Origin of the sequence: Paenibacillus sedimenti (genome assembly GCF_014534655.1) — a bacterium.
Lineage (GTDB): Bacteria > Bacillota > Bacilli > Paenibacillales > NBRC-103111 > Paenibacillus_E > Paenibacillus_E sedimenti.
Genome location: NZ_JACVVD010000003.1, coordinates 288358 through 346028 on the forward strand (window position 1 = coordinate 288358; position 57671 = coordinate 346028).

Here is a 57671-nt window from a genome sequence, read left to right on the forward strand (position 1 = left end):
CGTACGGGCTAACAATGACGTAGACTTTGGTTTCGGCTACCATCTCGACTTGGAACTCCCGTTCCACCCGGATGACCACGCTGTCGCCGCTAGAAGAGATACTGGCTTCCACACAGTTCGGTTCTTGCGTTGCGACAGCGGAAACTTCGGCTGTAGCCGACTTATGTTTTTTGTCAAGATAACTGAGAGGTACGATTTCTACATAAGAAACGGTTTCTTTTGCGACGTCTGTTTTGGTGTTGCGATCGTAAGAATACCAGATGTTGATATCATAAGTACCAACTACTTCTACGCCATCTCCGGATTGGATCGCCTCAAACTGGTTGTTGATGATCCAAGCGCCCAATATACTGGTCGGAGAAAAGGGCGGAGTCACGGTATGACTTACGTGCGAAAATTTGCGACCTTTACCGCAGACAGCTTTTGTTATGATCTCTCTGCTCTGCAAATCTTTATTTAATGACATCCTTTCAACCTCCTCCATACAATCATTCATTACAATTGTATGCAGGACATTCGTCTAGGGTGACAATTATTTTTACACTTTAAAACACTTAATATTTTTTAGAGTCAACCCGCTTCAGGACGCTGTTTCTTCTGCCTTTTCGCCACGGATAAGCACTGCATAAGCTCCCGATTCAGCTGCAAAATAGCCGATCTCACCTCAAATTCAGCCCTGGTCTCCGGAAGCGGCATCTCTTTATACCGCTCATCCAGCTCTTGCAACTCTTTCTCTGCTGTACCTGTATAATAGTCTTCTTTGACAGATTGACTCAAATCTTCAAAGATAGCCGCGACGAGTTCCCCTTGCGGGAGTGTCTGGTATACTTGAGCGACCAAGCCAATCATACGATGAATAGAATCTAACTGTTCGCCCCGCATATAGAAATACACCCGCCAATAAGGATCCCCTCCGAATAGAAGCGAATTTTCCATCGATCTATTTGCAAGCGCTGCACCGCGTTCAATCTCTTCTCCCGCTTCGAGCAGTTCTTTGCCGTCCCAGACTAACGAGTTGTCGCGTAAATGTTGGGCAATTTTCACGAAAATAGCGGAAAACAGCTCTTCAACCCGCTTTTTGTGTGCTTCGATGGTTTTATCAGCTTTTGGCATATAGGCGATATTGATTAATGTCGCAGTACCTAACCCTACGAAAAGCAGCGCAATTTCATTAAGAATCGCCATAGGAGCAGCCGTTTCGTAGGCGTACAAATGGAACATGACGACAGCTCCAGTGACAGTTCCTTCGCTGATGCCCAATCGGTGCAAAACAGGGAAAACAACGATGACAAATAGTCCGACAACCCAAGCTTGAAACCCGAATACCCAAAACATCGCAGAACCAATGATAAGAGCTAACATCGATGCTGCTATCCGTTGTACGGAGTTTCGAATTCCTTTCTTCTTTGTTACTTCGACGCCAAGTATCGCCAAAAGTCCCGCTGCTGCAGGTGTTTTGAGCCCAAGCAGCTGAGCGAGAAACATGGCGATGACGACCGCAAGGGCCGTTTTGAGCACACGAATGCCCATAGCGATATCACCTCTTTACCGGTTTAACCTATGGGCTCATTATTTCATTATTAGGCAGTTTGTGGCAAGTTTTTTACCGATGCTTTGTTATTTTTTTCTCCAGTACGGACACAGCTTGATACATGACGGTTGCTACGAGAGCTATGACGATTAAAGTCGAAATGACGAGCGTAAAGTTGAATACTTGAAAACCGTATATGATCAAATACCCAAGGCCGATTTCCGATACGAGAAACTCGCCTACGATGACGCCAACCCAGGCTAAGCCGACATTCACCTTCAGCGTCGCCACGATCGCGGGAAAGGATGCCGGGAGTATAACCTTTTGGAATACCTTGCGCTTATTTCCTCCAAAAATAGTCACGACTTTCACATAGTTGGCGTCTACCTCTTTAAAACTGCCATAGACAACAAGTGTCGTAATAATTACGGTTATTGACAACGTCGTTGCAATGATCGAAAGCAGCCCCGGTCCAAGGCCGACGATGAAAAGCGGCCCCAATGCCACTTTGGGCATGCTGTTGATAACGACAATATAGGGATCGAGCACTTTCGCCAGGAAAGACGACCACCAGATCATGACGGCGAGCGCTGTGCCGAGCAGCGTGCCAAGCGCGAAACCTACGATGGTTTCCAGGACAGTCGCACCAACATGTGGGAGAAGCGAACCGTCGAGCAATTTATCCCATAGCAGCTTGAACACTTTTGTCGGGTAACTGAAGAGCAGCACATCGATCCACTTCAACCGGCCGGCGAGCTCCCAGACGCCAAAAAACACAACTAAAATGACGAGTTGCACGAGCCGCACATAGCGGAGTTCCCTCTTCCCGCTCCATACAAACTGTTGATGGACATATTGTGATAGTTCATTTGCGGCAAGCGGCTTCTGGTGCGGCACCATGCCTTTCTTCTCATTCATCGGCGTCGCCTCCAAATTCTTGCCAAATGTCACGGAATAAGGTGTGAAAACCTGGTTTTTCGCGCGCTTCAAAAGGCAGCGGAGCTCGAATCTCTTCAGGGATGACGAATTCTTTATGAATCCTCCCCGGATTCGGCGCAAGCACGAAGATGCGGTCACTCATGGCAATCGCCTCGGAAATATCGTGCGTAACGAGCAGCGCCGTCTTCTGTTTGGCGCGAAGCGTATCGATGACCAGATCCTCCAGCTGCAGTTTTGTTCGATAATCGAGCGCGGAGAAAGGTTCATCCAGCAGCAAAATTTCCGGATCCGTAGCCAAGGTGCGCACAAGCGCGACTCTTTGACGCATGCCGCCCGAAAGCTGTGAAGGATAATAATCTTTAAACCGCAGCAATCCCATTTCATCTAATAGATGCAGCACAGCCTGCTTCTTCTCCCCAGTTAAAGAACCCTGCAATTCAAGTCCGATGGAGGCATTGTCCAGGATCGTTCGCCAAGGAAACAGATAATCCTGCTGAAGCATATAACCGACACGCGGTGAAGGACCCGACACCAGCTCTCCGGCCACTTTGACGGTTCCGACTGTCGGCGCGATCAGTCCGGCGATGATCGACAACATGGTCGTCTTTCCGCAGCCGCTTGGACCGATTAAACTGACGAATTCGCCGCGCCGGATAACGAAATTCATCTGCTGGATGGCGAGCGTCGCCTGCTGCTCGGTTACGTATACTTGCGTCACGTCCGCTACTGTCACAGCTTCGTTCATATTCGTGCCCCCTTCAAGTTTTCCGTGAGGAAAACTGGCTTCGTAAGCATCGGCTTCAAATTTTCCGTAAGGAAAACCTGCTTTGCAAGTTAGTAATTCTCATCGCCGGAAGTCGGTCTATGGTTTTACGTTGCTTTTGGCTTTCTCCGCAAAACTGTTATTCACTAGCTTCTTCCATTCAACTCTCGCCTTTAATTCCCCTGCGGAAGTCATGACATCCAAAAGGTTATTCCATTCTTGTTCATCAACAATGGGATCTGTTGCATATGAACCTTGATCCTTGTAACGTTTGATCACGTTTTTGACAATTTCAATATCGGTATCTTTAAAATAAGGCAGCACCGCAGCCGCGATTTCATCCACGCTTTTCGCTTGAACCCAATTTTGCGCTCGTTGAACGGCGTTTGTGAATTTCTGAACAGTGACCGGGTTTTTGTCGATAAAGCTTTGTTTAGTCATGAAGACCGTATAAGGCAAGTGCCCGCTCTCTACCCCGAAGGAAGCTAATACGTAGCCTTTACCTTCTTTTTCAATGATGGAAGCTTGGGGTTCAAACAACTGGACATATTCGCCGGTTCCGGAGGAATAGGCCGATACGATATTAGCGAATTCGATATTTTGAATGAGCTGCAGATCTTTTTGCGGGTTGATGTTATGCTTCTTCAGTGTGAATTCACCGGCCATTTGCGGCATGCCGCCTTTTCTTTGTCCAAGGAATACCGAGCCTTTGAGCGAGTTCCAGTCGAAGTTATCGACTTTTTTCCGTGAAACCAGAAACGTTCCATCGGTTTGCGTAAGCTGAGCGAAGTTAATGACAGGATCATCCGATCCTTGCTGCGACACATAAATTGATGTTTCCGAACCGACAAGGGCAACGTCAATGCCGCCGGATAACAAGGCCGTCATCGTTTTGTCGCCTCCAGGGGTCGTCGTCAGTTCAACATCCAATCCTTCATCCTTGAAAAATCCTTGCGACAACGCCACATATTGAGGCGCATAAAAAACCGACCGCGTGACTTCACCGATTCGAACCTTAGTCGTCTCCGCAGGTTTTGTGCCGCAAGCCGATAGCAACACGCTAAGCAGCAGTATGGCTGATAAAGCTAATGACCACCTTTTTCGCTTATTCATAGACGTACCTCCCAGCAAGTAGTAATGTATCCTATGCAAGAGCCCAGAAGTCTGTTAACGCTGGATACGGATACACGCAAAACAAAAAGCACCTACTGACGACTATTGCCGCCATAAGGTGCTAAATAATAGTTGGAGCTATATCTAAATGCCGTAAACCGCTTTGTATTTTTCTTCCAAATACTGAACCAGGTAGTCCGGATTCAATTCTTCACCGGTCACTTGCTTGACGATTTCATTTGGCGTCAGCAGCTTGCCGTACTGGTAGATTTTATCCGACAGCCATTCTTTGATCGGTACTAAGTTTCCTGCTTCAACGAGCTCGTCGAAATTCGGAAGCTCTTTGCGCAGCGTGTTGTTGAATTGTGCGGCGTACATGTTGCCCAACGAATAAGACGGGAAATAGCCGAATGCTCCACCGGACCAATGAACATCTTGCAGGACACCCTCGCCGTCATTGGATGGTACGACACCCAAGTACTCTTCATATTTGGCATTCCAAGCTTGCGGCAGGTCCGCTACTTCGATGGTGCCGTTGATCAAGCCTTTTTCCAGCTCGTAACGAATCATAATATGGAAGTTGTATGTAAGTTCGTCCGCTTCAATCCGGATTAACGAAGGGTGTATGTGGTTGATTGCCCGGTAGAACGTGTCGACATCCACATCGTCAATTTGACCGGCAAATATGGACTGCAGTTCGCCATAGTAACGGTTCCAGAATGCCTTGCTGCGTCCGATCACATTTTCCCAGAAACGGGACTGCGACTCGTGAATACCCATGGACGTACCCGTGCATAGATTGGTTCCGACTAAATCCTTGGAAATGTTTTGCTCATACAAAGCGTGGCCGCCTTCGTGAATGGTACCAAAAAGAGCAGAGGTAATGTCATTAGGTAAATAGCGCGTGGTGATGCGGACATCTCCCGGATTCAACGCCGTAGCAAACGGATGCACCGTCTCGTCCAAACGTCCCGCCTCGAAGTCATACTGCATTTGTTTCAGGATGGAAAGAGAAAATTGCTTTTGCTTGCTGATTTCAAACTGCTGATTCAAAAAAGCGCGATCCGGCTGATTCGGCGAAGCTTGAATGCGCTGCAAAAGCGGTACTACTTTGTCGCGCAGCGCGCCAAATACTTGATCAAGCTTATCTACCGTCATGCCCGGTTCATACATATCGAGCAGCGTGTTGTATTTATTGCCCTCATAGCCCCAAAGCTCGATGAATTCTTTCGTTGTCGCAACGATTTTTTCCAAATAAGGCTGAAACATCGCCCAATCGGATTTATGCTTGGCTTCCTCCCACATGGATTCAGCCTGCGACGTCAGGACGACATAGGCTTGATATTTCTCGGCTGGTATTTTTTTGCTGCGATCGTACTCTTTTTTGCATTCCAATACCATCTTACGGGAAATGGAGTCCAGTTGATCGAGCTGCTCAGGCTGAATGAAGTAATCCAAGTAAGCGCCCATCTCATCCGATGTAGACATCCGGAACACTTCCGTGGAAAGCTCGCCTACGACTTCGGAGCGCGTTTCGATTCCTTTTTTCGGAGCTCCGGTGCGCATATCCCAATATATCAGGGCGATCGCTTCTTCGTATTGCTTCATTTTGCGAACATAAGCTTTGAATGAATCCAGTTTCGTTTGATTCTCTTGTACACTCACACTCATACTCAGATCTCCTTCCAAATGTTTCTGATTTCATCATACTTTGTCCACTTATCAGAATCAAATTTATGCACATTTGTGCTACAATATAATGAAGATCATGAAATCTTGCGAAAAATGATGCAAGTTTTCTAACGAAAACTCTGAGGAGCTGACACCTATGAAAATAACGTTTACCGATTCAGCTATCCAGCGGTTGACTCCCGCTCTTGTGGACGGACAAGCACTCCTGAAGCTTGTTTTTGACACAGAAGGCTGCGGATGCTCGGTTAATGGCGTTCCTACGCTTTGGCTTGTAGACACCGGATCCGAAGGCGATGTTAGCGCCGATGCGGAGCCTTTCCAGTTGGTCTATAAAGCCAAAGATGAGATCTTTTTCGAGGAAAATATGAAGATTGACTACCAGGACACAACTAAATCCTTTATACTCAAGAGTAATAGTCAGATTTATAATGCGGGTATGAGTCTGATAGACAAAAGATAACAGCTGCACGATCATCAGCACGATGCAGCCTAAAACTTGGATGGAGGGACCGCCATGACTTTATTTAGAGAAATACTGGACCACAATAAGAACTTCGTTGAAACAAAGCAATATAAAGAGTTTCTGACGACTAAGTTTCCAGATAAACGAATGGTTGTCGTCACTTGCATGGATACGCGCCTGGTCGAATTACTGCCCAAAGCCATGAATTTGAGCAATGGGGACGCCAAAATCATTAAAAATGCCGGCGCCATCGTTTCTCATCCGTTCGGCAGTTTAATGCGAAGCATTATCGTGGCCGTCTACGAGCTGGATGCGGACGAGGTGTTCGTCGTCGGGCATTATGACTGCGGGATGACCGGTTTAAACTCGGAAAGCGTCATTACGAAAGCCAAAAATCGCGGTATTTCCGATGATGTCATAGAGACGCTCGGTCATGCCGGTATTGATCTCACCCGCTGGCTGACTGGTTTCAAGCATGCACAGGAAGGGATCGAGAAAAGCGTCAACATCATCCGCAATCACCCGCTGCTTCCCAAAAATCTGCCTGTCCACGGTCTCATTATTGACCCGGAAACAGGACGTCTTGATGTAATTTGCGACGGTTATGAAGTAGAGTCAAGCGAGAAGTAAAAGTCCGGCGGCTTTATCTTGAGCACGTAGCCCCGATAACGAACAAAGTCGTTGTTTAGAGAACATTGAGACGCTAATCGATGGCAAAAAAGGCAAAATCAGGGCTTCAGCGAATAAAGTTCTCAAATTTACGAACAATGTTCATGAGGAACTAGAGAACTTTTTACGCAATACTGGCTAGATTTAGCGTCCAGAGGAGCGTTATAAACGAACAGTGGTCTTTATTCCTTTTACACGCAGCTTCAACGATCTTTTTGTTTCCGCTGTATATCCCATTGAAACTTAGGGTATGACTAACGCTTCCTTTCATCAAAAGAATTAAACATTCTTAAATATGAACAAAAATCCCTGTCACGTTTACAGTTTCGGCTGTAAATGGACGGGGATTTCTTTTTTTCCTACATCTTTAATGTTTTGACCAAGCGCTTCGCATCCCCGTTAGGCGTGGACACGACTTCATATAAGTTAATGCTGACATCGTCATTCAGTTGTTCGTTCTTGATGTTGCCGAAATCGATAAATTGAACGCCGGACATGATCTTCTGTTGTCCCGTGAAATTCATCGTTTGCGAGCTAAGCATGCGTCCTTCGGCATCGACCACCTCGAAGGCTAGCTTTGAGAAATTCGTATCCGTAATGACTTGCTCGGTTCTCGACACATCCAGATCCAAGCGCAAGCGGTATGCATAGGATGAATCTTTGTTGTAAGTAGCGCTGACCGAATAATCCTTCACATTCATGTTGAACGGATATAAGGAGACTGCACCTTCCGTCGGGAGGCTTTGTACCGCCGTTTGGTAAGAACCAATCGCCATCCGGTTCGCATCGTACAGATTTAGAGCTAACTGATCTCCCTTCTCATTGGATGGCAGCATGTACGAGTAGTTCAATACATAGCTCGTATTTGGCGCAATTTCCTTAGCAACAGAAGATTGCCGCACGCCGGAGTAGGTATAGCCTTTGGCGCTGGTAAGATCGGTTTGGAACTCAGGAATCGTCAGGGACGATGTTCCTTTATTCGTCAGCTTGTATTTCGCGATGACCGTTTTGTAGCCAAAATCGGAGTTCTCGCTCATCCCCATCTCCACAAGGGAGACGTCAATGTTGGAGTCAATGAGACTGCTCGAAAGCAGCGGGAACGGTTTGCCGATCGTATACGCTTGAGCTGCGGCGTAAGACGAGACCTCGCCGCCGCTGCCTGCTCCAGCAAGCGCAGTTATCAAGACAGGCAACGCGGATGTCTGCTTACTGCTCGCCGGCTCCGCCTGGCCGGAACCTTGCTGCGACGTACCCGAAGCCGCCTGCTTCTCCAGCACGACGAGCTGCAGCGAGTCGGTGTTCAAGCCGACAGGCAGTACGCCGGAGTAGCGGAACGTCGTCGACTCGTTCGGCGATAAGTAAGCCGTACGAACGGAGTTGTCTGTTGACGTAACGGCAACACCGCCGCGAAGTGCCTGAAACGATGCGGAGAGGTCAGGGATTGCCACGATGCCGTCGCTTTTATTCATAAGCGTAACGTTTGCTTGCAGATGCAGCCCGTCCGATTGCTTGCTTGCAGCCGCCCACGATGTAGAAATCGTAAGCCCGTTCAAATCCGCATTCGGATATTCGGCATGATCGCCGATCTTGCCGTTGATGAACGATGACGCCAAATTCAGCGAGCCCAGCACGGTCGTTTTGACTTTCCCTTTGGGCGAAAACAGTAAGGCCGATCTGCCCGCATCGAGCGCCTGCGGAACTGCAGCTTGCAGCGTTACTTTCACTGGCTGCTGCGGCAGTAAGGAAAGTCCAGCGCCCTTAACAAACTGGGCGCTATAAGTCAACCCTTTGCTATCCTGCAGGTTGTAATCCAATCCATCCGGCAGCTTCAAGGTCGCGCTGCTTAAATTTTCCAATATGAGATCCGTGAAAATGTTCCACGCACCATCTTTATACACCTTGTAACTGTTTCCCAACTGAGCGGTCACCAGCGCATCATCCGCATAAGTGGAATCAAGCTCTTGTAAATTCAGATCAGCTCGCTGAAGAACGGTTTGCCCCGACTCCATGGCCGCCTCCACCGACAGGGCCCCGATCTCACGCATGGAATTGTATTTCCACTCAAAAATGTCCACTTTCAGCTGACCGGGATTCAAATCCGCCGGAATTTCCGAAGTGAATTTAAACGTACCCGTCTCGTTCGGTTTCACGCGTGCGGCAGCTTTCTCGCTAAGTTTGGCCGTATAGGACACGCCGTTCGTATCGATCACTTTTACACCATATTGGTTAAAATCAACAGTAGACTTGCTGTTGTTATTAAGTTCTAATGAGAAACGTAAGGAGCCGTCCTCGGCGCCTGCGGATAGCGTTACTTTATCGAGTGTGAAGTAGACAGAATCGCTAAGGAATACACCCTCCTTCCCGGCAAAAGCGGATGTGGCCAGAGGTAAAGTCAGAAAGCCTGCCGCTGTCAGCAGCAAAGCCGAACGGTTGAGCAAACGTTTCATCTTTCGTGGATCGTTCATGATGGTGCCCTCCTCTTATCATTTTAATCAGAGCGTAAGGCGTCGATTGGACGCAACTTGGAAGCTTTGTTTGCCGGATATAAGCCGAAAATCACTCCGACCAGCACAGAGAATAAAAACGCATATAAGCTTATATCGAATGATAGCTTGGTCGTTTGTTTCGGGCTGAAATAAGGCAGGGCATAGGACAAACCGATTCCTAAGAGCAGCCCTATGAGTCCGCCCAAGCCGCTGATCACAACAGCTTCTACAAGAAACTGTAAAAGAATGTTCCTTCGCTTGGCGCCAATGGACTTGCGAATACCGATTTCACGTGTTCGTTCGCTGACCGTCACCAGCATTATATTCATTATCCCGACGCCCCCGACGAGCAGGGAAATCAAAGCTACCGCAACCAGCTGATTCGTGAGCGTATTTGTTGCTTCGGTTCGAGCTTTTAGCAGTTCATCCTGATTCGTTAATACAAAACCTGTATCGCTTTTGAACTTATAAGTCAAATATTGTTTCATTGTTTCTTGCGCTGTGTAAATATCATCTTTGGTCGGCGCCTCGACATAGGTCGTACGGATTTGTCCCAGTTTGAATTGTCTTCTCGCTGATTCCAGAGGTACAACAACCGAGTTGTCAATGGACGCGCCTCCAATGTTGGAGCCCTTCTCTTGCAACGTTCCAACCACGGTAAATACGACACCGTCAATGTTGATGTCTTCGCCAACCGGGTTCAATGTTCCGAAAAAGGTTTTAGCCGCTTCACTCCCTAACACGGCAACATTTGAACGAAATTCCAGATCAGCAGGCGCCAGATTGCGCCCTTTATCGATCTTTGCTTTTATAATGTTAAAATAGCGGTCGTTCGTACCGATGACGTTATATTTCTCTTGTGTCCGGTCATACTTGATGTTCGAGCCGTTTTTGGTCATGGTCGGGGCGATCGATTGAAATTCGGGAAAATTCTCGAAGTTCATCAATTCATCATAATTCAGCTGTGTGGCGCGTCCGTTTCCTGTCGCCGTAACAACCAGCAGGTTAGTTCCCATATTCTCATACTGCTTCGCAATTTGTTCAGACGTACCTTGCCCGATCGAGACAAGCGTCACGACGGAACTGACCCCAATAATGACTCCTAGCATGGTCAAAAAGGTACGAAGCGGGTTGGACACCACGGTACGCAGTGACATGCGGATCAATTCACCGAGTTTCATACGCTCACCTCTTGCTGCATGCCGGACTGAGCATCATTCCGATAATCGTCAATAATGACGCCGTCTCTGAGAGCAATGACACGTTTGGCGTTATTCGCAATATGATGGTCATGCGTAATCAGCACAATCGTATTACCCTGCTGATTAAGCTGCAGAATCAGCTCCAGTACTTCTTCGCCCGTCCGGGAATCGAGCGCTCCGGTAGGCTCGTCTGCCAAGATCAGCGATGGCGAGATCGCCAGTGCACGCGCGATTGCTACACGTTGCTGTTGTCCCCCGGACAGCTCGTTTGGTTTATGGTGACCGCGCTGTCCCATGCCCAGCATGGTTAACATCTCTTGAGCCCGTTCGCGTCGCTCCTTCTTCCCGATGCCTGCATAGATCATCGGCAGCTCAACGTTTTCCATCGCCGATAAGCGGGGCAGCAGGTTAAACTGCTGGAAAATGAACCCGATCTTCTGATTCCGCAGTTCGGCCAGCGCATTGTCGCTCATTTGCTCGGTCGCGACCCCATCAAGCTTGTAGCTGCCGGAGGTAGGCACATCAAGCAGGCCGATCGTATTCATCAGCGTGGATTTACCCGATCCACTCGGTCCGATGATCGCTACAAAATCACCGTCTTTCACGGTCAGCGAGATACTTTTCAAAATGCTTAGCTCTTCTTCCCCGCGTTTATACACTTTCGTAATATCTTTAAGCTCAATGATATTCACGCCGCAGCCACTCCTTTCCCGGCAGTCTTATCTGTTGCCACCAGTGTTACCGCCGGCACCGCCGCCGATCCTTACAGCTCCGCCGTTATTGACGCCACCGGCTCCACCTCCACCTGCGCCTCCCTGGAAGCCGCCGGCGCCGCCTGCACCGCCGTTTTGCTGGAATTGCTGTCTCAAGCGGTTAATTTCATCCTGACTTAAGTTTTGCTGCCGTCTTGCAGCAGGCAGGACGACTTTATCGCCCTCTTTTAAGCCTTCTGTAATTTCAATTTGCGTTTTGGAACGTATGCCGATTTTAATTTCGTGCTGATTTTCAATCGTGCCGTCCGGGTTTTTCAGTGTAACGTAGCGCTTACCTTGCTGCGATTGCAGCGCCTCAGGCGGAATGTAAACGACGTCTTTTTTATCTTGAATAAGAATTTCGCCCGTTGCGGTCATCCCGTATTTCAAAACATTGTCTTTGTTCTCCGTCGCGAGCACGACATCATAGAATGTCACGCCGTTCGTCGTCGTACCGACAGTGGAAACCTGAGTCACTTCCGCCGGGAAAATGCGTCCCGGTAGCGAGTCAACTTTGATTTCCGCCTTCATGCCGGTTTTGATATTCGGAAGATCCAGCTCATCGACTTGAACCGGAAGCTGCATGTTAGACAGACTGGCTACGGCGCCGAACTGCGTGCCGCTGTTCACTTTGCTGCCAACCCGATAGCTGCTTAGAATGTCGTTTTTCTTGTTCACGAAGTCTGTGGAAAAGACCCCGTCGAAAGGAGCAACGATTTTCAGCGCATCGACCTTATCCTTCGCCGCAGCTACCTTCAGCTTCTGACGTTCCAATGCGGACTGCTTGCTCAGAATATCATCGCCGAGTGTATCGTTCACTAATGTTCCGATCACGTCTCCCTGATGAACGATATTGCCTGTTTTAAATGGCAGTGTGGAGATGTTGCCCGCTGCGCCCGCAAGAATCGTCGTCACTTTTTGATATTGCAATGCGCCCTTACTCTGCGAATCAACAGAACGACCGCCGATCGTGACAGTGCCTTGCGCATTCGTCCCTGCATCCATCGAACTATCGTTGGCTAAAGTGACTTCAACGTCCAGCAGCTTGCCGCCTTTGCCATCTGTCCTCGGATCTTTGCTGATGCTCTGAATCTTACCGGTTTTTGTGATCATGAATCCGTCAAGCGTAAGATCAACAGGATCGCCCTTATGTAGCTGAGAAGCATCTTCGAAGTAAAACGGCAACGTTACAGTTAATGTGTTCAAATCTGAAATCGTCGCCAGCTTCGTTGATTTATTCACTGACGATCCTAAATCGATATTGTTCGCATATGTAATTTTGCCGGAAATCGGCGCTTTGACCTGCATACTGCCCTGTTGCTCCTGCAGATCGCTTAGATCCTTTTGCAGCTGCTCATAACTGAGCTCAGCATCTTGAAGATCGCTTTCCAGGTTGGTACTTGTTAGCTCAATCAGTACATCGCCAGCTTTGACAGCCTGATTACGTGTCAAATTGATGGACTTGATATTGCCATCCACCGGTGCCGAAACAATTTGCGTATCCTTCGGCTCAAATTGCGCCGTGCCGGAGACGGAGAATCGGATGTTCCCCTTTTTGGCATCGACCGTTACCTCTTTCGTTTGCGCCCCCTTCGTTTTCTTGCCTTGCGCCAAATAGGCATAAGTGCCTCCGGCACAGACGCAGACTGCAATCACTGCAATGAACCACTTGCTGCGATACCATTTCATTCAGAGAGTTCCTCCTTAAGCTTTCCGTAAGGAAAGCTTGCATCGTAAGCGTAATCATAAAGTTTTGCTTTAGTCCCCCAAAAGTGAAGGCAACAAAAAAATCCTGTCCAACAGCAACAGGATAAGTGATATTCATGAAAAATGTTTGCTTTAGTTGTAAAAAAATTGTAAACGTTTTATTTTAACCGAGGGAATCCGACACGAAATTCAGTCCCTTCACCAAGCCGACTCCTGGCCGACACGATACCGTTCATCCCGCTCACCAAATGCTTAACGATCGTTAGACCTAGTCCCGTTCCCGTCGTGCCGTCGGATCGTGGGCTTCTGGCCTCATCAGCTTTATAGAACCGATCCCAGATCCGCTCCAATTCCGTTTCCGACATTCCGGTCCCGGTGTCACGGACATAGAGAGCAACTTCCTCATCCGTTTGCTCGAGCGCTACAATTAATGTGCCGTCTTCGGAGGTAAACTTGAGAGCGTTGTATATTAAATTTTGAACAATTTGCGCAAAACGGTCAGGATCCAGATACGCACGCGCCGGCTCATGTTCAGGCGGGGGCATAACGACGTGCAGATGGATGTTTTTCTCGGCAATCGGCGGCTTCAATAGCTCGAGCGTCTCTTCCAGTTTCTCACCGACCGCCAGCGGTCTCATGCGGAATACATCGACGCCATTTTGGATGCTTGCCAAGTCGAGCAGATCGCTGACCAGCCTTTGGAGCCTCTGAACTTCTTGGTCACAAATGCGCAAATAGTGCGAGTATTTATCCTCCGGAATGACTTTATCGTTCATCGCGACGATAAAACCGCGCAGTGTCGTTAACGGCGAACGAAGCTCATGGGATACATTCGTTAAAAATTCTTGCCTCGTTCCTTCCCACTCCTCTAGCTGCTCCACCATAAAGTTGAAGCTGGCCGCCAGTTGACCCACTTCATCGTTCGATGTTACCGGTACGCGAGTGGTAAAATCTCCCCCGGCCAGCTCCAGCGCCGCACGGTTCATCTGGTGCAGCGGTCCTGCCAGCTTGCGGGAAATAATGAACAGGATGATGCCCACCGCCAGGAGCGAGAACAACAGAGGTACGAGAATGTTGAACCTAACCGCAGAAATCGCTTCGCTAATATCGCCTGCCGGGAAATATAACATAACGACAATCGGTTGTCCGTTCAGTTCGTAAGGCGCGTAATGGGTGAAGAGGTTAATCGTTCGTTGATCAGGAGTCGTGAAACTAACCATCCCGTAGCCGGAACGGCCGTGCATACCGTCGATAAACATCGCGTCCATCTGCTTAGGCAGCACTTTGCCCTCACTATCGGATGATCCATTCAAAATGTTGCCTTTTTCATCGACGAGCCATACTTGTCCGTTAATACTGCGCCCCAAGATCCGGATTGAAAACTTGAGCTCTCGCGTCGATATCGAGCCATCCTGAACGGAATTTAGCAACCGCGTCACTTCTATATAACGTTTATTCAGCAGCTCTTTTTTGTCCTTGTAAAAAAGATCGGTAAAATAGTAATTCCAAAATAGAAAAAGACCGGCGAAAAAAAGCACGCAAGTCGCCAAGAAAGATAAAAAAATCTTCAAATAGAGGCTTCGGTGCTTGAGTCCATTCCAAATATTAAACATGCTGAATGACCTCAAAGGAATAGCCGATCCCCCAAAGCGTCTGGATGTTCCACGATTCATGCTGCCCAAGCTTTTTGCGTAAGTTTTTCACATGCGCATCGACCGTACGCGTGCCACCGGTAAAATCAAAATTCCATACATAACCAAGCAAATCTTCGCGTGTAAAGACTCGTCCCGGATGACTGCACAAAAAGTACAGCAATTCGATTTCTTTAGGCGTAAGCTCGAGCCGTTTGCCATCCACCGTAACACGATATTGATCCATATCCACGATCAGATTGCCCACCTCAAGCCACTTGCCCTGCGGAAGCTGGGAGATACCTGGTGCATCCGGACGGAACTGGAAAGTACGTCGCAGGACAGCCTTCACTCTGGCGATGAGTTCATTGGGGTCAAACGGCTTGACCAAATAATCGTCTACGCCTGAATTAAACCCTCTGAGCTTATCGATCGACTCCCCTTTTGCCGTCAAGAAGATAATCGGGGTTTGATCAAAAGGCGGTTCCATGCGCCGGATGCTTTCACACAGCTCATACCCTGATATGTCCGGAAGCATGATGTCCAGCAGTACGAGATGCGGCCTCTCGCTTTGAATCGTTCGCAGCACCTCTTGTCCGCGCGGCAGTAGAATCGCTTCATAGTCCGAATGCTCCAAATACAGTCTAACGACTTCTGCAATATTCGGCTCATCGTCCACAACGAGTACTTTGCCTTCAGAGATCATGGGGTGCCACCTTTTTCCTTTCGTATCTGCTGCTGCCGCTCTCTTTCTTGAATAACGTCCGAACGATCCCGGAGCGTATGCTTATGAGTAAGAGCATCATCGTCTAACCGGCTCGGCGCCTGCCAGACTAGCCCTCGTTTCTCAGATTCATTCATGCACCATAGCTCCAGCTCCGAATCCGCCAAAGGCAAATTAAGATCTTCATAGATATGATCACTTTGCGGTATACGCGTCAACCGATCGGTTAATAGCTGCCGTAACTTGGCCGCATCAATGCCTAATGAAGCTAGATGTTCAGGTTCCGCATTTTTTAATGCGCTTTGGAGCATTTTGACGCTGCCTGCTCGATTGCCTCTCCGATCATGATATAAACCGACGGCGATTTGAATCAGAGCGACATACGTCTTGCTTCGCTCATCGCCAGGATGCTCTTTCCAGAACTCCTCCATCACTTCATGGCACTCAAAATAATCCCGCTCCGCATGAAAAAAAAGTAAATAATCCGTGTACGCTTCCGGATATCGCTTCATCATTCATTCTTTCCCCTCGCCTTGATGTAAGTAACAGTCTTACTTCCTTCCTATCATGTTACTCGAAATATATCCCGTCGTTCAACATCCGGAAATACAATGATTTTCCATCGCAACCAATCTACCAATTGATACGTCCAATTAAGTAGTTTAATAGAAAGAGGCGTGATATATGAAAATCGGGAAGTGGATGCTCGCAAGCACGCTGTTGTTCACGGTGGCGATCCCTCACCAGGTGCATGCAGCAAGCGGCACGGTAACATCGAGTGCAGCAACGGATAAAACAACGAAATACCGGGTTTACCAGTATAATCAGGTGCTCATGGAGTTTGCCAATTACAAGCAAGCTGAATCCTACGCCAAAGGCTTCACGAATAGTCACGTTGAAGAAATCGGCTCGCGCAAATGGCTGTGGAACAATTTTCCCCGTTACCAAGTCTTTCAGAAAGATACGTCGCTGCCGGAATGGCAGTTCGCCACCTTGGATGCGGCTATAGCCGAAGCGAAAAAATGGAGCTACGCCAGTGTCCGCGATCTGGGTTCGACAGGCTGGGTATGGAACAATTATCCGCGTTATCAGGTTTACCAGGATGACATCACGCTGGATACATGGAAATTCACGACGCTAAACGATGCGATCGCCGAAGCCAAAAAATGGGGCGGCGCTCATATCATCGACCTTAGCGATAACCGATGGATATGGGATAACATCCCTAATGCCGAAAAGAAATCTCTGCGTGATGGCGCAGCCGTTTATAAAGTGTTTCAAGGCACCTTTTCCGCTGATAATTGGGAATTCGCCTATTTGGAAGACGCCATTATCGAAGCGCTGAAATGGAACGGCTCAACAATCATCAACATAAACACCAAAAACACCGTTTATAGCAATATTAAACCTTATAAGGTATATCAGAACGACACCTTTTTACAAGACTTCGTCTCCCTGGACGATGCCGCCGACTATGCAAGACTTTGGGGACATAGCTCCATCTTTATGGAGGGCCGCAAAATATGGAACAATTACGCTTCCTATCAGGTTTATCAGAACACAGCGCTGATCGGCGAATTTCAGTCGATTCCGGACGCCTTGAACTACAGTGTTCAATACAGCAATGCCTCTATTCAGACCCTGGATCATCGCTTGATTTGGGATAATTTCAAAAAGCTTCAGGTATGGGGCTGGAACGGAGTTTCCGGATCGGACACAATCAAAGCGCACGTGAACGGCACCATCGGGCTCGACGTCGATTCCCCGAGTTATTTTGAACTCGCGGATGCGGAAGGCAATCTGAAAGACAGCTCCAATCCAGACACAGTCACATGGCTGCAAAAGCAAGGCTACACCGTGTATCCGCTGGTGAGTAACCAATTCAATTCCAGCTTGACGACACAGTTCTTATCGAACGCCGCCGCTCAGGACAAATTCATTCAAGCTCTGGTCAATCGTTCTGTGCAGCTAGGCGTTCCCGGCATTAACGTCGATTTTGAAAGCTTGGCGGGGTCGGACCGCAATGCATTCACCGCTTTTATTTCGAAGTTGACGACCTACGCGCACGAGAAAAACTTAAAAATTTCCATCGACCTGCCCCGCGGGAGCGTCAAATGGAACCATCTCTCCGCTTTTGATCATGAGAAGCTCGGCGGTCTAGTCGATTACATCGTCATTATGGCCTACGATCAGCATTACAAAGGCAGCACCTCGCCGGGTTCCGTCGCCGGTATTCCATGGACTGATGGCGGCATTCAGGAGTTTCTCTCTTATGGAATCCCGCGGGATAAAATCATTCTCGGCATACCATATTATGTGAGAGAATGGAAACTTGACTCCAGCGGCAGCCTGCAAGGCAACCGCACTTTATTGCTGAAGGATATCCCTGCACTGATCGCTTCGAAAAAAACGACCCAAACGTGGGACAAAACATTCGAACAATACCGCGTGGAATATCAAGAAAATGGCTTTACTTATGTATTCTGGCTGGAAAATGAGGCAACCGTGAAGGCGCGTCTGGATTTGGCTAAAAAGTACGATCTTGCCGGGGTTGCCGCATGGCGACTAGGCTATGATCAACCGGACTTATGGAAAATGATTTTACAAAATAAATGATACGAAGACGGGGACTGCTCTGAGTTTAGAGCAGTCCCCATTCGTTAAACAACGTTTCGGTGCCGCAGTCCGCACAAAATTTGGCATCGGGCTTGTTGATTTTGGAGCAGCCTTTGTGAAGCGGCGTTTTTTTCTTGGTGCACCTATTTTTGAGTGGCGCTCCGCAAAGAATACAATATTTATCGTCTTTGTCTGCGACATATTTGCATCGGACGCAGGTCTGCAATTCATCATCCGCCATGACCAAACACTCCTTGAAGCTTCTATCCTTGCTTCAAGTATATGTTTCAGCCCCGTTCCGAGGTGCCGTCAAAGTATCAAAAACATTTCCTTCCATCCATATGTATAAAACCATGCCTTCTTCGTCCACCCTAGATAAGTAGAGGAGGTGATAGAACATGGCTAAGGATGTCCTTTGTGAAGTGAATTCCTGCAAATATTGGGCTGCCGGCAACAAATGCAACGCTACCTCGATTTATGTCGTGAGCCACCACGGCGGCAATCAAGCGCGTAATTCCGAAGAAACCGACTGCAAAACGTTTGAACCGAAAATCTAGAACACACCTTACAAGTTGATAAAAGAAGAGGCCACGGGGCCTCTTTTTTTATCGCCTCTAATTCTATTGTAACCAATAATGATAATTATTATCAGTGTTCAGTGAGGAGATTTTCAAGTTCCTCCAGGTACTGGGTTGGCGCTTGGCAGGCGAAATTCTGGCATACATAGGCCGTCGCCTTACCGCCAAGTGCAAGCTTATCAGCAGTGAGCGGAATGAGCTGGCGCACTTCTTCACCGGCCGTTCCCGGCGGGTGAAGAATGAGCAGCGCATTCGGTAAGAACTGCCGCTGCACCGTGCGCAGCATGTGCTGCGTCTCAGTCTGCGACGGGTCGCCGGCGATGACGATTTCGCTGGCTTCGCCATAAGCGAAATCGAGCGCGGCCAGCGTGAGCGCATGGCCCGTCGGGTACTGGCTAACAGCTCCGGCGAATGCCTGGAGCTGCTCATCGGCCACCTGCGACAGCTTCGCGTCGTAGGTTAGCCTCGACAGCCGCAGCAGGTTCAGCGCGGCAGCTGAGTTCCCCGACGGCATCGCGCCGTCGTAGATCTCCTTCGGGCGGGTAAGGAGCTGCTCGGCATCGCTGCCGTAGAAGAACAGCCCGCCCTTCTCTTCATCCCGGAACAGCCGCAGCATCTCTGCATTCAGCTGGACGGCTTCCCGAAGATAGCGCAGCTCAAAGGTCGCTTCGTAAAGCTCGATCAAGCCCCAAACAAGGAACGCGTAGTCATCCACGTATCCGAGAAACGCCGCCTCGCCGTCGCGGTAACGGGCGAGCAAACGTCCATCCTCCCTGCGCAGGTGCTGCAGGAGGAAATCCGCTGCTTTCGCGGCAGCTTCCGCGTAAACCGGTTTATCCAAGGCGCGCGCGGCCTTGGATAGGGCAACAATCATCAGACCGTTCCACGCGGTCAGAATCTTATCGTCCTTGCCCGGATGTATGCGCTTTTCGCGATGCTCGAACAGCTTGATGCGGGCAGCCTCCATGCGCTGCTTCAGCTCCTCGAGCGGGAGCTGCTTCCGCTTCGCAAACGACTCCATCGTCGTCTCAATCATATTCGGGATGCTGTGCCCCTCAAAATTACCCGACTCGGTAATATCAAACAACTCGGCGTACAAATCGCCTTCGTCTACCCCAAGAACGTCCTCCACTTCGTCCGGCGTCCATACATAGAACTTGCCTTCCTCGCCTTCGGAGTCGGCGTCCTCGGCCGAATAGAACCCGCCGCCCTCATCGGTCATATCCCTCAGCACATAAGTGATAATTTGCTCCGCGACTTCCGCATATTTAGCTTTGCCAGTTACTTGAAACGCTTCTATGTAGGTCATCGTCAGCAAAGCATTGTCATACAGCATCTTCTCAAAATGAGGAACAAGCCACTTCTCATCCACGGAATATCGGGCGAAACCGTAGCCGATATGGTCGTACATCCCGCCGCGATGCATGGCGTCGAGCGTTTTTTCAACCATCTCAAGCGCGCGTGCATTGCCGGTCTTCTTGTGGTAACGCAGCAGAAATGAAAGATTATGCGATGTCGGGAATTTCGGCTGCGTACCGAATCCGCCATACTCGGGGTCAAACGTGCTCTCGTATTGTTTGAAAGCATCATGAATCGTCTGCTCGGACACCTCGCCGCCTGTCCAATGCTCCAGCATGCGCTTGGACGTCTCTTCGATGATCTGGTCGCCAACCTCGCGGATGCGATCGGCGTCTTCCTTCCATTTCCCGGCAATCTGCGCGAGAATTTCGACCATGCCCGCACGATTGTACTTCCGGCTGCGCGGGAAATACATGCCGGCGAAGAACGGCTTCTTCTCCGGCGTCAAGAATACCGTCAACGGCCATCCGCCGTGACCGGTCATCGCCTGGCAGACCGCCATGTAGATGTGGTCGATATCCGGCCGCTCCTCACGGTCCACTTTGATGGAGATGAAATCTTTGTTAAGCATGGCGGCGACGGTCTCGTCTTCGAATGATTCATGCGCCATGACGTGGCACCAATGGCAAGTCGTTCTAAGCCTAACTACGAATACCCAATAGATAAGAAGACAGGTTTATTTTCCTGTTTAGCTTTTTCAAAAGCTTCTTCAGACCAAGCGTACCAATCAACCGGATTGTATGCGTGTTGAAGCAAATACGGCGACTTTTCCTTGGCTAACCTATTGGGTTTATTGTTCGTTGACATTTGGGCACCACCACCTTGTTTTATGTATATTTTTGTATATTTCGAGCTTAACATACCCTGCAACAAAAAGAAAAACCCACATCAACTTGACATGAGTTTTGATTATGAGCTTAATAAACCATTGCGGCCAATATAGATGCCGATTTAGCCATAAATCTTATTTTTCGTTGACCCGTTTTTTGGCGACGACTTGATTCGTCAGTTCTTCTACCGCCGTCTTAAGTAATGTTATCGTCGATTCATCCGTCACATTGCCATTCGCATCTATCTTCGTAGAAGAATAGTTAATGTAAACCTCCGGCCTACTAATCGGCGCCGCGTTACATCCAAACAAAACGTCTCTGAGATGCATATGGCTTCGAACCGGTCCGAACATCCCTCGACTAGCTCCAATAATGGCAACGGGTTTCTCGTTCAGAGGGAAGTCGAATGTCGGTCTTGATCCCCACTCGAGCGCGTTTTTTAATATACCGGGAAGTGAATAATTGTACTCCGGAGTGCTGATTAGCAAACCGTCCGCACTTTTGACCAACTCTACAAAATGGACGACCGATTCCGGCAGATTGGCCTCTAGATCCTGATTATAGAATGGTAACATAGTGATATCGGCTTCCATGTAACTTACATTCCGGGAAAAATAAGTCGCCGCTGTTTGCAGAATTGCTCTATTGTACGAACCGGCTCTCGTGCTGCCGCATAATCCGATGATTCGAATTCCTTGTCCCTTTTTTTCCATTCCGGATCCCCCTTCCAAGTTATTTCCCGCCCGTAACGCGTATCATTTCGCCGTTGACGAAAGAGTTTGCGGCCGAACCGAGAAATGCAATCAACGCAGCAACATCGTCTGGCGTTCCAAGTCGACGCGCGGGGAGAGATGAGGCGAACTTCTCCAGCATATCGGGAGGGAAAGATTCCAAATTTCGTTCAGTTAGCGTTAAACCGGGCATGACAACATTGGAGAATATCCCCTCGCTCGCAAGTTCAACTGCAAGAGCTCTGCTGAATCCGTGCAATCCGGCCTTCGCCGTCATATAGGAAGATGCGCCGGCCATTCCGTCTTCCGCGATCTCCGACGAGACATGCACGATACGTCCCCATTGACCGCCTTTCATGAACGGCAGAACCGATTTGGTGACCAGATAGGTCGCTTTCAGATTATGGTCGATCATCCGATACCAATCCTCCGGGTCCCCTTCCTCAACACGAACGGGTCGCCGCTCGCCGGTCACCGCATTATTGACAAGAACGGATATCGATCCATATTTCTCGCTTATTCCCGCAATTGCCTCGTGGATGGAGGCTGCTCTGGTTAGATCCATTTGCACGGCTTCAGCTAAACCGCCCCGTTCACGAATTTCCTTTACAACCTCTGATGAAGCAAAAGAATCGTTCGCATAAGTGAGCACGACGCTGGCTCCTTCCGCTCCATACCTAAGAACGGTGGCCTTGCCAATTCCTTTTGAACCGCCGGTCACCAATACAACTTTGCCATATAATCCAAGATCCATATCTCTTCCTCCTAAAACATAAGTAGACCAGTCAATATAATTTTGCGAGAAAAGAAACCAACAACATACCGACGTTTGCCGACTATTGCTGGCATTCAGGGTCAAACTTGTTTGCGTGCTTGCTCAATCAACTGCTTCAATTCTTCCGCAATGAATAGCATCGGCTCAGAGCTTCGATACGTGCGGCATAGTACGACCGCACCTTCAATTGAGGCCGTTATAAGCGTTGCGATCCGAGTCGCTTTGTCGGACATCATTCCATGCTCGATGAGCATGCTTTCGTAAGCGGATCGCCAAGCCATATAAATCTCGCCGCATACTTTTCGGAGTCTCTCGCTGATATGTGCGGTCTCGAGGGCAACGGAGGCAATTGAACCCGCTTTAATAAAATCGGAGTGCTCGAATTTACTGGCCACATATGTAATGATAGCGTATATGGCTTCAGCCGGGTCTGTCGTATTCGCTAGCGCTTTTCGAATTTGTTCGGTTACCGCCTGCCCATGAATGGCAACCGATTCTGCGACGAGCTCCTCTTTCCCGTTTGGAAAATAGTAGTACAACGATCCCTTGGGCGCTCCTCCCTCCTTTATGATTTGATTCAAGCCTGTGGCGTGATAGCCCTGAAGCTCAACCAGATGGGAAGTTGCTTGAATCAAGCGCTCGCGGGCCGACATTGTTCGTTCCATTGTTAAGTTCCCTTCCGAATTATAACGATTGGTCTATATATAGATTATTCGTAATTTCCATTGATGTCAATATCCGCTACTGATTACCCTTGCTTCACATCGCTACAGCGATGTGCCCCTACCAGTTGAGCTAATGCCCCTCAATTCATATCATATGATGCCTGACACCAATTCGCGTGTTGTCATGTCAATAACTTCCATTCGCAATTTTAATTTTTGGAATATATCATTATACCCTCGATAACTTACAAGATTAACTCGCGCTTGTGTCGGGCACTTCATTTTTCCGAACCAAATGGACAAATGCTTGTCCAATTAGTAAAACCAATACATTTGTCACTGTCAAATACACGAAATGCCAATAGGTTCGGACCTGCATAATATGCATCTTGAATAAAACAAGATCTATGGTTAAGAACCCTGCGATTGCAGCCGCTTTCCAAAACCATCGTGCACGAACCATGATAAGGATGGTAAGTAAGATGGCAACGTACAAAGTCATTGGTATACGCAGCATGAAGGCTGGCACCCCCAGCGCTTCTACCCACTTAATGGTAACTTTGCCGCTAGCAAAATACTGGAATATGATAATCGACATCTGACCTCTTGAAAAGAACAATATGGCAAGCAATGTGAAGAATGAAAGGACTCGTTCGTGACGACAGTTCAACCGGCGAAACCATGCTTTTGAAAAAGGGAAAAATACCAGAAGACCGATGGATGTATAAAGCGTTTTCCACCAGATTTGGTGGTAAATACCCAACTTCACAAATAGCATCTCAATTACTGCAAAAATACCGGTTATCACAACGATCCATCCCCATCCGAGTTCAAAAACAGCGATAAGGACCGCTGAAGAAGGTAGGGAGAATAAATCGGAAACGGTCATACCTAAAAGACAGTCACCCACTTTATCTTGGATGAGTCCCGGTTAAAACAGCGGGAACATCATCATTTTTCTTGATTTTATGTAGGTAATGACGGTTAATATTATGCTAATCAAGACAACGGCAAGGTACCCATACATACCTGACATGGTATTCCCTTCTTCCTAATAATCATTAGTTCTATGCTTTCCACGATTTGGCGTGTTTAGTCACGACTTCCGAACTTGGGAGTCATATACGTGTTTTATGTTTTGTTTGCTAGATTTTGTTCTAATTACTCCTTGCCACCAATGATATGTGGAATTTTATTCCATTATCTAAGAATACCCGATAGATACCCTACACCATAAGAAAAACCCACGTCAAATGTGACATGAGTTCTGGTATTGAACTTGATAACCCATTTCTGACGATATAGACGCCGTGTTCCTCCGCTATCGCTCCTTCCGTGTGGGACTGAACAAGCGCCGTGGAAAAGGTGACTCACCTAAACCAAGTGAACTACTCGAATATCCTTCTTATGCTGATTCAGATACTCTGCTAGCAATCTTCTGTGGCAGTGATGCGGCTTATCCTCGCTACACAAAAAGCAGTTTACTTCATCAGCTAATACATCATCTATGCGATTTTCGATTTTTCTATTTGCAAGCAAGTCCATATATCGCTTCTCGTACTCCTCCCAAGTCATCTGCTTCTTTTTATAGGCGTTAAGGATGTCTTCAGTCGGTGCCAGCGATAAATCATGATAATAAGAGATTCCAACAAGCTTCATGACATATTCAAGATCGCCTTTTTTTGCATAACCGGACAATTGAGATGTATTATTTAGACGTGTGTCAATGAGATGCGTAACGCCAGCACCCTTCAAAAGTTCAACAAACTGCTGCAGACTTTTTTTAGCAAAACCAATTGTACAGACGTCTTGTTTCATTACTGATCTCCTAAACCCATATTTAATAGGCTCGAACCTCTTCACCGCAACTATTCATTCTGGAAACTCATTCCATTCCCGACCATCGAGCAGCCTTCCATTTCTGTGCTTCATCACACCGCCCCACTGCTTAAAAAAGAACGGAATCTCTGCGACTTGACATTGATTTAATAATAATCGAACCCAGCTTGCATCTATTGGTCTGGCACCCGGTCCAGATTCTCCCCCTGCAATTACCCAATGAATATCTTGAAGGTTTACATTTTCTAATGGACCAATTAGCGGCTCACATGATAAAAATCGTACTCTTGATGGTACTTGTCTGAGTACATCAATTCTGTTAATAACACGTGAGTCTTCGACACTTGTTCCTAACCATATGTTGTCTGTCCAAATAAATTGGTTTGCCAAACGAGCAGCTCTTTCCGGTCGCTTCGTCAGAATCTGATAAGTGTGCATTGGGGTCTTATTCATGACATCAAATACTTTTTCAATAAATTGCTCAGACATTGCTTCGTGGAATAAGTCTGACATTGAATTAACAAAAACCTTTTTAGGTCGTTTCCAAGTAAACGGTAAATCAAGCGCTTCGGGATGTTCTTGTGGTTCAAAGCCATTAACGTACCTCGGATTTCCCATCGCTTGTAATCTCTTTGCCATTCGTTCAGCATAACAATTCTTGCATCCTGCACTAACCTTACTGCAACCAGTTGTAGGATTCCATGTCATGTCCGTCCATTCAATTTTTGTTTCGGACATTTTGTCGCCTCCTTAGATTCTCAACTAAAAGAGAGATAACTGTGTCCAGCCCTATAGGATTCTATCAATTCAAATCAAAGCCAGTTGCATAGATTAATAGTTTGCGCAAAATGGGTCGAGATAGGAAGCATTCTTTGCCGCGGAGCCTGAATATGCTTATCTATGGCAAAAAAACCTCCATCGCCACCGGATCGTCCAACAGAAGATGAAGGTTTTTATAGAAATTTTTGTATAGAATTACACTCTTAAATGAGCAACTCAACCTCTAGCTGATGATCATCAAACAACGGGAGCTTCCATCCCCATTGCGGCCCATTCTTCTTTGGCAGGACCAAATATCCCGGGTATCGTTAAGCCGGCTTGCCGCATCAAGACCGTCATTTGACCGCGATGGTGAACCTCATGCATCAGAAAAGCGCTTAATGTAAACCCGTTTTTCCAAGGTTCCCCAAACAGGTTAACCTCCAGCTGCAAGGTTTCATCCGTCCATTGGGTACGGATCGCCTCCAGCATGGATTGAACGGCTGTCCGGTAGGTTGCGGCGATTTCGGCGGCCGATGCAGGCGGCTCGGAATATGCATAAGGTGCATCGAACTGCAGCCCTGTGCGGTGAAGCATATCTGGAACCGTGGTCACGGTATGCCAGGCCAGTCTTCCGAGCGTCCGGTAACCGGGCAACACCTCCTGTTCTAAAGATGCGTCGGTCAAGAGGTCCAGCAGCTTCTGCGTGCCCTCCGCTTCGTAAGTGTACTCGTCTATAAAACTTTGCAACGATGTGTACATAATGATAGCCTCCTTGTCGTTTTTATCAGGCCTGGGATCTGCCCGGCAGATTTAGTATGAACGAGGTCCACTGACAGCGTATTGTCAGCAGAATTTGCCGAATTGAAAATTACTTGTACAATTCAGCAACCCGACTGGCTTGGCCGCTGATTTCATCGGCGAGAGACTTCGGCTCCAGCACGCGCAGATCCGGCCCGTAACTAAGCAGCATTCCGTAGAGCCAATTATCTTCCGGAAACTCTGACCTGACCAGCAGCGATCCGTCCTCCTCCACCGTCATTTGCTCCGGGCCAAAGAACTCTTCAACCCGCACTCTAACTCTCGGATGAAAACAAAGTACCATCGTTATGTATGACCGCGTGTCCCGCTGCCCCCATCTGGCATCCAGATCTTCCAGACGCTCCTTCCGCCGTGGGAATACTTCCATATCGACACGGAGCTTCCGGATGCGGGACAACTTGAATGTCCGGCAATCCTTTCTTAGCCGGCAGTAGGCGTATAAGTACCACGCGCTTCCTTTCCAGGCAAGCCCTATCGGCTCAACGGCCCTCTCCCCCATATCTCCTTCGGGATTGGAGTATGTAAGCCAAACGACGTTCCTGTTCCTGGCAGCCAGCCGAAGCTCGGCCAGCTTGTCCTTGTCCGCCTCCACCCTCGTCCAAGGGCTCAAACCTATAATCAGCTGCTCCCCCGCTTCTTCCATTCGATGCTGCTCGTTTTTGGCAATCAGCGCGCTGATCTTGGCCAGCAGATGATCCATTTGCCCATCCTGCAGGGTCGACTGCATGCCTTTTAGGGCCGTTACTAAAGACGACAGGTCATCGAGGGTAACGATCTGTCTTTCTATGCGATATTCGTCCATAATCTCGTAGCCGCCGTCCACCCCCGCAAAAGATGCAATGGGGATATCCGCGGCATTGATCGCCTCGATATCCCTGTAAATCGTGCGCAGCGAGACCTCAAACCGCTCGGCCAGTTCTTGGGCTCCCACTCTCTTGCGGCTGAGCAGAAGCATGGTGATACCTAGCAATCGTTGGAGCTTCAATGATAGGGACCTCCCAGGATAAGTCTTTTACATTATTTTACCAAACGCATCCTGCTGCATAAAGATTTCTTTCTGCTTATCGAAGCTTCGGCCGAGTACATGAACAACACAAAAAAGCCTCCCATATCGCGCGTCGTTTGCTAACGCAGGAGAGGACTTGTATCGTTGATATGGGGACAAAAGGGGCTTTCCCATAAGGGTTAGCCCTTGAAGATGAAAAGTGATGTCAGTGCTCGACAAGTTATCATTAAACCGGATGCTTGCTTCAGAAAAGTAATCGATTGGGATTGTGTTCGGACTTAGAATTTGATGCAGATTTTCCCAAAATGCGAGCCCTTCGTCATGTAATGCAGAGCATCAATAGCGTGTTCGAACGGAAAAATACAGTCAATGATCGGGCGAAGCCCACTCTGTTCGATTGCCCGATTCATCGTCTCAAACATGTCGCGACTTCCGACATTGATCGCTTGAAGCCTTGCTTTCCTTAGAATTGCGGGGATGATATCAAATCCTTCCACACGGAAACCCGATAGACCGCCAACCATACTGATTTGTCCTCCAACCCGCAGCGCTGAGATTGAGCGGTTCAAAGTAGCAGAGCCGCCAAGATCGACGATATGGTCCGCTCCACGGCCATTCGTCTGTTCAAGAACGATCTTATTCCAATCAGGTGTTTGTTTATAATTGATACCAAAATCCGCACCAAGACCCTTCGCCCGCTCCAATTTATCGTCGCTGCTTGATGTTACGATCACGGTGGCCCCGTGAAGCTTGGCGAATTGAAGCGCGAACAAGGAGACGCCGCCGGTCCCTTGTACGATAACTGTTTCTCCGGCTTTGATTTTGCCTTCTTCAACGACAGCATGCCATGCCGTTACGCCTGCACAAGGGAGTGCGGACGCTTCTTCATCCGTCAAAAGATTCGGTACGAGAACCAATCCTTGCTCGGGAAGCACGGCGTATTCCGCGAGCAGCCCGTCCAACGGACTGCCTAATGTACTTACCCAATTTTCTTGTGTAGGTTCTCCAGATATCCAGCTTTGGGTAAAAATTCCGCTCACCCTGTCACCTGTCTTGAACCTGGATACTTGCTCTCCCAAGGCGACAACTTCGCCAACACCGTCAGATATCGGAATGAATGGCATCCTCAAATTCGGGTTATAAAACCCGTCAATTACACCCAGATCTCTGGAGTTAAGGGAGACCGCACGCATTTTAATAAGTACTTCGCCACGACCGGGAACCGGCATCGGACGTTCGGCTGCCTTTAGTTGATCGAGTCCAAATCCACTTTGAATTTCATAAGCTTTCATAGAAAACCTCTCCTTTTTCAAATGGTATAGACATACAATAATACATGGACTAAAATAAAGTAAGTAGGCACTTTGAAGTGTCCTGGGAACCTAAAGGTGCATAGGGGGACATAAAATGACATCAACAAATTCGATTAAACCCGTACAACCCGACATATCGATATCAGTTTGCGGATACAGCAAAGTACTTGAAATCATTTCGAATAAGTGGACGGCGCTAGTCATCTACTCTTTGGAAGACGGTGCTATTCGTTACGGTGAAATGGGGAGACGAATCGAAGGAATATCCAAAAAAATGCTGACTCAAACACTGCGGCAACTGGAACGGGACGGGTTGGTCCAACGCGATATTACACCGTCTATTCCCCCAATCGTTGCGTATTCACTAACTCCTCTCGGTGAAACGTTGCTTCAACCCATGAGAGAGCTGAATCAATGGACGAGAGATAATTATTCGCTAGTCGAAAAGGCCAGAGCAACTTATGATCAAACTTATACCCAGGAATAAAGCTATAGGAATTTGAACAATAAAAAGCATTGTACAAAAAGAAAAACCTATGTCTGTTGACATAAGTTTTGATTATGAGCTTGATGACTTGGCAAGCCTGAATCCAAGGTCATCGATGATAAATGAAGGATGACTGCGACGACGACATGAGGCTCCACAACCTCTGGCCTCTTCCGCCCAGCTGCCACCGCGAAAAATTCGGTAAGAGCCGTATACGTTCTCATCGTATAAATCCCAACACCATTCCCACACATTCCCTAACATATCATACAGCCCCCATGCATTCGGATCCTTTCTTCCTACTTCATGGATCGTGCCACCTGAATTTTCATTATACCAGGCAATCTTATCAAGCTCTCCGTATGTATATCCTGTAGTTCCTGCTTTACATGCGTACTGCCATTCCGCTTCTGAAGGAAGGCGATAGCCATTTGAATCCCAATCACAGATGATATCTTCACCATCATTACTTACAGAATAACACGCCTTCAAACCAACTTTCTGAGAAAGCAGATTACAAAAAGAAATCGCATCATTCCATGAAATATTCACAACCGGAGTTTGATCTTCGTCAAAAGAAATAGATGATTTTTGTGAAATGGCAAAATACAGTTCCTTAGTGACAGGGTACCGGGCAAGAAGAAACGGTTTTATTTCAACCTTCCATTTAGATGTTGTTCGATCGTCCCTTAAATCTATTTCTCCACCAGGAACTTTTACCATCGGATAATCAACAAGACTCTGAAATACATCCGACACTCCATCTTCCTCCTAGTCTATCTTGTACTAACCGTTGCTCAATTTATCGATAGCTTGCTTTTCAGTTGGCAAGAAAAAGACATCCCTTCCTTTGTTACACTCATAGATGAAATCCTTCAAGCTCTGACTTGAAATGCCAGAAAAATCACCAACTATTGCAACTTTCACTCGATAATTACTAAATTTTTGTAATATTTCTCCTGCAAGCCGTGTTTTTAAATCGAAAAAGTCCTCATTTAATGCCGATTGATTTAAAATTATACGATCACATCGTGCTTCATATTGTACAGTTGCCATTAGATCTAATGCCGACTGAACATCAGATATCAATATCTCGTTACTTTCAACTACGGCAATTTCTATATTGTTCTTTATAATTGTATTTATTTTCATATTCGTCCTCCATCCATCGTTCAACCTTTTATTAATCTTCTGACATAATCCTCACAGATATATCGATTATCCACATTATTCAATGGAAGGATATTCGCTACTCTAAAGAAGCTTAGTCCAACCACCATCGCCAGAAGGCCGTATGCGGCGCTTTTGGATTCGTCCACCCTCATATGCCCCGACATGTTGCCGTAATCCATATAGCTCTTGGATACTATTTCTTGTAAATTACGGTCCAATACAGCTTTCCTTTTCGGAGTGCATCATCATATAACCTAGCTTCTGCTCAGCCCTGTCTCACGCATACATGGAAGGGGCTGCAGACAGTTCAGCCCATTATTCGTAATATTAATTTAAGCCAAATCACGTTTGACCCTAATTTGAAGTATGGTTACCGCCAAAGAACAGAGCTTGAGGAAGATCTAAAACAAGCGCAGGAGTCGATCCGTTGGGCAAATCACACTGTCTTCGTCTATCCCACATGGTGGGGGGCGATGCCGGCCATCCTAAAAGGATTTATCGATCGTGTCTTTTTACCCGGCTTCCGCGCATCTGATTGTCACCATGGACACCCCGTCCTGGTACAACCGGTGGATATACAAGCAAGCCGGCCATAGCGTGATGAAGCGGCTAGGATCAAAGCTGGCTTAAGATAATGTGATTGATTTCCGCCAGATTTTTTGTTTTAGTCGCCAGCGAGCATCTCCCCCGTTTCAAGCAAAGTCTTCATACCCGAAAGCACAATCGGCAACCCGTTTTCAAGAATTTTTGCAGTACGGGCAGATTGTTCATATTCATCATGCACAACGGTTACGAGGGTCACGCCGTGAAGTTCGGCATGCGAACCGATCTCCCACGTAATGCGTGACGGGGTGTCGCTCTCCGTACCCGGAAACGAAATAAAGCGCCAGCTCATCACGAGTTTACTCGGAGGATCGATGTCGAGAATGATCCCTTCCGCTTTCTTCTCCTCTCCGTCCCATAGCTCAAATGGCGATTCGATTTCCCAGGTGGATCGAATGGCGCAATTGAACCAAAACTTCGACGTTTTGGCCGGATCCGTGAGAGCTTGCCACACTTGTTCAGGCTTTGCTTTAATCGCTATCCGGTTTACATTCCGGGGTTTGTTATCCATATTCGTTTCACGCTCCAGTTCGTTTTGAAGAGATGTTAATCCGATCACCCATGGTTCGGCGTATTTGCTCACCCATCTCTCATAAATTTGACGTATGGGCACCGCGTTCAAATAATGAAGCTTTTCACGGCCTGCTTTTCTCGTTGTAATGAGCCCGGCTTCCTCCAATATATTCAGATGCTTCATGACGCCGAATCGGGACATGTCGAGCGGCGCGCAGAGATCATTCAGCGTCCGCCCGTTTGAAGCGTGAAGCAGATCCAAAAGCGTACGGCGGCTTGGATCCGCGAGCGCTTTGAATATGTCATTTTCCAATCAGACCACCTCCTTCCTGACTATCTGAAAAAAATTGGTTTAAACCGCTTGACATGTTACCATTAGGTAACGTATGATGAAGACATCAGAAGTGACCTTATAGTCACATATTAACACAAACGGATTTGTTTGTCAGCCGGCGGCATACAAATCCCTCTAATCTAACCAACCATTTGAAAATGAAAGGTGATGTTGAAGATGAAAGTAACCTTAATCGCGGGAAGCAACCGCACCAACGCTACGAGCACATACCTTCTCAAGTACATCGAAAACCATTTGAAAGCCCAGCACATTTCGGTCGCATTTGTCGATTTATCGGAACTGCAGCTGCCGCTTTTTTCACCCGACAACTGGGATTTTCATCCGAACGTCGGGCGTGTATTGGAAGCAATTGCAGATGGGGACGGTTTGATCCTTGCTACTCCAGAATACCATGGATCCATATCAGGAGCTCTTAAAAATGCCCTGGACTATATAACCGCAGGCCAGGTTACGGGTAAGACGGTGCTTTCCGTAAGCTCCGCAGGCGGTCCGCTCGGAGTAAGCTCGCTTTCGCACCTGCAGACGATTGTGCGTAATTTGCATGGGATTAACTGTCCGGAGTGGATATCGATCGGATACGGATCCAATACATTCGGTCCCGACGGCGCTCCGTTAGACGAGGGGATGAGAAATAGGGTTCGAGATGCAGTCGACAGTTTCGTGGAGCTGACCCGGAAGCTTACCGCAACAGCCGCGGCAGCAAACTAACAGATCAAGTCTTTTTTTTTCATCATTATGTTACCAAATAGTAACATGATGATAGTGGATGTAGCGAAAAGTTAATGTTGATGGATCCGAAAAATATACAAGGAGATGTTTTGTATGAAAACGATGGAACAAAAGAATGTAGAAACGGTGACCGCGTTTATCGAGGACATTGCGAATCAGAGCATTTTGGAGAAGACCGATCAATTTTTTGCCCCGCACATCGTGGAGGCATTTATGGATCGGCGCTATACCGTGGATGAAATCCTCGTCCAAGGAGAGAAAGTCATCGCCAGAATCTTCATGACGGCTGTGCATTTAGGCAATTTTACAGGAAATGCACCTACAGGCAAAACCGTAAAGGCGACGCAATTCCGCGAATTCCGCTTGATCGACGGGAAAATCGCCGAACACCGCGGCTGGTTCGATACGGCCACACTTTTACCTCAGATCCAAGCTCTATAACTGCAAATTAAGTTCGACATTCGTCGTTAAGTCAATACCAAATAACTAACTCTTAAGGAGATGTTTGAGAATGAAAACGATGGAACAGAGCAATGTGGAAACGGTAAGTGAATTTATCGAGGCATTTTGGAATCAAAGTGAATTGGATTGCGTGGATCAATTTTTATCAGCCGATTATCAAGAGCTCTCTTACCAATCAAAGGAAGGCCTGAAACAATTCGCTGCAAAGATCTTGGAGGCATTTCCCGATAAACGCTATTCAGTTGAAGAGATCATCGGTCAAGGGGATAAGGTACTTGTGAGAATGACTGTAAAAGGCACGCATCAAGGCTTGTTCTTTGGAACTGCGCCTACGGGCAATACGATTGATGTCACGCTATACCGTCAATATCGTGTTGTGGATGGCAAGATTACCGAGCATCGCGGCTGGATCGATATGGTAACCATGTGGCACCAAATTCGGGGCAACTGACCCGAATGGCCAACTTGCAGCAAGAGCTTGGACTGAATTCCGAGACTATCAAAATATGGAGATCATAGAATGCAAACAACCGCCCCATATGGGATCGGTTGTTTGCATGTTATGGAGCCAAGGGGGATCCAACCCCTGACCTCATCGCTGGCAGCGATGCGCTCTCCCCGCCTTGGGTATTTCACTTAGGACGAGTTGAGAATCCGTTCACTCCGTTTTGCGCTTAACTATGTTTATTATTCGTCATGCCAAACTGTCTTTTCTTCAACAAATAATCAATTACGGCTACCAAAAAATAAGATGCGACAATATTTACTAAGGTTATAAGCCAGAACAAACCATCTTTAAACGTTTGAATCCCCATTTTGACGAGTATGTAGTTCATCAAAAATATTAATATGAAACCGGCTCCCTTCCACCACCATTTCAATTTCGAACAATATAAGATCATCATAAGCAAGATTATAATGGTTCTATAAGAAACAATGAAAACCGCTTGATTTCTAAAAAAATCGTTATCATAAACAACAATATTGAAAACCTGGATCGAGAATGCATATAAGAAAAAGACCACCGTAATAGAAAAGGCGGCATTCGCTCCTAGAAACAACGTCAAATAATAAATAGGTTTTTTGGGGAGATGAATCATGTGTCGATACCATAGTTGCGATATCCATAAAAGCAGGAGTACCAAGACAAACGTGTATCAAGTTTGGTACCCCTTATGCTCATAAATTCCAAGTTGCAAAAAGGAAACTTCAATCAAACAATATGCTGCTGCGATAATAAAATACCATATCTTCGGGGGGGAAAATATTGAGACCAATACTGCGGTAACCGTAAGCGAAAACTGTGAAAAGTAGTTGCCTATTACAGAATCCAGGGACGGGTCGCTGCTTAGTTTCGGGAGGTATTTATATGCGTCCAATAGGGTCAAAAGCCCTGTTTCAGCAAAAAAAGTTAACCCCATCACAGCGAAACTAAATCCGATCGTAAATTTGCGATTGTTAGATTTGATCAATAAAAAAACGGATAAACCGATCGTAACGAAAGCCAATAGAAAATACCAAATGGTATGGCTCCAAAATGTTTCTTTCATAAAGATCCACCTTAACAGAATCTCGATTTTTATACTTATTATGCCCATGTGCTTACAATAACCTTGCATGGCCTTTGTCATTTTTTCAATTCTAAGGGGGCATCCGCTTTTGCACCAGCGATTTTTGTTTATTGACATGAAATCGAAGGAAGTATATACTTACGATGTAAGTAAGCACTTGCATTGAAGGAGCGGCAAATGAACGACAATCAAAGCACCAGCGACAAAATACTGATGGCAGCAATCGATCTGATGTCAGAAAAAGGTTATGATGGCACGACAACCAAAGAAATTGCTGCTGCGGCGGGAGTGAACGAAGTCACGCTTTTTCGACATTTCGGCACGAAACAGAAGTTGCTTGAGACAGCATTTCATCGTTATCATTATGCTGAAGAGATGACAAAGTTATTTCAAGAATCGCTTAAATGGGAGTTGCATACGGACCTTCTCTTAATCAGCCGAATATACCACAAGATCATGAATCGAAACAGAAAATTGCTATATATCTCTCAAAAAGGCAGCAGTAGTCTTCCTCAAGAAATTTATCAAGAAGCGGGGCGCCATCCCCGGCATTTAAGAAACCTTCTGACAAATTACTTGACTACCATGATGGAGAAAAATATGGTGATGACGCCGAATCCCGAGATGACAGCAATGTCTTTTATGTGGATGAATTATGGTGCATTTTTCAGTAGCCTTAACGCTACAGGAGCTTCTCCCGACCAATCTTTGCATGAGTTTATCGAAGAAAGCGTTCGGTTATTCGCTAGGGCTTTGACTCCCTAGCTCTTTTTTAACCAGTAATGCAAGTAAGTGCTTGCATTCGGGGCTGCGATTCGGAAAGGAGAACGTTTATGACCCAAACAATGAAAGAAGTTATAATCGATCAATTGCTTTCATGGCCGGAGGTTACCCATCAGCCGCATCGTTTCGGAGGGATCGAATTTTGTTACCGAGGGAAAGAAATCGGGCATTTACACGGTGAACATCTGCTCGACTTGCTATTGCCTAAATCAGTGCGCGATCAGTTAGTTGCTTCGGGGCGTACAAAGCCTCATCATATGTACCCGGATTCCGGATGGGTATCCATTTATCTGAACTCGCATCAGGATGTTTCCAACGCCATTGAGATTTTGCGAAACAAGTATAACGATCTAACAAGTAAAGGGTGAGATATTTGATGATTAACGAAGTTTTTCATTATGAAAAAAAGCGTCGACAGGTTTTAGGGTTGGATATGGCGTATGTGGAGGTTGGAAGCGGCGATCCTATCGTCTTCCTGCATGGCAATCCTTCCTCCTCCTATCTTTGGCGAAACATTATTCCTTATGCTCAACAGCATGGACGCTGCATTGCTCCCGATCTTATCGGCATGGGGGACTCCGCGAAACTCCCGGATAGCGGTCCAGGCTCTTACACTTTCGTTGAGCATAGACGTTATCTGGATGAGCTTCTGGATCAACTTGGCGTACGACAAAACATTGTTTTTGTGGTGCACGATTGGGGCTCGGCTCTCGGCTTCGATTGGGCGCGCCGCCATCCCTACGCGGTGAAAGGCATTGTCTATATGGAGGCGATTATCAAATCAGTAAGTTGGAGCGAGACAACGGAGACCGCGCGCAAAATCTTTCAGAAGCTGCGGTCCCCGGAAGGTGAACAAATGGTGTTGGAACAAAATTCCTTCATTGAAGTCAATCTTCCGTTGACCATACTTCGCAAGTTAACAGAAGAAGAGATGGCACAATATCGTCGACCCTTTGCAGAGCCGGGCGAGCCACGTCGACCAACATTATCCTGGGCGCGTCAGCTTCCAATTGATGGAGAGCCGGAGGATGTGATTGAAATCGTTGCTGCTTATGGAGACTGGTTAACACAAAGTCCCGTTCCCAAGCTATTCATTCGAGCCGAGCCAGGCAAGATGACGCAATCGACCATTGATTATTGCCGCACCTGGCCAGCACAAAGAGAGGTCGCAGTGAAGGGGCTCCACTATCCTCAGGAAGATGCTCCGGATGATGTCGGTGTCGCCCTTGCGGCTTGGTTGAAAGATCTGAAATAGTCTCTTTTAGATTATAAAGTCAATCCGACAGTATAGTCGGGTCAGGTTCTGCATTAGATGGGTACGACTATGATTATCGGCAGGTAGTAGTTTGGTTTCACAGCCCAGTTACAACAAATCTCTACTACCTGCTTAGCTTTTCTTTCCCATCGCGATTTGTAACTGCTTCACCTGAGTAATTCCGTCTGATACATGGCTTGCCACAAGAAAAGGATTAATGGGACTTTTTCTTGTTATCTTTATGCTCCAAAGTTATGACTACATTTCCCTTTTTACGCCCTTTTTCTACATATCTGTGAGCCTCGGCAATCTGTTCCAGCGGATAACGTCTATCTATAACCGATTTTATCTTTCCCGTCTCGATAAGTTCTCTGAGAAAAATTAAGTCTTCGGTACGTTCCTTTGCTGCCCCCTGTCCTTCAACCGACACGTATGTCCCGTTGGGAGCTAATACTTTCTTGCAATTTGATTTCGAATTTTTCCCAACTGCATCAAAGATAATGTCATAAAGCTCTCCTCTTTTCGTATAATCCTCTTTCGTGTAATCAATTACCTTATCGGCTCCCAAAGATTTCACCAATTCTAAATTTGCGGTACTGCATACCCCGGTAACTTCCGCCCCAAAGTATTTGGCAAGCTGCACCGCTGAAGTCCCTACCGCTCCAGAAGCTCCATAAATAAGAACTTTTTGTCCGTTCCGGATATTTCCTTTTCTAAGAAAATGCAGTGCTGAAGTTCCTCCAAAAAGAACAGCAGCGGCTTCCTCATAGGTCGCATTGACCGGTTTCAATGCCACCACTCCTCCTTCAGGCAAACATGTGTACTCGGCATATGCACCAAATCTTAATCCGGTTAATGCAAAAACCTGATCACCTTTTTTAAATCGTTTTACATCTTTGCCGATTGCTTCGATTTCTCCGGATAATTCCACCCCTAGTATAGGTTTTCTTGGTTTTCTGAAACCTAAGATTATTCGCATGGGGATCCAGTACAAAGTAGGACATTCGAAACTTCGAACTCTACAGTCCGCTGATGTTACTGTTGCCGCATGAACTTTTATTAGCACTTCATTGTTCTTGGGAGTAGGTTTTTCTACCTCTTTAAGCTCTAAAACATCCGGTGCTCCGTATTTTGTACATACCACCGCATTCATGGGTTTCCTCCTAAACTTCAATTTGCAATTGGCATAGTCATAAATCAACGCTGCTTATTCATTCTGTTTGGGCCACTTCCATGCATTCCAAATTATTAGGAACATACACAAAGTTTCTATCGATGCAAAAAAAATATAATGAAGATATAGCGAACCGCCTGCTATAACAAACAAAATTGTTATTAATGAAGCTATGATATTTGCCAAGCGATTCAATGTATACTTCAAAACACGAGATAAAAAAATCATAGGAATAGGTATTGCTAATAATACTGAAAATACCAATAAAAGTTCTTGAGTGATCGTAATATCTGTTGTTCCATCCAGTATTTGCTTTAGAAATCCTGGTATCATAAAGGAAAGAATATCCGCGAACACCATAGAAAACATTACTACGATCCATAAAGTTGAAAGTTTCTCTTTCATATCAATTTTGATGGTTTTATCTTTTATATTCATTATTTCCTCCCTGGTACAATTTGTTGATTTCATTTATATGCAACACGATATTAAAATATAGATACTTAAGTATCGTTTTAAGCACGCCTTCATCGTTCGTATTTGCCACAGTTTGCTAAGTATTAAAAAGGCGATCGCCACTCCAAACATAAAACCCAAACACTTGGCTCATTGCTTTTCCAATCTGATTATGATACGATTACTTGATAGTAAGAACGTGGAAGTTATTCAAATGGAAACCAAAACGAAAGCTGCTCCTGAACACATTCAAGGAGCAGCTTTTTCTTTTAGTCTTAAAAGAATATGAGGGGAGTTTAGCCAACATGTATTTCAACTTTCGCAACAAGTTTTTAGAGGACCTCCCAAAAGAAGATACGCAGGTATGGTCCTGCACCAAAGAAGGATGTAAAGGTTGGATGAGAGACAATTTTGCGTTTGAACGTAAACCGTTCTGTTGTTTATGCGCATCCCCGATGGTCAGTGACATGAAAATGCTGCCGTTACTTATTAATTCGAACGACAATTTGAAGGCGATCAAGAAAGGTGTTCCGATTACCCAAACTAATACAACTATTGCCTAATGGCAACACTCCGTCCATGACCATTCATACACGATCAACGATGAGGTGATAAGTATTGTTTAAACAAAATCAACTTCTTGACCATCCGTTGGAATTTGATAATGCCATGTATTGGGAAATTCCTGTTTCGGTTTGGCGTGGAAATCATTATGTTGATTATGGAGGGGTTATTAGCATGCATGATGACGACGCTGTTTATATTGCAGGAGATTATTTCCTCAAGAAAGAGTTTGGTTTTAGAGTAAGATCCACCATAGATTAACAATGTTGTTATGTAGCAGAAGCTGCAAAATCCAGCAGAAACAGATATAAAGCATGACAAGTCTGAACAAACTTCGGAGCTTAGTCATGCTTTTTTTCTACTGATCCTAAGCGGATACATGACGGTCGGATTTTTTGCTGCTCGCCGAACCTACATGTTTGAACACATTAATAGCAAACAAGATAACGCCAATAATGATTAACAACGAACCTGCAATCACTATGGGAATCAACGCCGACGCCCCAGTTAAAATCTCGATAGCTAATGCCCCTTGCATCAATGGCAAACCAATGTTATGTAACCAAAATTGCGTCTTGGCAAGCTTGGTATCCGCCGCAGCAGGATAAAAATGATAAATGAGTCCGAATACTGCCATAGATACCCAACCAAGTAAGTTAATGTGTGCGTGAACCGAAGCAAGACGGAAGTCCTGAACGATCCCCATCGTGAGTCCTAGAAGAACCCCCAGCGTTAAATAGACGACCGCTACTTTCAAATACGCTTTCCCCATACTTTTACTCCTCCTTAGAAGGTATGCAAACAATCACATTATAACAGGGAAAATTTACCTAGTACATAAAAAGTGTTCGACAAAATCTTTAGTTAAGAAGGACTACTTATGTTCCAGCCCATATCCCCCTGTCCATAAACGGAAAAAGAAAGTCTTCATGTAAGTTTTTATGATATTTTCTTAATCAAGCATAGTTTTCGCAAGTAATAGACGCCGCCAACTTTAATAACCTCATCGGAGTAGGCCTCGATCAGCCCTCCTGAGTCTTCCAATTCTCCATCGAACCATACTTCAACCGGTGTTTGAAAAAGCATGCAATGATACAAATCCACATCTGTGAAACATATATTAGCCCGACTCATCATGAACAACTGCCTCTCGCTTTAAATATCAACAGGTATTGTTTTTATCGACAAATGGGGACGAATTCTAAAGAGGAAACAATAAGAAAAGACTGGAAGCTCATGAGCCTCCAGTCTCTGTCTTAGGAATGTATGGTTTCTTTGTAGAGTGATATATATTGCTGGGCTGACTTTTTCCAACTGAAGTCACCCTTTTTTATATTTTGCTGAATGCGCAGCCATGCTTCGTGATCGTTCTTATAAAAAAATACAGCCCGGCGAATCGTATGCAGCATGTCATGAGCGTTATAATTGCTGAACGTGAATCCCGTTCCCTCTCCGGCAAACTCATTGTACGGCTCTACGGTGTCCTTAAGCCCTCCAGTCTCTCTGACGATCGGCACAGATCGGTAGCGCAGCGCAATTAACTGTCCGATCCCGCATGGCTCGAAATGGGAAGGCATGAGGAACAGATCGGATGCTGCATAAATTTGATGAGCGAGAGATTCATTGAACGTTATCTGCGCGGAAACCTTATCCGGATGGGTGTTCGCCGCATCACGAAACATCTGCTCATAGCTTTCATCACCAGTACCCAGCACGACAAGCTGGATATCGAGAGATAATATTTCAGATAACACGTGCTGGATGAGATCGAGCCCCTTCTGCTGTACCAAGCGGGTAACCAATGCAATCATCGGCACATCGCCATTCACAGGAAGACCCAATCGCTCCTGCAGTGCCAGCTTATTTTGCTGCTTTTTCGGGAGTGAATCCTTGTAGTTCACTACGAGATGGGGATCGGTCTTCGGATCAAACACCTCATAATCGATCCCATTTACGATTCCGGTTAACTGATCTCTGCGGTGCCGTAGCAGGCTGTCCAAATATTCGCCGTAATATGGCGTTTGAATCTCTTCCGCATAAGTCTGACTCACCGTCGTGATCCGATCCGCGTACAGAAGTCCGCCCTTCAAAAAGCTCGCCCCACCATGAAGCTCCAGCGCAAGTCCACTGAAATGGTCGTCGCTTAGACCGAACAGATCCTTCATAAGCGGCTGGCTGAAAACGCCCTGATATTTCAAATTATGGATCGTCGTTATCGTCTTGATCCGGCTGAAAAAAGGAAGATGACTATAATGCGCCTTCAGCAGCACTGGAATCATACCTGCCTGCCAGTCGTGACAATGAATCACGTCAGGCTGAAAATCGAGCAGCGGCAACGACTCGATGACGCCGCGGCAGAAAAATGCAAAGCGCTCCGCCTCGTCTCCATAACCATAGAGACCGGGACGCCGGAAATAATACTCGTTGTCAACGAAGTAAAATGTAACGTCCTCTTGCTGCAGCACATCAATCCCGATGTACTGCTTTCTCCAGCCTACATACACGTCGAATGTGACGACGGATGTCATGGCTTGACGGTAAGTTTCGGGGATGTCCCCATACTTCGGCAAGATCACTCTCACATCAAGGTCCTGGCGTGTCAGTTCCTTCGGCAGCGATCCGATGACGTCGGCTAATCCACCCGTTTTGGCAAAAGGGACAGCTTCTGAAGCCACAAACAACACCTTCATCGTTGCACTCCAATCCTTTGTTTAGTTATCAACCTCATCTTTTAAATCACCTTCGTCTTCGCGGCGATGAACGGGGCTTTGTTGTCGCCGGTCAGGACGCGGCCGCGGCTGATGAAGACATCTTTGTCGAGGATGGCGTTCTCGATGATGACATTCTCTTCGATTTCACAGTTTTGCAGGATGATGCTATTTTTCACGTAGGCGCCTTTGCGGATTTTTACGCCGCGGAAGAGAATGCTGTTCTCGACTTTGCCTTCGATTGTACAACCGTTCGCGATAAGGGTATTTTTGGCTGCTGCGCTTTCCAAATATTTGGCCGGCGGCTCATCTTTGACCTTCGTGTAGATTAAATTATTTTTTTGGAAGAAGAGCTCTCTCCAAATCGCCGGATTCAGCAGCTGCATGCTATGTTTATAATACCCTTGGATTGAATTTACAACGCCGAGATAGCCGCCAAATTTATACCCGTATACGCTTAGCTTGTCGATATTTTTCATGATGCCGTCACGGACAAGGTGGTCATAACCTTGAGCCAGGCAGGACTCTACCATATCAAGCAGCAGCGCTTTGCTCATGATGTACATTTCCATCGAAATGTTGTTCGTACGCAGTCGTCCGGTGTGATCCTCCATCAACGTTATCTGGCCGCTTTCCTTCACGGCGATCCGCCGGAATTTGCCATGAATATCCTCATCCGTTTGCTTATAAATTACGGTAATATCTGCCTGCGTATCCTCATGGTAGCGAACCGCATCCCGCAGATCAATGTTGCACACCATATGGCTGCGCGAAATAATGACAAGCTCTTCTTTACCGCGATAGAAGTAGTCGCGATTGCTGTAAAATTGAAAGAGATCTCCGCGCGAGATGCCTGTCGGTTCATCCAGTACGGAAGGAAGTACGAACAAACCGCCTCGCTTCCGGTCCAAATCCCACTCTTTGCCGGATCCCAAATGATCCATAAGCGATCTGTATTTGTGCTGCGTGAACACAGCGACATTATCAATCCCCGAGTTCACCATACTCGATAGCGAGAAATCGATCAACCGATAACGGCCGCCGTACGGTACCGATGCAGGGCAGCGAAAATAGGTCAGTTCCTCCAAATCATCCGGTTCATTCACTAAATTGATGACACCCATCACATGTTTCATTTGAACTCATCCTTTCTGATTTGCAGTCGCAACAACCCGTTCATTCCCGCCGATCAACACAATCTCTCCCTGACCATCCACGACCGCGCCATCTTCAATGATCGTATTTTCACCGATGATCGCTTTTTCAATCGTAACATTGCAGCCGATTCTTGCATTTGGCATAATGACTGAATCGCGAATGACGGTCCCTTCACCTACTTGCACGCCGTAAAACAAAACCGAATGATCGACTTCGCCAAAAACCGCGCAGCCCTCATTGACCAAAGAACGCTTTACATTCGCAGTCGGAGCCACATACTGGGCCGGCTGGTACGGATTCTGGGAATACACGCGCCAATCCTTATCATTCAGATTCAGCTCGTTCTGATTGTCCAGCAGGTCCATATTCGCTTCCCAAAGACTATCAATCGTTCCGACGTCTTTCCAGTAGCCTTCGAACGGATAAGCGAACATTCTCGCTTCATCCTTCAGCATCATAGGAATAATATCTTTGCCAAAATCCTTGCTGGAGTTCGGATCCGCTTCATCCTTGATCAAGTAAGATTTGAGCACGCTCCAGTTGAAAATATAAATCCCCATCGAAGCCAAGTTGCTGTTCGCCTGCTTCGGTTTCTCGGCAAACTCCGTGATCGCCTGGTGCTCATCAACGCTCATGATGCCGAAACGGCTCGTTTCTTCCCATTTCACTTCGATGACGGCGATGGTCGCATCCGCTTTTTTCTGCTTATGATAGTCCAGCATAAGATCGTAATTCATTTTATAAATATGGTCACCGGAGATGACCAGCACATATTCAGGGTCATATTGCTCGATAAAGCCAATATTGCGGTAAATGGCGTTCGCAGTGCCTTTATACCAATCGCCGCCTTTTTGCTCCATGAAGGGAGGCAGCACCGTGACACCGCCATATTTGCGGTCCAAATCCCACGAACTTCCGATGCCAATATAAGAATTCAGCACGAGAGGCTGATACTGCGTAAGCACACCAACGGTGTCAATGCCAGAATTCGTACAATTGCTAAGGGTAAAATCAATGATCCGGTATTTCCCGCCGAAATGCACGGCCGGTTTGGCCAAATTCTTCGTCAACACGCCTAATCTTCGTCCTTCTCCTCCTGCAAGGAGCATGGCAACGCATTCTTTGCTGCGCATAGTTGAGTTCCCCCTTCAACATCCTCAATCTCGGTTTGGATTACATCGATGCATTTGATATATACAGCCGCAAGCGGCGGAATACAGAGAGCCAGACTATAGGGCAACCCATGCCAAGAGCGCTTATCGCTGGAACGCGGCTCTGGATTCCCTTGGCCGGAACCGCCAAAGTCAGGGGAATCGCTATTGAATACTTCTTGGTACATACCATGTCTCGGGACACCGATTCGGTAATCCGGATGGACGACAGGCGTAAAATTGCATATAAGGATTAGATCGTCCGCCGGGTCTTTGCCTTTGCGCATAAAGGTCACGACGCTTTGACTTTCATCGTGCGGATTAATCCACTGAAACCCGTCAGGGTGATGATCAAACTGCCATAATGCGGGTTCGTTTAAATAGAATTGGTTCAGCTGCTTAACGTAATGGTGCATACGGCGATGCATCTCATAGTTTTCAAGCAAAAACCAATCGACTTCTTCCAGGTCTTTCCACTCATCGAATTGACCGAATTCACTGCCCATAAATAGCAGCTTTTTACCGGGATGCCCCGTCATATATCCGTATAAAGCGCGGAGATTCGCGAATTTTTGCCAGTAATCCCCCGGCATCTTGTGAAGAAGCGACCGTTTGCCATGTACAACTTCGTCATGCGAAAGCGGCAAGATGTAATTTTCAGAAAATGTATACATAAAGGAAAATGTGATTAATTTATGATGGTATTTACGGTGAATGGGATCCAATTTCATATAGCGGAGCATATCGTTCATCCAGCCCATATTCCATTTGTAGTTAAACCCCAGTCCCCCGTCGTGAACAGGTGCTGTTACCAGCGGCCAGTCTGAGGAGTCTTCAGCCATCATGAGAGCGTGCGGGTAATAGGAGAAAATAACTTGATTCAATTTGCGAAGAAATGCTACAGCTTCCGGATTGTCGTCTCCGCCCCACTGATTGCGGATCGGTTCTTCATTCCATCTGCCGAAATTGAGATGCAGCATGCTGGCCACTGCATCTACCCGTATCCCATCAATATGATACATGTCCATCCAAAAGACCGCGTTGGAGATCAAAAAACTTTGGACCTCCGGCCTGCCAAAATCAAATGTGAGTGTTCCCCACTCCAACTTCTCTGCTTTGCGCGGGTCTTCATACTCAAAGAGCGGTTTACCGTCGAACTGCCTGAGTCCATGATCATCCTTGCAAAAATGGCCTGGCACCCAGTCCATTATGACTCCGATGCCCCGCTGATGGCAGCGATCCACAAACCGCATAAATTCCTTCGGAGAGCCGTGGCGACTCGTTACGGAGAAATAGCCGGTCGCTTGATAGCCCCACGAACGATCGAAAGGATGCTCGGCTAACGGCATCAGCTCAATATGCGTATACCCCATGTCGACTGCATAATCGACCAGTTCTTCCGCAAGCTGTTCGTAAGAATATAGTTCTTCGCTGTAACGATCCTTTTTCCGCCACGTACCGAGGTGTACCTCATAAATCGAAAGCGGCTTATCGTAAATAGGACCGTTCTGTTTTTGCTGCTGCCACAATTGATCTTGCCAATCATAGCCTTCCAAATCACAAACGCGTGAAGCTGTACCAGGGCGAAGCTCAGAGTAAAAAGCGTAAGGATCGGCTTTCAAAAGAACGCGTCCGCTATCGCTGTGGATCTCGTACTTGTAATAGTCGCCATCGCGAGCTTCAGGCACGAACAACATCCATACGCCTAAGGTACTTAATCGATCCATTACATGGCTGCCAGAGTTCCAACCGTTGAAATCACCCAGAACATGAACCTTTCTGGCATGAGGTGCCCATACGGCAAAGCGCACCCCTTCCTGCCCCGGTGTTTTGCTGACATGCGCCCCTAATAATTTATAGCTGTGGTAAAGGGACCCTTCATGAAGCAAAAATAAGTCCTCTGAGCTGGGAATAACATTGATCTCCACCATATCCCTCCCTGATTCAGCTAGATGGGTATGAAACTACCTCTTCAAGATACAAATACTACAAACAGGTAAAGAATTCCTTTAAACGCATGATAAGAAAATAAAGGGAATTCATTTACATGTGGTGAATTGTTAAAGTACTACATGCCGAAAGGTGGAATAAAGCTTATGAAAGACAAGATGAAAGGACTGATCGTCGGTTTGACGATCGGCTCATTGCTAAGCGGAACGGCGGCTTTCGCTGCCGGCAGTCAAATCGAAGTAGCCTTCCGAAATCTTAAGTATATGTTCGATGGCGAAGAAAAAGTACCCGCAGAAGGAAAAAGTTTTATTTATGAAGGATCTACCTATGTGCCGCTCAGATTCGTGAGTGAAGCGCTTGGCAAGAAGGTAGAGTGGGATGAAGCGAACGAGACGATTTGGATCGGCGGCAATCCTAAGCAAGTCGTAGCGACGTTCAAAGGCGGACAAGTGACCAAGGGCGAGTTTGATACTTATTTGTCGCTGCAAACTTTTTTTAACCCTAGCTATGCCTCCTCGCAAAGTAGTCCTGAGTATCAGGAGTACATGATCAATGAGCTGATTCAAAATAAATATCTTTCCGGTAAAGCGTCAGTGGCCGATTTGAAAGCAGCAAAAGACGAGGCTGACAAACAAATCGCGACATGGAAGTCAGATTTTTCGGAGACCAAGCTGCAAGATGATTTGAAAAAGTTAAAACTGACGGAAGCCGACCTCCATAATTATGTTGTCGTCAGCATCAGCTCGCAAAACTATCTGAAATCAACAATTACGGATGCGCAAATCAAAGCCAGCTATGATGAAACGCTCAAAGAGGATAAGGATGCTTATACCATCGCTTCCGTACGCCATATTCTTATTGGCCTCGAAGATCCTTCTTCAGGAAAAACCCTTCGTACAAAAGAGGAAGCATTGACACGCGCAAAAGAGGTACAGCAGAAACTGAAGAACGGCGGCGACTTTGCTAAGTTGGCCAAAGAATATTCCGATGACCCAGGCTCAGTCGATACTGGCGGTTTGTATGCCGATGCTCCTGTCAGCGATTGGGTGGAGGGATTCAAAAAAGCAGCGACCATACTGACCCTCGATACGATCAGCGATCCTGTCGAGACCGAATACGGCTACCACGTCATGAAAGTGGAATCCCGCAGCGTCAAAACGTTGGACGCCGTTAAGGATGAGCTGAAAAATCAATTGGTGCCAGAGCAATTGCAAACTTTTACCGAAAAAGAACTGCCGGGATTGATTGAAAAGATCGATTTAGGTCAATAAATGGTGTACAATGGATGTTTAACAAGTATACAAGTTGAAGGATGGATTGCAGCATGTTTTTTGCAAAAGATTGGGCCGATTATGAACTCCTGGACACCGGCGGCGGCGAGAAACTGGAGCGTTGGGGCACTTATGTGCTCCGAAGACCCGACCCCCAGATTATTTGGCCCCTCGTTAAAGAAACCCCGGCGTGGCGTTCGGCAGACGCCCATTACCACCGGAGCTCTAGCGGAGGCGGTCAATGGGAGTATCGCACAGAGCTTCCTGAGCGCTGGACGATTACATATGACCAGAAGCTGACGTTTTATATTAAGCCGACCGGCTTCAAGCATACGGGCTTGTTTCCGGAACAAGCGGTTAACTGGAAATGGATGATCGAGAAAATTCAAGGCGCAGGACGTCCGATTAAGGTGCTGAACCTGTTCGCCTATACGGGCGGAGCTTCCCTCGCCTGCGCTTATGCAGGTGCGGAAGTGTGTCACGTGGACGCATCCAAAGGCGTTGTTCAATGGGCGAAGGAAAACTTGCATCTGTCAGGCATGGGCAGCCGTCCGGTTCGCTTTATTACGGACGATGTGTTCAAGTTCGTGCAAAGAGAACAGCGTCGCGGCAGCAAATACGACGCCATCATCATGGACCCTCCTTCCTATGGACGCGGTCCGAATGGTGAAACCTGGAAGCTGGAGGATGACCTTTATCCGTTCATCCAGACGTGCATGTCCATACTGACGGACAACCCGCTCTTCCTGTTGATTAACTCGTATACGACAGGCATATCAGCAACCGTCCTGCACAACATCCTATCCATGGCGATGAAGGAAAAGCATGGCGGCACGATTTCCAGCGGCGAAATCGGACTGCCTATCACCCATTCCGGTTTAAAGCTGCCCTGCGGCATTCTGGGACGCTGGGAGGCTTAAAGGGTGGCAGGACCTAAAGATGTACCCTCCGCATCGCAAATTCCGATTCTGTTCGAGGACAACCACATTCTCGTGGTGGTCAAGCCGGTCAACATGCCGACTCAGGAGGACGACTCGCGCGACCCCGATCTGCTCAGCGTGCTGAAGGCCGACCTGAAGCACCGCCATCACAAGCCCGGCAACGTCTACCTTGGGCTTGTGCATAGGCTTGATCGTCCCGTTGGCGGCGTGATGGTATTCGCCAAAACGTCAAAAGCCGCGTCCCGATTATCGGACGCGGTCAGAACCCGCCGGCTCGACAAGACGTACGTCGCTGTCGTGCACGGCAAACCGCCGCAGCCGTCGGCAACGCTGCGGCACTGGCTTCGCAAAGACACGCGGACGAATACCGTCAGCGTGGTGAAACAAGGTCAGCCGGACGCCAAAGAGGCCGTGCTGGACTATAGGCTGCTCGGCAGCCAGGATGGGCTAAGCTTGATTCACATCAAGCTGCACACCGGGCGGCCGCACCAGATCCGCGTCCAGCTCGCGGCGACGGGCTGCCCTCTTTTCGGCGATCAGCGCTACGGGAGCGCCGTCAACAAGCCGGGCCAGCAGCTCGCGCTCTGGTCGACCGAACTTGCCTTTGAGCATCCGACGCTCAAAGAGGAGCTTCGCTTCCGGTCGCAACCGCCGGAACAGCATCCTTGGTACATTTTTGCAAAGGAGCTTTATTAACTTTGCAAAAATGTACCAGGTTTCTCTGGTCGGAATTAATTGGCGACCTTCCCCAATAAATAAATAAGCAGTTTCTGATTATGGGCGGAAACGCGATTGAGATAAGAATCCAGCAGTTGTTCGCGGATTCGGGTGCCTCTCTCGCATTCCGCCTTTCCTTTATCCGTAACATTGACCCACACGATTCGGCGGTCTTTCTCATCCCGCTCCCTCGCGATCAATTCATTCTTTTCCATCCGATCCAGTAGTGTAGTGACGGCAGCAGGCGTTGTTGCTAAGTATTCAATCAAATCAGAAGGCTTCATTCGCTCATTCGCGCTAAGCAATTCCAGTACACCAAGTTGGCCCTCCGTTAACGTCGGCGCCAGTCCCGCTTCCATCTGAGACTTCAATTCTTTGGACAGCTTCAGCCATAACTTTCCGAATTCACCTGAATACATATCTCACATCAACTCGCTTCCATCATACTCCTGATTCAAGTATAACACGCCCTTCCGGCGGTTTAAAGGTTAATGGCATTAATATTTTCAGACAAGAAAATCATCTCCGACAGGACATGCTGTCGATATTTCCGGATTGCTCTATCATCTTGTCCGATTATGGAGCGTAACCGTAGATCCATACAAACATAACTTGCCTAGTAACATATGGGCCATCGCATACATATACTGTGAACTAGGTCGGATTAGGAAAATCCCACGCAAAGGAGTGATTCCTGGTGGAAACTTGGAAAATGGAGCTAGGCAAAAAGGCGCTGGAGTCTGGAATAATGAAAGACCCACAGTGGCTGGATCGATTAGACGAACCGATGCCCCTGTGGGTCTTATTGGAAATAGCGTTTCAACTCATGGAGAAGCTGGATCCGCCCACGGTCAGCTACGATTGAGGAAACCGCAATATTTCAAGAATAGATTCCGTTTTGGTAACGGGTATGATTTGTTTCCCTTGTGACTTGCGGTCTTCCAAAGGTGCCGTCTCCGTCGAGAAGCGAATTCTTTCGCCGCTGCTCATGATCGCTATAATCGTATAATCCATCTTCACGATAAAAGTACGGATCAAAGCTGCCCCGTTCGGCCTTACGCGCTTGCCTTCCTTGAACTCGAAGGTAAGTATACCCTTGCCTCCGCGGCCTTGGATCGGATAATCGACCACAAGTGAACGCTTGGCATATCCAAGGTCTGAGATGACAAGCACCTCACCCTCATCTCCATAAATCCATTCCGCCGAGACGACCTCATCGTCTTCTTTGAGCTGAATGCCGCGAACGCCTGCGGCTGCTCGGCCCATCGGATTCACTTCCTCTTCGCGGAACCGGATACTCATTCCCTGCTTCGTTACAAGCAGTATTTCCTTCGTGTTGTCGCTCAATTGCACATGAAGCACTTCGTCCTGCTCATTCAGCTTACACGCAACGATCCCGCTCGAGCGGTTCGTCATATATTCTTTAAGCTCCGTTCGCTTCACTTGGCCTTTCCGCGTGACGAATACAAGCGATTTGTCCGGGTCATCGAACCCTTTTACCGGAATGACGCTGACGATCCTGTCTTCTTTCGAAATCGGGATGACATTCACGATGGCCGTGCCGTTTTCTTTCCATTTGTATTCTGGAACCTGATGGACAGGCAGTAAGTAGTATTGGCCTTTTTGCGTGAAAATGAGCATGCTTTCAATCGTGTTCACATCCAGCAAGAAGCGTACATAGTCGCCTTCCTTGAGCCCTGTGTTCTCAAGCTCTCCGCCGGAACGCGTGAAGGATAGCTTACTCGTCCGTTTGAGGTAACCTTCATTGGACAACGTAACCAGTACGTCCTCCGGAGTCACCATGACCTCCAGGTTCACCTTTAGCTCTTCCACTTCACCTTGAATGTCGGACCTGCGATCGATTCCGTATTTTTTACGGATCTCGCCCATTTCATCTTTAATCACGCCAAGCAGCTTCTTCATACTGCCCAAAATTCCGCGCAAATAAGCAATCGTCTTCTCGACATCCTTCAGTTCTTTCTCTAAAGTCGTGATCTCCAAATTCGTTAACCGATATAATTGCAATACCAGAATTGCATCTGCTTGACGCTCGGAGAAACCGAACTTTTCGACGAGATTGTTTTGCGCATCTTGACGGTTCTTGGAAGCTTTAATCGTAGCGATAACTTCATCCAGGATGTTCAGCGCCTTAACAAGCCCTTCCAATACATGCGCACGATCCTCAGCCTTTTCCAGTTCATACTGGGAGCGATAAGTGACAACTTCTTTCTGATGCGCAATATACGCTTCCAGAAGCTCTCTAACGCCTAGCTGGCGCGGCGCTTTATTGACGATGGCAACCATGTTGAAATTATAAGTCACTTGGAGATCTGTCTTCTTGAGCAAATAAGCCAGAATCCCTTGCGCATCCGCCTCTTTTTTCAGTTCTACGACGATTCGCAGACCGTTGCGACCGCTTTCGTCACGAACCTCGGCGATGCCTTCTACTTTTTTCTCAAGTCGAATATTTTCCATCGCCGTTACGAGACGTGATTTCACAACCTGATAAGGGATCTCGGTGATAACAATTTGCTGCTTGCCGCCGCGCATCTCCTCGATGGCCGTTTTAGAACGAATGTAAATCCGCCCTTTGCCTGTCCGGTAAGCTTCGCGAATTCCCTCCTCGCCCATAATAATCCCGCCAGTCGGGAAATCTGGACCTTTGACAATCGTCATCAGCTCTTCAATCGTTATCTCTGGCTTGTCGATCATAGCGATACAGGCATCAATCACTTCACGCAAATTGTGCGGGGGGATCTCCGTCGCGAACCCGGATGAAATCCCGCTCACGCCATTGACCAGCAAGTTCGGATAACGAGCCGGAAGCACTACAGGCTCTTTGGTCGTATTATCGAAGTTATCTTTGAACATGACCGTGCGTTTCTCAATATCGCGAAGCAGCTCCATCGCAATTTCGGACAGGCGCGCTTCCGTATATCGCATCGCTGCAGGCGGATCATCGTCCAGCGATCCCCAGTTTCCATGGCCATCCACCAATGTATGGGCCATTTTCCACGGCTGCGCCATCCGGACCATACCATCGTAGATCGAAGAGTCGCCATGCGGATGATAGTTACCCATCACGTCACCGACGGTTTTCGCCGATTTGCGATACGGTTTATCAGGCGTATTGCCGGAGTCATACATCGCATACAAAATTCGCCGTTGTACGGGCTTTAAGCCGTCTCTGACGTCAGGAATCGCGCGATCCTGAATAATATATTTGGAATAACGGCCGAAGCGATCGCCCACGACCTCCTCCAGATAGGCAGGTAAAAACTGTTCTAACATGCTCAACCTTCAGTCACCACTCTTTTTGGTCTACTCTTCATATTCGGTAAAATCGACGTTCTCGATGATCCAACGTTTACGCGGATCTACTTTATCGCCCATTAATGTCGTTACCCTGCGCTCCGCCTTAGCCGCATCTTCGATCTGCACCTGAAGCAGCGTACGGGTTTCCGGATTCATCGTCGTTTCCCACAACTGGTCCGGGTTCATCTCGCCGAGTCCTTTATATCGCTGCAGTTCGGTATTCTTACCGAATTCCTTCATGAGCGCTTGCAGTTGTTCATCGGTCCATGCATAGCGGTGACCTTGGTTCTTTCCGCCTTTTTTCGTCACTTTATACAGCGGCGGCTGTGCGATAAACACTTTGCCCGCATCGATTAACGGCTTCATATAACGGTAAAAGAACGTCAGCAGCAGCACTTGGATATGCGCTCCATCCGTATCCGCATCCGTCATAATGATAATTTTGCCGTAATTGCTCTCGCTAGATTCGAATTCCGAACCGACACCGGCACCGATTGCAGAAATAATCGCCTTGTATTCGTCGTTCTTCATGATGTCGAGAAGCTTCGCCTTCTCCGGATTCATCGGCTTCCCTTTGAGCGGAAGAATGGCCTGATGCTTAGAGTCACGGCCTTGTTTGGCAGAACCGCCGGCGGAATCTCCTTCCACAATGAACAATTCATTGCGTTCATAATCTTTGGACTGTGCCGGTGTCAGCTTGCCGCCGAGGTTTGAGCTTTCGCTCTTGCCCTTTTTCCCGCTGCGGATTTCTTCGCGGGCTTTACGAGCGGCTTCGCGCGCTTTAGAGGCTTGAACCGCTTTTTTCAGCATCATCTGTGCCACTTGCGGATTTTCCTCAAGGAACACAGCCATTTTGTCGGATACGACAGCATCCACCGCACTGCGGGCAACCGCGCTGCCGAGCTGATCCTTCGTTTGTCCGACGAATTCGACGTCGCCCATCTTAATATTTATGACTGCCATCATACCTTCACGGAGGTCCGTGCCGTCCAAATTTTTCTCTTTTTCTTTGAGAATGCCCCCTTTACGGGCATATTCATTCATTACGCGCGTATACGCCGTTTTGAAGCCGGTTTCGTGAGTACCGCCGCCGCGGGTTGGAATGGAGTTCACAAAGGACGCTATGGTTTCCGTATAGCCGTCATTGTACTGCAAAGCGACTTCCACTTCGATTTCGTCTTTCTCCGAAGCAAAATGAATGACCGGATGAAGAACGGTCTTCTCCTCGTTCAGGAACTCGACGAACTGGCTGGCGCCGCCTTCATATTGGAACGATTCCTGCTTGTCCGTTCGGTCATCCTTTAAATTTACCTGAAGCCCGGAATTCAAGAAAGCAATTTCCTGAAGTCGTTCAGCGAGCGTGTCATAGTTGATGGTGATCCCGCCCTGAAATACACGCTTGTCCGGTTTAAACGTTACTTTAGTACCCGTACGGTTCGTATTGCCGATAACTTCAAGACCCGTAACCGGCTCACCAACGTGCTCTACGCCGGCTTCGTCCATCCAGTACTCGAACCGCATTTTGTGTATTTTACCATCCCGATAAATCTCTACTTCCAGCCACTCGGATAACGCATTCGTAACGGAAGCGCCTACACCATGGAGTCCTCCGGACTTCTTATAGCCCGCTCCGCCGAATTTACCACCGGCATGCAAAATCGTAAAGACTACCTGCGGTGTCGGAATACCTGTTTTATGTATCCCGGTCGGTATGCCCCTCCCATTATCCTGTACGGTGACGGATTGGTCTTTATGTATGGTCACGTTGATCTTGGAACAATGCTTGGCAAGATGTTCGTCGACCGCATTGTCCACGATCTCCCAGATCAGATGATGCAAACCTGACGTGCTGGTGCTGCCAATATACATCCCCGGTCTTTTTCGAACGGCGACAAGCCCTTCCAGAACCTGAATATCGTCGGCATTATATTCGGAAACCGGGGCATTACCATTCGAAAAAATTTCTAGCTGCTCGGTCATCGAGGTCCTCCTTTAACTTAACTGCACAATTAATTCAATACATCTTTACGTGTAAATACGGTAAATGAAACGATTAACGACGCAATCGCCCATGCACTCAGCACACTTAGGGAAAAGGTCAAGTCCATCCCTTGAATAGGCGGGATACCCCCCGTCAAATATTTGGTTAAATCCAAATTCACCATGAATAAATATTTGGCCGTTTCCCAGGAAGATACCATGTTGGAAAGGATCGTTCCGGATATTAATACCGCTAGCATAACTCCCATTCCTGCGGCTGTCGAGCGAATAAGAACGGAAAGCATAAGCGACATCAGGGCGACAACTACCGCAGAAAACCAGACCAAACCAAATTCCATCAATAAGAAAAACCACTGATCCACGGCTCGGACCAAGCTAAAGTCAACTTCTGATCCCGCTAATTTGAGTCCGGTAAACACAGGCATTGTCCATCCGTTATAACCGAAAACGACACCGGAAATCAAGTAACAAAGCACGCCCGTGGACAGAACCGTTAGCGAAGTAAAGAAGATTACCGTAATTAGTTTACTCATAAGGATTTTCCAACGCTTGACCGGTCTTGTCAACAATAATTTAATAGTCCCCGTAGAATGCTCCGATGATACGATGTCTGCCGAAATGACCATGATGATTAATGGAATGAATAATCCAACCGCATTTTTGACAAATTCGCGGGTAAAAGTCACCGCATTAGGCGAGCTCGGATCGACGCCTTTTTCCAAATAATAATTGGCGATTTGGATCTGAACTTTCAGTTGTCGCTTCCATTCCTCCGGCGTGCGCGGGGAGCCCAGGCGTTTCTCCCAATCGGCAATTTTCTGGCGCTGATCGACTTTCCAATCCGTAGTGCCGAACTGTTTTTGCGTATTTTGAGCCACTCGCATTTGCGCATAAGTAAACATGGGTATGAGGGCAAGTAAGATGAGTAATATGACATAAAAGCGTTTCTTTTTGATCATCTTTATACATTCGTTCTTAACTAAGGCATACATACCTATCAATTCTCCCACCTTCCCTTATCCAATCTTTTCCCCTTCGGTCAGGCTCAAGAACAAATCTTCGAGCGTTGGATTTTTGATTTCTACGGAATAGAGGCTAATTCCTGCTTCCATCAATTGGCGGCTTACTTGAGGAACATGCTCTTTATTCATTTGAGTGACAATCTGGCTGACTGAAGGTTCCTGGCCCATTGTTCGGTCATATGCAATATCCTCGATAGCACTCACGTAAGGGGAAGACATGATCAGCTCCTCAGCTTTATCGGCAGGCGCTACGGACCAAACCACTTTGCCGCCTTGCGCAACAAGCTCATCGACAGCTCCGACCTTGATGACTTGCCCGTGGCTGATGATAGCCACGCGGTCGCACATTTGCTGAATCTCGCTTAGCAGATGACTCGATACGAACAGGCTAAGTCCGTCTTGAGCCAAGCGGTGAATGAATTCCCGCATTTCCTTGATCCCTTGCGGGTCGAGTCCGTTCGTAGGTTCGTCCAAAATCAACAGACTTGGTCGGCCGAGCAGCGCTTGAGCAATGCCGAGGCGCTGGCGCATACCAAGGGAATAGGTACGGACCTTATCGTGGATACGCCCATCCATCGATACAATTTCCACAACCTCCGCAATCCGCTGCTCATCTACATCCGGCAGCATGCTCGCAAAATGCTCCAGGTTCTCCCAGCCGGTAAGATAAGAGTACAACTCCGGATTCTCTACGATACAGCCAACATGACGCAGCGCTTGATTATGCTCTTTGTGGACATCATGCCCGCAGATTTGGATGGACCCTTCTGTCGGCCGTATCAAATCAACGAGCATTCGAATGGTCGTCGTTTTACCTGATCCGTTGGGTCCCAGAAATCCGAATATTTCACCGGCATATACATCAAACGAAATTCCTTTAATGATTTCTTTGTTCTTAATCCGTTTCTTCACATTTTTAACAGATAATACGATCTCTGGACTCGATAATGCACTAGACATTGCAGACATCTCCCCCTACTTCAAAATTTGCACAATTCGATCGGCGATTCGCTCATAGCCATCCCCATTCGGGTGAAAATGATCGGCCGAAGACAAATATTTAATCAAATTCTGCTCAAATAAATCGTAAGTAGGGACAATAACCATGTTCGGAAACCGGTTCGTCATCTCAAAAACACGATTGTTCCATCGCTGCACGATAAGTGAGCCCTCCCGCTTAGGATCAAGATCCAGAAACGGATGATAAAGTCCTACATACATGACAATTGCATTTGGGTTCGCCTTATTAACTGCCGTTAAAACTTGATCCATTCGCTCTAAGGCGGGATCCATTCTTTTGAGTGCACCCTGCGGATTAAACTCCGTTTGATTTTCTCCTGTGAAAATCCCGTCACCGCCGGCAAAAATATCATTGCCGCCAATCGTCAGCAGCACAATATCCGCTTGCGAAACCGCATCTTGCGTCTTCTTTAATGCCAGATCGTTCAGAAGCTGATCGCTCTTATAACCTGGAATCGCCAAATTATTCAAAACAAACACTGGCTTTCCACTCTGCTGCTCCAGCTTTTCCCGAACTCGTCCCACATAACCTTTGCCTGTGTTGTCGCCAGTCCCTGCAGTGAGTGAATCACCCAGCGCGACGATTTGCAGCTTGCTTTTACTTTCGATGACCGTTTCTTTCTTCGGTGCAGGCGTAGATATGGCAAGATCCCCGGACGCTTTCGGGAACCATATTTGATTCGCCGCATAGGCAAAACCTACCGCAAACACGATCGTTGAAACGGAAGCCGTAAGCCCGATAGCTCCCCAAATGAAACGAGATGATCTCAAGCGAGTCCCCTCCTGCGAATAATGGCGTAATTCACTATAAGAGTATAGCTTCTTGAATAAATTTGCAAACTCCAGCTTCAAGGTTGATCTTAACCAGAAACTCTGATACCTGAGCACATCATGTATGGCTGTGTGAGCGGTTATTTCCATAGTCATTAATAAGGTTTTACCTATTATTAAACCTTAAATGTAAGCGTTTTATTTTCGATTATTTGCCTTTACTTTGATACTCAGACCCCATTCTTTGTTTTAAGAAACCTTATCGGCACTATCCCCTCTACTCAGACTTTTCTATAAGGCTTTGTTATTCTTCATTGTTGATTTCTAACCATGAGATAAACCTCTATCGAGGTCTTTCGAAGATGTGCGACCGCGTTCAGCGGAAGGTTTATTCGCCAATACGAATTTCGTTTTCCGACTCATCGGAAACTTATAAATTCTTATGTGGTAAGAAAAACCACCTAAACAATTAGCGATCAATTCGAAACTATCGTTCCCCCATATATATACTCGAAAAATCATACAGATTTATCCTTCAAACGGTAATTTCCATAGT

General features: G+C 47.2%; 60 protein-coding genes and 2 pseudogenes (1 of these 62 running past the window's edge). 18 read left to right on the plus strand and 44 right to left on the minus strand.

Annotated elements, in window-relative coordinates:
* The 6 genes from ICC18_RS09970 to ICC18_RS09995 form a co-directional block, all read right to left on the minus strand.
* Window positions 1–466, minus strand: partial view of an outer spore coat protein CotE gene (locus ICC18_RS09970; RefSeq protein WP_188174249.1) — the 5' portion only. It extends 101 nt beyond the left edge of the window; only the first 466 of its 567 coding nucleotides appear in the window; it begins with the start codon at window positions 464–466; the stop codon falls past the left edge of the window.
* A 104-nt stretch (window positions 467–570) separates the two neighbouring features.
* Window positions 571–1530 carry an aromatic acid exporter family protein gene (locus tag ICC18_RS09975; RefSeq protein ID WP_188174250.1) on the minus strand — a complete coding sequence of 320 codons (960 nt, stop codon included), beginning with the start codon at window positions 1528–1530 and terminating at the stop codon, window positions 571–573.
* 73 nt (window positions 1531–1603) lie between these two features.
* The gene (locus ICC18_RS09980) at window positions 1604–2449 is read right to left on the minus strand and encodes an ABC transporter permease (RefSeq protein WP_223192463.1); all 846 of its coding nucleotides are present in this window, start codon (window positions 2447–2449) and stop codon (window positions 1604–1606) included.
* Window positions 2442–3215, minus strand: a complete 774-nt coding sequence (locus ICC18_RS09985; RefSeq protein ID WP_188174251.1) for an ABC transporter ATP-binding protein — start codon at window positions 3213–3215, stop codon at window positions 2442–2444. Before ICC18_RS09985 ends, ICC18_RS09980 begins: the two co-directional genes overlap by 8 nt.
* A gap of 117 nt (window positions 3216–3332) precedes the next feature.
* Window positions 3333–4346, minus strand: coding sequence for an ABC transporter substrate-binding protein (locus tag ICC18_RS09990; protein ID WP_188174252.1), 1014 nt, complete (start codon window positions 4344–4346; stop codon window positions 3333–3335).
* 144 nt (window positions 4347–4490) lie between these two features.
* Complete coding sequence (locus tag ICC18_RS09995) at window positions 4491–6017, minus strand: carboxypeptidase M32 (RefSeq protein ID WP_188174253.1); 1527 nt, start codon at window positions 6015–6017, stop codon at window positions 4491–4493.
* 157 nt (window positions 6018–6174) lie between these two features.
* On the opposite strand from ICC18_RS09995, the gene ICC18_RS10000 reads away from it, so the two are divergent.
* Together ICC18_RS10000 and ICC18_RS10005 are read left to right on the plus strand one after the other, a co-directional pair.
* On the plus strand, window positions 6175–6498 hold the full coding sequence (locus tag ICC18_RS10000) for an iron-sulfur cluster biosynthesis family protein (protein ID WP_188174254.1): 324 nt from the start codon (window positions 6175–6177) through the stop codon (window positions 6496–6498).
* 54 nt (window positions 6499–6552) lie between these two features.
* Window positions 6553–7131, plus strand: coding sequence for a beta-class carbonic anhydrase (locus ICC18_RS10005; protein WP_188174255.1), 579 nt, complete (start codon window positions 6553–6555; stop codon window positions 7129–7131).
* A 398-nt stretch (window positions 7132–7529) separates the two neighbouring features.
* Here ICC18_RS10005 and ICC18_RS10010 read toward each other — a convergent pair whose 3' ends face one another.
* From ICC18_RS10010 to ICC18_RS10040, 7 genes are all read right to left on the minus strand, one after another.
* Complete coding sequence (locus ICC18_RS10010) at window positions 7530–9635, minus strand: COG1470 family protein (protein WP_188174256.1); 2106 nt, start codon at window positions 9633–9635, stop codon at window positions 7530–7532.
* Between the two features lie 23 nt (window positions 9636–9658).
* Window positions 9659–10837 (minus strand): ABC transporter permease, encoded by a 1179-nt coding sequence (locus ICC18_RS10015; RefSeq protein WP_188174257.1) that lies wholly within the window; start codon window positions 10835–10837, stop codon window positions 9659–9661.
* The gene (locus ICC18_RS10020; RefSeq protein WP_312029509.1) at window positions 10834–11550 is read right to left on the minus strand and encodes an ABC transporter ATP-binding protein; all 717 of its coding nucleotides are present in this window, start codon (window positions 11548–11550) and stop codon (window positions 10834–10836) included. The genes ICC18_RS10015 and ICC18_RS10020 overlap by 4 nt, the downstream gene beginning before the upstream one ends.
* Before the next feature lie 27 nt (window positions 11551–11577).
* A complete protein-coding gene (locus ICC18_RS10025; RefSeq protein ID WP_188174258.1) occupies window positions 11578–13299 on the minus strand; it encodes an efflux RND transporter periplasmic adaptor subunit in 1722 nt (573 codons plus the stop codon).
* 176 nt (window positions 13300–13475) lie between these two features.
* Complete coding sequence (locus tag ICC18_RS10030; RefSeq protein WP_188174259.1) at window positions 13476–14930, minus strand: sensor histidine kinase; 1455 nt, start codon at window positions 14928–14930, stop codon at window positions 13476–13478.
* Complete coding sequence (locus ICC18_RS10035; protein ID WP_188174260.1) at window positions 14923–15654, minus strand: response regulator transcription factor; 732 nt, start codon at window positions 15652–15654, stop codon at window positions 14923–14925. Before ICC18_RS10035 ends, ICC18_RS10030 begins: the two co-directional genes overlap by 8 nt.
* Window positions 15651–16187 (minus strand): DUF309 domain-containing protein, encoded by a 537-nt coding sequence (locus ICC18_RS10040; protein ID WP_312029510.1) that lies wholly within the window; start codon window positions 16185–16187, stop codon window positions 15651–15653. Before ICC18_RS10040 ends, ICC18_RS10035 begins: the two co-directional genes overlap by 4 nt.
* A gap of 169 nt (window positions 16188–16356) precedes the next feature.
* Here ICC18_RS10040 and ICC18_RS10045 point away from each other — a divergent pair, with 169 nt between their 5' ends.
* Window positions 16357–18288, plus strand: coding sequence for a glycosyl hydrolase family 18 protein (locus ICC18_RS10045; protein WP_223192464.1), 1932 nt, complete (start codon window positions 16357–16359; stop codon window positions 18286–18288).
* Window positions 18289–18313: 25 nt separating this feature from the next.
* On the opposite strand, the gene ICC18_RS10050 is transcribed toward ICC18_RS10045, so the two are convergent.
* The gene (locus ICC18_RS10050; protein WP_188174261.1) at window positions 18314–18529 is read right to left on the minus strand and encodes a zinc ribbon domain-containing protein; all 216 of its coding nucleotides are present in this window, start codon (window positions 18527–18529) and stop codon (window positions 18314–18316) included.
* 157 nt (window positions 18530–18686) lie between these two features.
* Here ICC18_RS10050 and ICC18_RS10055 point away from each other — a divergent pair, with 157 nt between their 5' ends.
* Window positions 18687–18845, plus strand: coding sequence for a DUF1540 domain-containing protein (locus tag ICC18_RS10055; RefSeq protein ID WP_188174262.1), 159 nt, complete (start codon window positions 18687–18689; stop codon window positions 18843–18845).
* Between the two features lie 91 nt (window positions 18846–18936).
* Here ICC18_RS10055 and ICC18_RS10060 read toward each other — a convergent pair whose 3' ends face one another.
* From ICC18_RS10060 to ICC18_RS10110, 11 genes are all read right to left on the minus strand, one after another.
* A complete protein-coding gene (locus ICC18_RS10060) occupies window positions 18937–20835 on the minus strand; it encodes a thioredoxin domain-containing protein (RefSeq protein ID WP_188174263.1) in 1899 nt (632 codons plus the stop codon).
* A gap of 35 nt (window positions 20836–20870) precedes the next feature.
* The gene (locus tag ICC18_RS34290; protein WP_188174264.1) at window positions 20871–21032 is read right to left on the minus strand and encodes a DUF255 domain-containing protein; all 162 of its coding nucleotides are present in this window, start codon (window positions 21030–21032) and stop codon (window positions 20871–20873) included.
* 157 nt (window positions 21033–21189) lie between these two features.
* Window positions 21190–21768 carry an NADPH-dependent FMN reductase gene (locus ICC18_RS10070; protein ID WP_188174265.1) on the minus strand — a complete coding sequence of 193 codons (579 nt, stop codon included), beginning with the start codon at window positions 21766–21768 and terminating at the stop codon, window positions 21190–21192.
* A gap of 19 nt (window positions 21769–21787) precedes the next feature.
* Complete coding sequence (locus ICC18_RS10075; RefSeq protein WP_188174266.1) at window positions 21788–22540, minus strand: SDR family NAD(P)-dependent oxidoreductase; 753 nt, start codon at window positions 22538–22540, stop codon at window positions 21788–21790.
* 101 nt (window positions 22541–22641) lie between these two features.
* On the minus strand, window positions 22642–23226 hold the full coding sequence (locus tag ICC18_RS10080) for a TetR/AcrR family transcriptional regulator (protein ID WP_188174267.1): 585 nt from the start codon (window positions 23224–23226) through the stop codon (window positions 22642–22644).
* A gap of 253 nt (window positions 23227–23479) precedes the next feature.
* Entirely contained in the window at window positions 23480–24115 is a 636-nt protein-coding gene (locus ICC18_RS10085) for a hypothetical protein (RefSeq protein WP_188174268.1), read from the minus strand.
* Between the two features lie 485 nt (window positions 24116–24600).
* The gene (locus tag ICC18_RS10090) at window positions 24601–25044 is read right to left on the minus strand and encodes a DUF488 domain-containing protein (RefSeq protein ID WP_188174269.1); all 444 of its coding nucleotides are present in this window, start codon (window positions 25042–25044) and stop codon (window positions 24601–24603) included.
* Between the two features lie 54 nt (window positions 25045–25098).
* Window positions 25099–25803: a DUF5131 family protein gene (locus ICC18_RS10095; RefSeq protein WP_188174270.1), complete on the minus strand. Its 705-nt coding sequence runs from the start codon at window positions 25801–25803 to the stop codon at window positions 25099–25101.
* Between the two features lie 279 nt (window positions 25804–26082).
* Window positions 26083–26586, minus strand: coding sequence for a DinB family protein (locus tag ICC18_RS10100; RefSeq protein ID WP_188174271.1), 504 nt, complete (start codon window positions 26584–26586; stop codon window positions 26083–26085).
* Window positions 26587–26695: 109 nt separating this feature from the next.
* On the minus strand, window positions 26696–27631 hold the full coding sequence (locus ICC18_RS10105; protein ID WP_223192465.1) for a helix-turn-helix transcriptional regulator: 936 nt from the start codon (window positions 27629–27631) through the stop codon (window positions 26696–26698).
* Between the two features lie 299 nt (window positions 27632–27930).
* Window positions 27931–28944 (minus strand): zinc-dependent alcohol dehydrogenase family protein, encoded by a 1014-nt coding sequence (locus tag ICC18_RS10110; protein ID WP_188174272.1) that lies wholly within the window; start codon window positions 28942–28944, stop codon window positions 27931–27933.
* Between the two features lie 115 nt (window positions 28945–29059).
* Here ICC18_RS10110 and ICC18_RS10115 point away from each other — a divergent pair, with 115 nt between their 5' ends.
* Entirely contained in the window at window positions 29060–29452 is a 393-nt protein-coding gene (locus tag ICC18_RS10115; RefSeq protein WP_188174273.1) for a winged helix-turn-helix transcriptional regulator, read from the plus strand.
* Between the two features lie 72 nt (window positions 29453–29524).
* Here ICC18_RS10115 and ICC18_RS10120 read toward each other — a convergent pair whose 3' ends face one another.
* From ICC18_RS10120 to ICC18_RS10130, 3 genes and pseudogenes are all read right to left on the minus strand, one after another.
* Window positions 29525–30175 carry a formylglycine-generating enzyme family protein gene (locus ICC18_RS10120; RefSeq protein WP_223192516.1) on the minus strand — a complete coding sequence of 217 codons (651 nt, stop codon included), beginning with the start codon at window positions 30173–30175 and terminating at the stop codon, window positions 29525–29527.
* A 63-nt stretch (window positions 30176–30238) separates the two neighbouring features.
* Entirely contained in the window at window positions 30239–30604 is a 366-nt protein-coding gene (locus tag ICC18_RS10125; protein ID WP_188174275.1) for a DUF4180 domain-containing protein, read from the minus strand.
* Window positions 30605–30624: 20 nt separating this feature from the next.
* A pseudogene (locus ICC18_RS10130) lies at window positions 30625–30852 on the minus strand (TetR/AcrR family transcriptional regulator); the annotation flags it as partial.
* Window positions 30853–30911: 59 nt separating this feature from the next.
* Here ICC18_RS10130 and ICC18_RS10135 point away from each other — a divergent pair.
* Window positions 30912–31234: pseudogene (locus ICC18_RS10135) on the plus strand (NAD(P)H-dependent oxidoreductase); the annotation flags it as partial.
* Window positions 31235–31289: 55 nt separating this feature from the next.
* Here ICC18_RS10135 and ICC18_RS10140 read toward each other — a convergent pair.
* Window positions 31290–32054 (minus strand): ArsR/SmtB family transcription factor, encoded by a 765-nt coding sequence (locus tag ICC18_RS10140; RefSeq protein ID WP_188174276.1) that lies wholly within the window; start codon window positions 32052–32054, stop codon window positions 31290–31292.
* A gap of 198 nt (window positions 32055–32252) precedes the next feature.
* Here ICC18_RS10140 and ICC18_RS10145 point away from each other — a divergent pair, with 198 nt between their 5' ends.
* From ICC18_RS10145 to ICC18_RS10155, 3 genes are all read left to right on the plus strand, one after another.
* Window positions 32253–32804 carry an NADPH-dependent FMN reductase gene (locus ICC18_RS10145; protein WP_188174277.1) on the plus strand — a complete coding sequence of 184 codons (552 nt, stop codon included), beginning with the start codon at window positions 32253–32255 and terminating at the stop codon, window positions 32802–32804.
* Window positions 32805–32918: 114 nt separating this feature from the next.
* Window positions 32919–33266: an ester cyclase gene (locus ICC18_RS10150; protein ID WP_188174278.1), complete on the plus strand. Its 348-nt coding sequence runs from the start codon at window positions 32919–32921 to the stop codon at window positions 33264–33266.
* 70 nt (window positions 33267–33336) lie between these two features.
* Entirely contained in the window at window positions 33337–33738 is a 402-nt protein-coding gene (locus tag ICC18_RS10155; RefSeq protein WP_188174279.1) for an ester cyclase, read from the plus strand.
* A 706-nt stretch (window positions 33739–34444) separates the two neighbouring features.
* Here ICC18_RS10155 and ICC18_RS10160 read toward each other — a convergent pair.
* Window positions 34445–34837, minus strand: coding sequence for a hypothetical protein (locus ICC18_RS10160; RefSeq protein WP_188174280.1), 393 nt, complete (start codon window positions 34835–34837; stop codon window positions 34445–34447).
* 198 nt (window positions 34838–35035) lie between these two features.
* Between ICC18_RS10160 and ICC18_RS10165 the strand changes: the two genes are divergently transcribed.
* The 3 genes from ICC18_RS10165 to ICC18_RS10175 all read left to right on the plus strand — a co-directional run bounded on the left by ICC18_RS10165 (window position 35036) and on the right by ICC18_RS10175 (window position 36896).
* Complete coding sequence (locus tag ICC18_RS10165) at window positions 35036–35623, plus strand: TetR/AcrR family transcriptional regulator (RefSeq protein WP_188174281.1); 588 nt, start codon at window positions 35036–35038, stop codon at window positions 35621–35623.
* Window positions 35624–35691: 68 nt separating this feature from the next.
* Window positions 35692–36009, plus strand: a complete 318-nt coding sequence (locus ICC18_RS10170) for a luciferase domain-containing protein (RefSeq protein WP_188174282.1) — start codon at window positions 35692–35694, stop codon at window positions 36007–36009.
* 8 nt (window positions 36010–36017) lie between these two features.
* A complete protein-coding gene (locus tag ICC18_RS10175; protein ID WP_188174283.1) occupies window positions 36018–36896 on the plus strand; it encodes a haloalkane dehalogenase in 879 nt (292 codons plus the stop codon).
* Window positions 36897–37110: 214 nt separating this feature from the next.
* On the opposite strand, the gene ICC18_RS10180 is transcribed toward ICC18_RS10175, so the two are convergent.
* Window positions 37111–38049, minus strand: coding sequence for an NAD(P)-dependent alcohol dehydrogenase (locus tag ICC18_RS10180; protein ID WP_188174284.1), 939 nt, complete (start codon window positions 38047–38049; stop codon window positions 37111–37113).
* A 54-nt stretch (window positions 38050–38103) separates the two neighbouring features.
* Window positions 38104–38508 (minus strand): DUF6326 family protein, encoded by a 405-nt coding sequence (locus ICC18_RS10185; protein ID WP_188174285.1) that lies wholly within the window; start codon window positions 38506–38508, stop codon window positions 38104–38106.
* Between the two features lie 323 nt (window positions 38509–38831).
* Between ICC18_RS10185 and ICC18_RS10190 the strand changes: the two genes are divergently transcribed.
* On the plus strand, window positions 38832–39089 hold the full coding sequence (locus ICC18_RS10190; RefSeq protein ID WP_188174286.1) for a cold-shock protein: 258 nt from the start codon (window positions 38832–38834) through the stop codon (window positions 39087–39089).
* Window positions 39090–39144: 55 nt separating this feature from the next.
* Window positions 39145–39351 carry a hypothetical protein gene (locus ICC18_RS10195; protein WP_188174287.1) on the plus strand — a complete coding sequence of 69 codons (207 nt, stop codon included), beginning with the start codon at window positions 39145–39147 and terminating at the stop codon, window positions 39349–39351.
* Between the two features lie 106 nt (window positions 39352–39457).
* Here ICC18_RS10195 and ICC18_RS10200 read toward each other — a convergent pair whose 3' ends face one another.
* The 6 genes from ICC18_RS10200 to glgB form a co-directional block, all read right to left on the minus strand.
* Window positions 39458–39862 (minus strand): cytochrome-c oxidase, encoded by a 405-nt coding sequence (locus ICC18_RS10200; protein WP_188174288.1) that lies wholly within the window; start codon window positions 39860–39862, stop codon window positions 39458–39460.
* A 167-nt stretch (window positions 39863–40029) separates the two neighbouring features.
* Window positions 40030–40227 (minus strand): hypothetical protein, encoded by a 198-nt coding sequence (locus ICC18_RS10205; RefSeq protein ID WP_188174289.1) that lies wholly within the window; start codon window positions 40225–40227, stop codon window positions 40030–40032.
* A gap of 119 nt (window positions 40228–40346) precedes the next feature.
* Complete coding sequence (gene glgA / locus ICC18_RS10210; RefSeq protein ID WP_188174290.1) at window positions 40347–41780, minus strand: glycogen synthase GlgA; 1434 nt, start codon at window positions 41778–41780, stop codon at window positions 40347–40349.
* 41 nt (window positions 41781–41821) lie between these two features.
* Complete coding sequence (gene glgD / locus ICC18_RS10215; protein ID WP_188174291.1) at window positions 41822–42934, minus strand: glucose-1-phosphate adenylyltransferase subunit GlgD; 1113 nt, start codon at window positions 42932–42934, stop codon at window positions 41822–41824.
* Window positions 42935–42940: 6 nt separating this feature from the next.
* On the minus strand, window positions 42941–44089 hold the full coding sequence (locus tag ICC18_RS10220; RefSeq protein ID WP_188174292.1) for a glucose-1-phosphate adenylyltransferase: 1149 nt from the start codon (window positions 44087–44089) through the stop codon (window positions 42941–42943).
* Window positions 44032–46038: a 1,4-alpha-glucan branching protein GlgB gene (gene glgB / locus ICC18_RS10225; RefSeq protein ID WP_188174293.1), complete on the minus strand. Its 2007-nt coding sequence runs from the start codon at window positions 46036–46038 to the stop codon at window positions 44032–44034. The genes ICC18_RS10220 and glgB overlap by 58 nt, the downstream gene beginning before the upstream one ends.
* A 165-nt stretch (window positions 46039–46203) precedes the next feature.
* Here glgB and ICC18_RS10230 point away from each other — a divergent pair, with 165 nt between their 5' ends.
* Genes ICC18_RS10230 through ICC18_RS10240 form a run of 3 tightly spaced genes read left to right on the plus strand, consistent with a single transcriptional unit; the run spans window position 46204 to window position 48965 of the window.
* Window positions 46204–47328, plus strand: coding sequence for a peptidylprolyl isomerase (locus ICC18_RS10230; protein WP_188174294.1), 1125 nt, complete (start codon window positions 46204–46206; stop codon window positions 47326–47328).
* A 53-nt stretch (window positions 47329–47381) separates the two neighbouring features.
* The gene (locus tag ICC18_RS10235) at window positions 47382–48248 is read left to right on the plus strand and encodes a class I SAM-dependent methyltransferase (RefSeq protein ID WP_188174295.1); all 867 of its coding nucleotides are present in this window, start codon (window positions 47382–47384) and stop codon (window positions 48246–48248) included.
* 3 nt (window positions 48249–48251) lie between these two features.
* On the plus strand, window positions 48252–48965 hold the full coding sequence (locus tag ICC18_RS10240; RefSeq protein WP_312029511.1) for an RluA family pseudouridine synthase: 714 nt from the start codon (window positions 48252–48254) through the stop codon (window positions 48963–48965).
* Window positions 48966–49000: 35 nt separating this feature from the next.
* On the opposite strand, the gene ICC18_RS10245 is transcribed toward ICC18_RS10240, so the two are convergent.
* A complete protein-coding gene (locus ICC18_RS10245) occupies window positions 49001–49405 on the minus strand; it encodes a MarR family winged helix-turn-helix transcriptional regulator (protein ID WP_188174296.1) in 405 nt (134 codons plus the stop codon).
* A gap of 278 nt (window positions 49406–49683) precedes the next feature.
* Here ICC18_RS10245 and ICC18_RS10250 point away from each other — a divergent pair, with 278 nt between their 5' ends.
* Window positions 49684–49851 carry a hypothetical protein gene (locus ICC18_RS10250; protein ID WP_188174797.1) on the plus strand — a complete coding sequence of 56 codons (168 nt, stop codon included), beginning with the start codon at window positions 49684–49686 and terminating at the stop codon, window positions 49849–49851.
* Here ICC18_RS10250 and gyrA read toward each other — a convergent pair.
* Genes gyrA through ICC18_RS10275 form a run of 5 tightly spaced genes read right to left on the minus strand, consistent with a single transcriptional unit; the run spans window position 49842 to window position 57115 of the window.
* Window positions 49842–52283 (minus strand): DNA gyrase subunit A, encoded by a 2442-nt coding sequence (gene gyrA, locus ICC18_RS10255; protein WP_188174297.1) that lies wholly within the window; start codon window positions 52281–52283, stop codon window positions 49842–49844. The genes ICC18_RS10250 and gyrA overlap by 10 nt on opposite strands.
* Before the next feature lie 24 nt (window positions 52284–52307).
* A complete protein-coding gene (gene parE, locus ICC18_RS10260) occupies window positions 52308–54281 on the minus strand; it encodes a DNA topoisomerase IV subunit B (protein ID WP_188174298.1) in 1974 nt (657 codons plus the stop codon).
* Between the two features lie 29 nt (window positions 54282–54310).
* Window positions 54311–55294 (minus strand): ABC transporter permease, encoded by a 984-nt coding sequence (locus ICC18_RS10265; RefSeq protein WP_376745618.1) that lies wholly within the window; start codon window positions 55292–55294, stop codon window positions 54311–54313.
* Window positions 55295–55318: 24 nt separating this feature from the next.
* Window positions 55319–56293: an ABC transporter ATP-binding protein gene (locus tag ICC18_RS10270; RefSeq protein ID WP_188174300.1), complete on the minus strand. Its 975-nt coding sequence runs from the start codon at window positions 56291–56293 to the stop codon at window positions 55319–55321.
* A 6-nt stretch (window positions 56294–56299) separates the two neighbouring features.
* Window positions 56300–57115, minus strand: a complete 816-nt coding sequence (locus tag ICC18_RS10275) for a GDSL-type esterase/lipase family protein (protein ID WP_188174301.1) — start codon at window positions 57113–57115, stop codon at window positions 56300–56302.
* Window positions 57116–57671 lie beyond the last annotated feature (556 nt).

Coding starts and splice junctions, on each gene's coding strand:
- ICC18_RS10040 (WP_312029510.1), bottom strand. CDS start 16,187: ATGATGAAGCGATATCCGGAAGCGTACACGGATTATTTACTTTTTTTT.
- ICC18_RS10085 (WP_188174268.1), bottom strand. CDS start 24,115: ATGACCGTTTCCGATTTATTCTCCCTACCTTCTTCAGCGGTCCTTATC.
- ICC18_RS10035 (WP_188174260.1), bottom strand. CDS start 15,654: ATGATCTCTGAAGGCAAAGTACTCGTTGTGGACGATGAGCCGAATATT.
- ICC18_RS10110 (WP_188174272.1), bottom strand. CDS start 28,944: ATGAAAGCTTATGAAATTCAAAGTGGATTTGGACTCGATCAACTAAAG.
- ICC18_RS10150 (WP_188174278.1), top strand. CDS start 32,919: ATGAAAACGATGGAACAAAAGAATGTAGAAACGGTGACCGCGTTTATC.
- ICC18_RS10060 (WP_188174263.1), bottom strand. CDS start 20,835: ATGGCGCATGAATCATTCGAAGACGAGACCGTCGCCGCCATGCTTAAC.
- ICC18_RS10230 (WP_188174294.1), top strand. CDS start 46,204: ATGAAAGACAAGATGAAAGGACTGATCGTCGGTTTGACGATCGGCTCA.
- ICC18_RS10100 (WP_188174271.1), bottom strand. CDS start 26,586: ATGTACACATCGTTGCAAAGTTTTATAGACGAGTACACTTACGAAGCG.
- ICC18_RS09980 (WP_223192463.1), bottom strand. CDS start 2,449: ATGAATGAGAAGAAAGGCATGGTGCCGCACCAGAAGCCGCTTGCCGCA.
- ICC18_RS10015 (WP_188174257.1), bottom strand. CDS start 10,837: ATGAAACTCGGTGAATTGATCCGCATGTCACTGCGTACCGTGGTGTCC.
- ICC18_RS10055 (WP_188174262.1), top strand. CDS start 18,687: ATGGCTAAGGATGTCCTTTGTGAAGTGAATTCCTGCAAATATTGGGCT.
- glgA (WP_188174290.1), bottom strand. CDS start 41,780: ATGAAGGTGTTGTTTGTGGCTTCAGAAGCTGTCCCTTTTGCCAAAACG.
- ICC18_RS09995 (WP_188174253.1), bottom strand. CDS start 6,017: ATGAGTGTGAGTGTACAAGAGAATCAAACGAAACTGGATTCATTCAAA.
- glgB (WP_188174293.1), bottom strand. CDS start 46,038: ATGGTGGAGATCAATGTTATTCCCAGCTCAGAGGACTTATTTTTGCTT.
- ICC18_RS10155 (WP_188174279.1), top strand. CDS start 33,337: ATGAAAACGATGGAACAGAGCAATGTGGAAACGGTAAGTGAATTTATC.
- ICC18_RS10125 (WP_188174275.1), bottom strand. CDS start 30,604: ATGAAAATAAATACAATTATAAAGAACAATATAGAAATTGCCGTAGTT.
- ICC18_RS10005 (WP_188174255.1), top strand. CDS start 6,553: ATGACTTTATTTAGAGAAATACTGGACCACAATAAGAACTTCGTTGAA.
- ICC18_RS10070 (WP_188174265.1), bottom strand. CDS start 21,768: ATGGAAAAAAAGGGACAAGGAATTCGAATCATCGGATTATGCGGCAGC.
- ICC18_RS10090 (WP_188174269.1), bottom strand. CDS start 25,044: ATGAAACAAGACGTCTGTACAATTGGTTTTGCTAAAAAAAGTCTGCAG.
- ICC18_RS10270 (WP_188174300.1), bottom strand. CDS start 56,293: ATGTCTGCAATGTCTAGTGCATTATCGAGTCCAGAGATCGTATTATCT.
- ICC18_RS34290 (WP_188174264.1), bottom strand. CDS start 21,032: ATGTCAACGAACAATAAACCCAATAGGTTAGCCAAGGAAAAGTCGCCG.
- ICC18_RS10145 (WP_188174277.1), top strand. CDS start 32,253: ATGAAAGTAACCTTAATCGCGGGAAGCAACCGCACCAACGCTACGAGC.
- ICC18_RS10185 (WP_188174285.1), bottom strand. CDS start 38,508: ATGAATATAAAAGATAAAACCATCAAAATTGATATGAAAGAGAAACTT.
- ICC18_RS10050 (WP_188174261.1), bottom strand. CDS start 18,529: ATGGCGGATGATGAATTGCAGACCTGCGTCCGATGCAAATATGTCGCA.
- ICC18_RS10205 (WP_188174289.1), bottom strand. CDS start 40,227: ATGATGAGTCGGGCTAATATATGTTTCACAGATGTGGATTTGTATCAT.
- ICC18_RS09985 (WP_188174251.1), bottom strand. CDS start 3,215: ATGAACGAAGCTGTGACAGTAGCGGACGTGACGCAAGTATACGTAACC.
- ICC18_RS10170 (WP_188174282.1), top strand. CDS start 35,692: ATGACCCAAACAATGAAAGAAGTTATAATCGATCAATTGCTTTCATGG.
- ICC18_RS09990 (WP_188174252.1), bottom strand. CDS start 4,346: ATGAATAAGCGAAAAAGGTGGTCATTAGCTTTATCAGCCATACTGCTG.
- ICC18_RS10180 (WP_188174284.1), bottom strand. CDS start 38,049: ATGAATGCGGTGGTATGTACAAAATACGGAGCACCGGATGTTTTAGAG.
- ICC18_RS10190 (WP_188174286.1), top strand. CDS start 38,832: ATGTATTTCAACTTTCGCAACAAGTTTTTAGAGGACCTCCCAAAAGAA.
- ICC18_RS10175 (WP_188174283.1), top strand. CDS start 36,018: ATGATTAACGAAGTTTTTCATTATGAAAAAAAGCGTCGACAGGTTTTA.
- ICC18_RS10120 (WP_223192516.1), bottom strand. CDS start 30,175: ATGGTAAAAGTTCCTGGTGGAGAAATAGATTTAAGGGACGATCGAACA.
- ICC18_RS10235 (WP_188174295.1), top strand. CDS start 47,382: ATGTTTTTTGCAAAAGATTGGGCCGATTATGAACTCCTGGACACCGGC.
- ICC18_RS09975 (WP_188174250.1), bottom strand. CDS start 1,530: ATGGGCATTCGTGTGCTCAAAACGGCCCTTGCGGTCGTCATCGCCATG.
- ICC18_RS10045 (WP_223192464.1), top strand. CDS start 16,357: ATGAAAATCGGGAAGTGGATGCTCGCAAGCACGCTGTTGTTCACGGTG.
- ICC18_RS10265 (WP_376745618.1), bottom strand. CDS start 55,294: ATGTATGCCTTAGTTAAGAACGAATGTATAAAGATGATCAAAAAGAAA.
- ICC18_RS10165 (WP_188174281.1), top strand. CDS start 35,036: ATGAACGACAATCAAAGCACCAGCGACAAAATACTGATGGCAGCAATC.
- ICC18_RS10010 (WP_188174256.1), bottom strand. CDS start 9,635: ATGAACGATCCACGAAAGATGAAACGTTTGCTCAACCGTTCGGCTTTG.
- glgD (WP_188174291.1), bottom strand. CDS start 42,934: ATGAAACATGTGATGGGTGTCATCAATTTAGTGAATGAACCGGATGAT.
- ICC18_RS10025 (WP_188174258.1), bottom strand. CDS start 13,299: ATGAAATGGTATCGCAGCAAGTGGTTCATTGCAGTGATTGCAGTCTGC.
- ICC18_RS10200 (WP_188174288.1), bottom strand. CDS start 39,862: ATGGGGAAAGCGTATTTGAAAGTAGCGGTCGTCTATTTAACGCTGGGG.
- ICC18_RS10160 (WP_188174280.1), bottom strand. CDS start 34,837: ATGAAAGAAACATTTTGGAGCCATACCATTTGGTATTTTCTATTGGCT.
- ICC18_RS10030 (WP_188174259.1), bottom strand. CDS start 14,930: ATGTTTAATATTTGGAATGGACTCAAGCACCGAAGCCTCTATTTGAAG.
- ICC18_RS10075 (WP_188174266.1), bottom strand. CDS start 22,540: ATGGATCTTGGATTATATGGCAAAGTTGTATTGGTGACCGGCGGTTCA.
- ICC18_RS10245 (WP_188174296.1), bottom strand. CDS start 49,405: ATGTATTCAGGTGAATTCGGAAAGTTATGGCTGAAGCTGTCCAAAGAA.
- ICC18_RS10000 (WP_188174254.1), top strand. CDS start 6,175: ATGAAAATAACGTTTACCGATTCAGCTATCCAGCGGTTGACTCCCGCT.
- parE (WP_188174298.1), bottom strand. CDS start 54,281: ATGACCGAGCAGCTAGAAATTTTTTCGAATGGTAATGCCCCGGTTTCC.
- ICC18_RS10115 (WP_188174273.1), top strand. CDS start 29,060: ATGACATCAACAAATTCGATTAAACCCGTACAACCCGACATATCGATA.
- ICC18_RS10220 (WP_188174292.1), bottom strand. CDS start 44,089: ATGCGCAGCAAAGAATGCGTTGCCATGCTCCTTGCAGGAGGAGAAGGA.
- ICC18_RS10095 (WP_188174270.1), bottom strand. CDS start 25,803: ATGTCCGAAACAAAAATTGAATGGACGGACATGACATGGAATCCTACA.
- ICC18_RS10080 (WP_188174267.1), bottom strand. CDS start 23,226: ATGGAACGAACAATGTCGGCCCGCGAGCGCTTGATTCAAGCAACTTCC.